General features: G+C 69.3%; 43 protein-coding genes and 6 pseudogenes (1 of these 49 running past the window's edge). 20 read left to right on the top strand and 29 right to left on the bottom strand.

The window, feature by feature from the left end; genetic code table 11:
- The 3 genes in view from NMN56_RS34085 to NMN56_RS34075 are tightly spaced (at most 60 nt apart) and all read right to left on the bottom strand, a layout consistent with a single transcriptional unit that may run on beyond the window.
- Positions 1–883: the 5' portion of a ketosynthase chain-length factor gene (locus NMN56_RS34085; protein ID WP_430542783.1), read on the bottom strand. It extends 377 nt beyond the left edge of the window; the window shows 883 of its 1,260 coding nt (coding positions 1–883); its start codon is at positions 881–883; its stop codon lies off the left edge, out of view.
- Complete coding sequence (locus NMN56_RS34080; protein ID WP_274047074.1) at positions 880–1,905, bottom strand: methyltransferase; 1,026 nt, start codon at positions 1,903–1,905, stop codon at positions 880–882. The genes NMN56_RS34085 and NMN56_RS34080 overlap by 4 nt, the downstream gene beginning before the upstream one ends.
- 60 nt (positions 1,906–1,965) lie before the next feature.
- Positions 1,966–3,204 (bottom strand): nucleotide disphospho-sugar-binding domain-containing protein, encoded by a 1,239-nt coding sequence (locus tag NMN56_RS34075; RefSeq protein ID WP_274047075.1) that lies wholly within the window; start codon positions 3,202–3,204, stop codon positions 1,966–1,968.
- A gap of 171 nt (positions 3,205–3,375) precedes the next feature.
- On the opposite strand from NMN56_RS34075, the gene NMN56_RS34070 reads away from it, so the two are divergent.
- Positions 3,376–4,086: a class I SAM-dependent methyltransferase gene (locus tag NMN56_RS34070; protein ID WP_274047077.1), complete on the top strand. Its 711-nt coding sequence runs from the start codon at positions 3,376–3,378 to the stop codon at positions 4,084–4,086.
- Positions 4,087–4,171: 85 nt separating this feature from the next.
- Here NMN56_RS34070 and NMN56_RS34065 read toward each other — a convergent pair whose 3' ends face one another.
- The 4 genes from NMN56_RS34065 to NMN56_RS34050 all read right to left on the bottom strand — a co-directional run bounded on the left by NMN56_RS34065 (position 4,172) and on the right by NMN56_RS34050 (position 9,406).
- Entirely contained in the window at positions 4,172–5,362 is a 1,191-nt protein-coding gene (locus NMN56_RS34065; protein WP_274047079.1) for a nucleotide disphospho-sugar-binding domain-containing protein, read from the bottom strand.
- 29 nt (positions 5,363–5,391) lie between these two features.
- The gene (locus tag NMN56_RS34060) at positions 5,392–6,642 is read right to left on the bottom strand and encodes a nucleotide disphospho-sugar-binding domain-containing protein (RefSeq protein ID WP_274047080.1); all 1,251 of its coding nucleotides are present in this window, start codon (positions 6,640–6,642) and stop codon (positions 5,392–5,394) included.
- Positions 6,643–6,773: 131 nt separating this feature from the next.
- Positions 6,774–7,775 carry a hypothetical protein gene (locus tag NMN56_RS34055; RefSeq protein ID WP_274047081.1) on the bottom strand — a complete coding sequence of 334 codons (1,002 nt, stop codon included), beginning with the start codon at positions 7,773–7,775 and terminating at the stop codon, positions 6,774–6,776.
- The gene (locus NMN56_RS34050; protein ID WP_274047082.1) at positions 7,772–9,406 is read right to left on the bottom strand and encodes an FAD-binding oxidoreductase; all 1,635 of its coding nucleotides are present in this window, start codon (positions 9,404–9,406) and stop codon (positions 7,772–7,774) included. The genes NMN56_RS34055 and NMN56_RS34050 overlap by 4 nt, the downstream gene beginning before the upstream one ends.
- A gap of 244 nt (positions 9,407–9,650) precedes the next feature.
- Between NMN56_RS34050 and NMN56_RS34045 the strand changes: the two genes are divergently transcribed.
- The 3 genes from NMN56_RS34045 to NMN56_RS34035 all read left to right on the top strand — a co-directional run bounded on the left by NMN56_RS34045 (position 9,651) and on the right by NMN56_RS34035 (position 13,704).
- Positions 9,651–10,655: an ATP-binding cassette domain-containing protein gene (locus NMN56_RS34045; RefSeq protein ID WP_274047084.1), complete on the top strand. Its 1,005-nt coding sequence runs from the start codon at positions 9,651–9,653 to the stop codon at positions 10,653–10,655.
- Positions 10,652–11,512 carry an ABC transporter permease gene (locus tag NMN56_RS34040; protein ID WP_274047086.1) on the top strand — a complete coding sequence of 287 codons (861 nt, stop codon included), beginning with the start codon at positions 10,652–10,654 and terminating at the stop codon, positions 11,510–11,512. The genes NMN56_RS34045 and NMN56_RS34040 overlap by 4 nt, the downstream gene beginning before the upstream one ends.
- Positions 11,513–11,880: 368 nt before the next feature.
- Positions 11,881–13,704 (top strand): AfsR/SARP family transcriptional regulator, encoded by a 1,824-nt coding sequence (locus NMN56_RS34035; protein WP_280842931.1) that lies wholly within the window; start codon positions 11,881–11,883, stop codon positions 13,702–13,704.
- Positions 13,705–13,724: 20 nt separating this feature from the next.
- Here the strand turns inward: NMN56_RS34035 and rfbB are convergent, their stop codons facing one another.
- From rfbB to NMN56_RS43440, 6 genes and pseudogenes are all read right to left on the bottom strand, one after another.
- On the bottom strand, positions 13,725–14,705 hold the full coding sequence (gene rfbB, locus NMN56_RS34030; RefSeq protein WP_274047088.1) for a dTDP-glucose 4,6-dehydratase: 981 nt from the start codon (positions 14,703–14,705) through the stop codon (positions 13,725–13,727).
- Complete coding sequence (locus tag NMN56_RS34025) at positions 14,702–15,760, bottom strand: glucose-1-phosphate thymidylyltransferase (protein ID WP_274047089.1); 1,059 nt, start codon at positions 15,758–15,760, stop codon at positions 14,702–14,704. The genes rfbB and NMN56_RS34025 overlap by 4 nt, the downstream gene beginning before the upstream one ends.
- Before the next feature lie 169 nt (positions 15,761–15,929).
- Positions 15,930–16,925: a Gfo/Idh/MocA family protein gene (locus NMN56_RS34020; protein ID WP_274047090.1), complete on the bottom strand. Its 996-nt coding sequence runs from the start codon at positions 16,923–16,925 to the stop codon at positions 15,930–15,932.
- Between the two features lie 578 nt (positions 16,926–17,503).
- Positions 17,504–17,910 (bottom strand): annotated as a pseudogene (locus NMN56_RS34010) (DUF6009 family protein).
- A complete protein-coding gene (locus NMN56_RS43445) occupies positions 17,907–18,389 on the bottom strand; it encodes a hypothetical protein (RefSeq protein ID WP_430542782.1) in 483 nt (160 codons plus the stop codon). The pseudogene NMN56_RS34010 and the gene NMN56_RS43445 overlap by 4 nt, the downstream one beginning before the upstream one ends.
- Positions 18,337–19,392 carry a DNA primase family protein gene (locus tag NMN56_RS43440; RefSeq protein ID WP_430542781.1) on the bottom strand — a complete coding sequence of 352 codons (1,056 nt, stop codon included), beginning with the start codon at positions 19,390–19,392 and terminating at the stop codon, positions 18,337–18,339. The genes NMN56_RS43445 and NMN56_RS43440 overlap by 53 nt, the downstream gene beginning before the upstream one ends.
- A 457-nt stretch (positions 19,393–19,849) precedes the next feature.
- Here NMN56_RS43440 and NMN56_RS34000 point away from each other — a divergent pair, with 457 nt between their 5' ends.
- Complete coding sequence (locus tag NMN56_RS34000; RefSeq protein WP_274047091.1) at positions 19,850–20,059, top strand: hypothetical protein; 210 nt, start codon at positions 19,850–19,852, stop codon at positions 20,057–20,059.
- A gap of 767 nt (positions 20,060–20,826) precedes the next feature.
- Here NMN56_RS34000 and NMN56_RS33995 read toward each other — a convergent pair.
- Positions 20,827–22,050, bottom strand: a complete 1,224-nt coding sequence (locus NMN56_RS33995) for an IS110 family RNA-guided transposase (protein WP_274047093.1) — start codon at positions 22,048–22,050, stop codon at positions 20,827–20,829.
- Positions 22,051–22,413: 363 nt separating this feature from the next.
- Here NMN56_RS33995 and NMN56_RS33990 point away from each other — a divergent pair, with 363 nt between their 5' ends.
- The 4 genes from NMN56_RS33990 to NMN56_RS33975 all read left to right on the top strand — a co-directional run bounded on the left by NMN56_RS33990 (position 22,414) and on the right by NMN56_RS33975 (position 25,380).
- Entirely contained in the window at positions 22,414–22,623 is a 210-nt protein-coding gene (locus NMN56_RS33990) for a hypothetical protein (RefSeq protein ID WP_280842932.1), read from the top strand.
- A gap of 995 nt (positions 22,624–23,618) precedes the next feature.
- Positions 23,619–23,810, top strand: a complete 192-nt coding sequence (locus NMN56_RS33985; protein WP_274047095.1) for a hypothetical protein — start codon at positions 23,619–23,621, stop codon at positions 23,808–23,810.
- 468 nt (positions 23,811–24,278) lie between these two features.
- Complete coding sequence (locus NMN56_RS33980; protein ID WP_274047096.1) at positions 24,279–24,446, top strand: hypothetical protein; 168 nt, start codon at positions 24,279–24,281, stop codon at positions 24,444–24,446.
- Between the two features lie 253 nt (positions 24,447–24,699).
- Positions 24,700–25,380, top strand: coding sequence for an antibiotic biosynthesis monooxygenase (locus NMN56_RS33975; protein ID WP_274047097.1), 681 nt, complete (start codon positions 24,700–24,702; stop codon positions 25,378–25,380).
- A gap of 648 nt (positions 25,381–26,028) precedes the next feature.
- Here the strand turns inward: NMN56_RS33975 and NMN56_RS33970 are convergent.
- Together NMN56_RS33970 and NMN56_RS33965 are read right to left on the bottom strand one after the other, a co-directional pair.
- The gene (locus NMN56_RS33970) at positions 26,029–26,577 is read right to left on the bottom strand and encodes a hypothetical protein (RefSeq protein WP_274047098.1); all 549 of its coding nucleotides are present in this window, start codon (positions 26,575–26,577) and stop codon (positions 26,029–26,031) included.
- A 461-nt stretch (positions 26,578–27,038) separates the two neighbouring features.
- Complete coding sequence (locus tag NMN56_RS33965) at positions 27,039–33,491, bottom strand: RHS repeat domain-containing protein (protein ID WP_274047099.1); 6,453 nt, start codon at positions 33,489–33,491, stop codon at positions 27,039–27,041.
- A 453-nt stretch (positions 33,492–33,944) separates the two neighbouring features.
- Between NMN56_RS33965 and NMN56_RS33960 the strand changes: the two genes are divergently transcribed.
- Positions 33,945–36,965, top strand: coding sequence for an FG-GAP repeat domain-containing protein (locus tag NMN56_RS33960; RefSeq protein WP_274047100.1), 3,021 nt, complete (start codon positions 33,945–33,947; stop codon positions 36,963–36,965).
- 225 nt (positions 36,966–37,190) lie between these two features.
- Here NMN56_RS33960 and NMN56_RS33955 read toward each other — a convergent pair whose 3' ends face one another.
- Positions 37,191–37,622 (bottom strand): hypothetical protein, encoded by a 432-nt coding sequence (locus NMN56_RS33955; RefSeq protein ID WP_274047102.1) that lies wholly within the window; start codon positions 37,620–37,622, stop codon positions 37,191–37,193.
- Between the two features lie 525 nt (positions 37,623–38,147).
- Here NMN56_RS33955 and NMN56_RS33950 point away from each other — a divergent pair.
- Positions 38,148–38,309, top strand: coding sequence for a hypothetical protein (locus NMN56_RS33950; protein ID WP_274047103.1), 162 nt, complete (start codon positions 38,148–38,150; stop codon positions 38,307–38,309).
- A gap of 16 nt (positions 38,310–38,325) precedes the next feature.
- On the opposite strand, the gene NMN56_RS33945 is transcribed toward NMN56_RS33950, so the two are convergent.
- A complete protein-coding gene (locus NMN56_RS33945) occupies positions 38,326–39,768 on the bottom strand; it encodes an aldehyde dehydrogenase family protein (RefSeq protein WP_274047133.1) in 1,443 nt (480 codons plus the stop codon).
- A gap of 195 nt (positions 39,769–39,963) precedes the next feature.
- Positions 39,964–40,263, bottom strand: a pseudogene (locus tag NMN56_RS33940) (zinc-binding dehydrogenase); the annotation flags it as partial.
- A 995-nt stretch (positions 40,264–41,258) separates the two neighbouring features.
- On the opposite strand from NMN56_RS33940, the gene NMN56_RS33935 reads away from it, so the two are divergent.
- Positions 41,259–41,447, top strand: coding sequence for a hypothetical protein (locus NMN56_RS33935; RefSeq protein ID WP_274047104.1), 189 nt, complete (start codon positions 41,259–41,261; stop codon positions 41,445–41,447).
- A gap of 92 nt (positions 41,448–41,539) precedes the next feature.
- On the opposite strand, the gene NMN56_RS33930 is transcribed toward NMN56_RS33935, so the two are convergent.
- The gene (locus tag NMN56_RS33930) at positions 41,540–41,842 is read right to left on the bottom strand and encodes a hypothetical protein (protein WP_280842933.1); all 303 of its coding nucleotides are present in this window, start codon (positions 41,840–41,842) and stop codon (positions 41,540–41,542) included.
- A 717-nt stretch (positions 41,843–42,559) separates the two neighbouring features.
- Between NMN56_RS33930 and NMN56_RS43430 the strand changes: the two are divergent.
- From NMN56_RS43430 to NMN56_RS33910, 3 genes and pseudogenes are all read left to right on the top strand, one after another.
- Positions 42,560–43,646: pseudogene (locus NMN56_RS43430) on the top strand (IS630 family transposase).
- A gap of 1,156 nt (positions 43,647–44,802) precedes the next feature.
- On the top strand, positions 44,803–45,327 hold the full coding sequence (locus NMN56_RS33915; RefSeq protein ID WP_274047111.1) for a hypothetical protein: 525 nt from the start codon (positions 44,803–44,805) through the stop codon (positions 45,325–45,327).
- Positions 45,324–45,929 carry a DUF3995 domain-containing protein gene (locus NMN56_RS33910; protein ID WP_274047112.1) on the top strand — a complete coding sequence of 202 codons (606 nt, stop codon included), beginning with the start codon at positions 45,324–45,326 and terminating at the stop codon, positions 45,927–45,929. Before NMN56_RS33915 ends, NMN56_RS33910 begins: the two co-directional genes overlap by 4 nt.
- A gap of 368 nt (positions 45,930–46,297) precedes the next feature.
- Here the strand turns inward: NMN56_RS33910 and NMN56_RS33905 are convergent, their stop codons facing one another.
- A complete protein-coding gene (locus NMN56_RS33905; RefSeq protein ID WP_274047115.1) occupies positions 46,298–46,645 on the bottom strand; it encodes a winged helix-turn-helix transcriptional regulator in 348 nt (115 codons plus the stop codon).
- Between the two features lie 76 nt (positions 46,646–46,721).
- Between NMN56_RS33905 and NMN56_RS33900 the strand changes: the two genes are divergently transcribed.
- Positions 46,722–47,612: an NAD(P)-dependent oxidoreductase gene (locus NMN56_RS33900; RefSeq protein ID WP_274047116.1), complete on the top strand. Its 891-nt coding sequence runs from the start codon at positions 46,722–46,724 to the stop codon at positions 47,610–47,612.
- 52 nt (positions 47,613–47,664) lie between these two features.
- Here the strand turns inward: NMN56_RS33900 and NMN56_RS33895 are convergent, their stop codons facing one another.
- The gene (locus NMN56_RS33895; RefSeq protein ID WP_274047117.1) at positions 47,665–47,976 is read right to left on the bottom strand and encodes a Tn3 family transposase; all 312 of its coding nucleotides are present in this window, start codon (positions 47,974–47,976) and stop codon (positions 47,665–47,667) included.
- Positions 47,977–48,072: 96 nt separating this feature from the next.
- Positions 48,073–49,053: a tyrosine-type recombinase/integrase gene (locus NMN56_RS33890; protein ID WP_274047119.1), complete on the bottom strand. Its 981-nt coding sequence runs from the start codon at positions 49,051–49,053 to the stop codon at positions 48,073–48,075.
- Positions 49,054–49,730: 677 nt separating this feature from the next.
- On the opposite strand from NMN56_RS33890, the gene NMN56_RS43135 reads away from it, so the two are divergent.
- Positions 49,731–50,150, top strand: coding sequence for a hypothetical protein (locus tag NMN56_RS43135; protein ID WP_347178694.1), 420 nt, complete (start codon positions 49,731–49,733; stop codon positions 50,148–50,150).
- Between the two features lie 419 nt (positions 50,151–50,569).
- On the opposite strand, the gene NMN56_RS43425 is transcribed toward NMN56_RS43135, so the two are convergent.
- Entirely contained in the window at positions 50,570–50,707 is a 138-nt protein-coding gene (locus NMN56_RS43425; protein ID WP_430542779.1) for a DUF5926 family protein, read from the bottom strand.
- 408 nt (positions 50,708–51,115) lie between these two features.
- Between NMN56_RS43425 and NMN56_RS43420 the strand changes: the two genes are divergently transcribed.
- Complete coding sequence (locus NMN56_RS43420; protein ID WP_430542784.1) at positions 51,116–51,235, top strand: hypothetical protein; 120 nt, start codon at positions 51,116–51,118, stop codon at positions 51,233–51,235.
- 406 nt (positions 51,236–51,641) lie between these two features.
- On the opposite strand, the gene NMN56_RS33875 is transcribed toward NMN56_RS43420, so the two are convergent.
- From NMN56_RS33875 to NMN56_RS33865, 3 genes and pseudogenes are all read right to left on the bottom strand, one after another.
- Entirely contained in the window at positions 51,642–51,785 is a 144-nt protein-coding gene (locus NMN56_RS33875; protein ID WP_274047125.1) for a hypothetical protein, read from the bottom strand.
- 835 nt (positions 51,786–52,620) lie between these two features.
- Positions 52,621–53,538: an IS982 family transposase gene (locus NMN56_RS33870; RefSeq protein ID WP_274047128.1), complete on the bottom strand. Its 918-nt coding sequence runs from the start codon at positions 53,536–53,538 to the stop codon at positions 52,621–52,623.
- Between the two features lie 92 nt (positions 53,539–53,630).
- Positions 53,631–53,777: pseudogene (locus NMN56_RS33865) on the bottom strand (alpha/beta hydrolase); the annotation flags it as partial.
- Between NMN56_RS33865 and NMN56_RS33860 the strand changes: the two are divergent.
- Positions 53,772–54,041 (top strand): hypothetical protein, encoded by a 270-nt coding sequence (locus NMN56_RS33860; RefSeq protein WP_274047135.1) that lies wholly within the window; start codon positions 53,772–53,774, stop codon positions 54,039–54,041. The pseudogene NMN56_RS33865 and the gene NMN56_RS33860 overlap by 6 nt on opposite strands.
- Before the next feature lie 688 nt (positions 54,042–54,729).
- Here NMN56_RS33860 and NMN56_RS43415 read toward each other — a convergent pair.
- A pseudogene (locus NMN56_RS43415) lies at positions 54,730–55,035 on the bottom strand (flavoprotein); the annotation flags it as partial.
- 52 nt (positions 55,036–55,087) lie between these two features.
- On the opposite strand from NMN56_RS43415, the pseudogene NMN56_RS33850 reads away from it, so the two are divergent.
- A pseudogene (locus NMN56_RS33850) lies at positions 55,088–56,769 on the top strand (ISAzo13 family transposase).
- 26 nt (positions 56,770–56,795) lie between these two features.
- Here NMN56_RS33850 and NMN56_RS33845 read toward each other — a convergent pair.
- Positions 56,796–57,614: an IS5 family transposase gene (locus tag NMN56_RS33845; RefSeq protein ID WP_274047130.1), complete on the bottom strand. Its 819-nt coding sequence runs from the start codon at positions 57,612–57,614 to the stop codon at positions 56,796–56,798.
- Positions 57,615–57,671: the final 57 nt, after the last annotated feature.

Below are 57,671 nucleotides of genomic sequence, written 5' to 3'. Positions count from 1 at the left end.
GCGCGCACCGGGCGGCCCGGCCCAACTGCGGCTCGCCGTGCGGCGGGTCAAACGTGGCAGCGTAGCCCATGATCCGGCCGTAGGGGCGGCTCCGGGGGGCGCAGTCCCCGTCCTCCAGGACGAGGATCGCGCCGCCCTCGCCGGGTACGTGCCCGCGGGCCGAAGCGTCGAACGGCAGGTACGCGCCGCGGGGGTCACGGGCGGAGCTGACGCGGCCGGAGGCGAGCTGAGCCACCCAGCCCCACGGGCACAGCGCCGAGTCCACCCCGCCGGTGACCATCAGGCGGGCGCCCTTGCGCAGGTGCCGGCGGGCCGAGGCGATCGCGTCGATCCCGCCGGCCTGCTCGGTGACGACGCCGCCGCTGGGCCCCCGCAGGCCGTGGCGGATGGAGATCTGACCGGTGTTCACCGCGTAGAACCAGGCGAAGGACTGGTAGGCGCTGACGTGCCGGCTGCCCTTGCTCCACAGCTTCTGCAGCTCGCGCTGGCCGAACTCGAAGCCACCCGACGCGCTGGCGGTGACGACGCCGCTGTCGTCCCCGGCCGCCTCCTCGGGCCCGAGCCCGGCGTCGGCCAGCGCCTGCTCGGCCGCGACCAGCGCGAGCCGCGTCATCCGGTCGGTCTGGGCCAGCAGCCGCCCCGGCAGATGAACGGCAGCGTCGAACCCGGAGACCTCGCCAGCGAGCGTCGCCGGGTAGCCGGCGGCGTCGAACAGGGAGACGTCGTCGATGCCGCCGCGGCCGCGCAGCGTCGCCGACCAGTACGCCTCAAGTCCGAGCCCGTTGGGCGCGACGATGCCCATGCCCGTCACCAGCGGGGCGAGCGCCCACCGGTCGTCCGCGACGGGCGTGGCGGGAGAGTGCCGGGGAGTCCGGGATGTCATGAGTCGCGCACCGCGACGACGACCGCGTCACGGGTCACGGTCTCGACGCGCCGGACGCGGTGCACGCGGAATCCGCAGGCCCGTAGCCAGTCCTCGCAGTCGGACACCGTGTACTCCGAACCACCGTCGCGGATGAGCCGGCACCGCAGGCTCTGCACCAGGGCGTCGGGATCGGCGCGGTCCTCGTCGAGCAGCGCGTCGACGATCACCACTGTGCCGCCCGGGAGCACCGCTTCGCACGCCCGCGTCACCAGCCGCCGCCGGTCGGCCACCGGCCAGTCGTGCAGTACGTGGACGAGTAGCGCCACGTCCGCGGGCACCGGCGGGTCGTGGTGGAAGTCCCCGGCCTGGAAGGTCACCGCGCCGGTGGTGCCGTGGGCCGCCATGTGCTCGGTGAACAGCGGCTCGACCGCGGGCAGGTCGAGGACCGTGCCGCGCAGGTGCGGGTGGGCGCACACCAGATGGGCCGCCGTATTGCCGCGCGCACCCCCCACGTCCACGAACGAGGTGTAGCGGTCCCACTCGATGTGGCGGGCGAGTTCGTGGTTGACGAAGAAGTTGAACGCATCCATGTGGGCCATGAAGCGACGCAGGTGCTTGGGATCGCCGTAGGTCCGGGCGAACGCGTCCGGGCCCGCCACGGCGCCGGACTTCGCCGCACCGTCGTGGAGCGCGTCGGTCAGACGGCCCCACGCGTCGTAGTGGATGCGGCCGTGGCTCGTGACGCTGCCGCCGAGGTACACCTCCCCCCCGGGGAGCAGCAGCGTTGTGGCGGCGGTGTTGCGGTACGTCCCGTCGGCCCGTTCGAGGAAGCCGAGGGCCGCGAGGACGTCGAGGAAGTCGTGGGCCAGGTCCGGGTGCAGGCCCAGCGACTCGATGATCTGGCCGGCGGTCGCGGGGCCGTCCGCCAGCAGCGGGAACACCCCCACCTCCACCGCGCTGTGCAGGACCTTGGACCGGCAGTAGGCGGTGTTCACCTCGTTGATCCAACGCGCTGCCGGAAGCGGACTGTTCGCGTCCATCCCTCTCCCTCCCTGGGGTGCTGCCCGTTCGGTGCTGCCCGGTTGATTTCCGTACGGCGGTCAGGCCGCCAGCCGTTCCAGGGTCCGTACCGTCTCGGCGGGCGACGGCTGCGTGGCGATCTCACGGCGCAGGCGGTCCGCCGCCTCCCGGAACTGCGGGTCGTGGAGCAGCGCGTCCACACTGGCGTGCACGGAGTGGCGGTCGGCCTCGTCGGTGCCGAACAGCCACAGGCCCGCGCCCGTGGACGCGTGCGAGCGCGCGTCGGCCACCTGCTCCGGCAGGTAGGGGACGGCGAGCTGACGGACTCCGTAGTAGGCGGCCGTCAGCATCGTGGACGAGCCGCCCTGGTGGATGACCAGGTCGCAGCTCGGCATCAGGAAGTGCAGGGGCATCGATTCGAGCACCCGGACGTTCGCGCCCACCTGGCCGAGGCCGAGCATCTCCCGCTGACCGCTGCCCACCGTGACCACGATCTCGGCGTCGAATCCGGCGAGCACCTCCAGGATGTCGGAGACCAGGAAGTGCCGGCGGCCCGCCGACCACACCGTGGAGGTCCCCCAGGTCACGCACACCCGCGGCCGGGAGGGCGGCTCCAGCAGCCAGTCGGGGGCGGATCCCGGCCCGTTGTAGGGCACCCAGCGCATCGCGTGCCGCCGCGGGCCGGCCGGCGGCTGCATGCTCGGCGGGGACGGATCGACCGTCGCGGCGGCGGGGTCGCCGCTCAGCTCCATCCCGTACACCGCGCAGTGCTCGGCGAAGCCCGGGATCTCCTCCAGGAAGAGGTCCTCGGCCTCGACCGAGCCGATGACGTCGGTGGCCAGCAGGTGCCGCACCACGGGCACCCCGGTCACGTGCCCGGCCACCAGCGCGCTCAGGGACATGTCGTCCGTGACGATCAGCTCCGGCTGCCACGCGCGGGCGAATGCCACCAGGTCGGCGGTGGGCGTGAACGCCGTCTCCTGCCATCCCGACAGCACGTCCCCGATGCCGGACAGCCGGCGCGCCTCTTCCAGCCACGGTCCGGCGTCGTGCTCGTCCTCGGTGTAGCCCACCTCCTCCCACTGCGCCTCGTAGGGCAGCACCCGGCGGCGGATCTCGATGAAGTCGACGTCCCGGCCGACCTCGACGAACGGCAATCCGGCGGCGAGAACGGCGGACCGGCCCATGGGCGGGCCCGCGACACGGATCTCGTGGCCCGCGGTCCTGAACGCCTGGGCCAGCGACGCGACCATGTAGAGATGGGTGGGCCAGCCAGAGGTGTTGAAGAGCACCCGCATACGTTCTTCCCTCCTGATCATGAATCCCCGGTGTCCGGCAGACGCTGTCAGGGGCGTTTAGCAGCCCGCTCGAAAAGGAGGTGCGCCGCTGGTACGGCTCCGGGGTCAGCGGTCAGCCATTCGTTTACGAGGCGGCGATGGCACCGTCGGCGCGGTTGTGGGGCCAACCAACACACGAGAGGTATGGACGCCATGCTGTTCGGACAGGACCACGCCGACATCTATGACCTGGTCTATCAAGGACGCGGCAAGGACTACGCACAAGAGGCCGACGATCTGGCACGCCTGATCAAGGAACGCCGGCCGGACGCGGCGTCCCTGCTGGACGTCGCCTGCGGCACGGGAGAGCATCTCGCCTCGCTGCGCAAGTGGTTCGAGCGCGTCGAGGGAGTGGAGCTGGCCGAGGCCATGGTCACGGCCGCGCAGGCGAAGCTGAAGGACGTCACCGTCACCCAGGCCGACATGCGCGACTTCCAGCTGGGGCGCACCTTCGACGTGGTCACCTGCCTCTACAGCTCCATCGCCTATCTCGACGAGGCCGGCCTGTCGCGGGCGGTCGCCGCGATGACGGCGCACCTGGCCCCCGGCGGTCTGCTGGTCATCGAGCCATGGTGGCGCCCTGAGAAGGCGATCGACAACCGGGGGACCAGCGACATCCTGAACGGTGAGAACGTCACGGTGGCCCGCGTGTCGCACGGGGTGATCCGGGACGGCGCGCACCATCTGCAGTGCCAGTTCCTGGTGGCCGACGCCGACGGCATCCGGCACTTCACCGACACGCAGGTGCTGTCGCTGTTCTCGGTCGAGACCTACCTCGCGGCCATGCGGGACACGGGCCTCACCGCCGAGTTCATGGAGGGCGGTCCCTCGGGACGCGGCCTGTACGTGGGCGCCAAGAACTGACTCACCGCACCGGCAACGGAGAACGGCCCTCGCCCCACCGGCCGGTGGGGCGAGGGCCGTTCTCCGTTGCCAGTGCGGCTGTCCGTCAGCGCCGCGCGAGGTCCTCCAGGACGCCGACCGTCTCGACGGGGGTCGGCTGCGCGTGGATCTCCTCCTGGAGGCGCGCGGCTCCCTCGGCGTAGGACGGCTGGTTGAGCAGCGCGTCGAGCGCCTCGCGCAGCCGCTCCTCGTCCGCTTCCTCGGCGGGCAGCGCGATGCCCGCGCCGGTGCCGGCGTGCGCAGCCGCGTCATTCTGCTGCTCGGGCAGGTACGGGAGGGAGAGCTGCCGCACCCCGTAGTAGCCGCCGGTGAGCATGGACGAGGAGCCGCCCTGGTGGATCAGCACCTCGGTGGTCGGCATCAGCAGATGGATGGGGAACGATTCGAGCACCCGTACGTCGGGGGGAAGGTCGCCCAGCAGTTCACGCTGGCCGGGGCCGACGGTGACGACCACGTCGAGGTCGAACTCCGACAGCACCGCGACGACGCGCGGCACCAGGAAGTTCTCCTGCCCCGCCGACCATACCGAGGAGGTCCCCCAGGTCACGCACACCCGCGGTCTCGGCGGTGGGTCGAGGAGCCAGGGCAGCATGACGCCTTGCCCGTTGTAGGGGACCCAGCGCAGCTGCGTACGGCTGGGGCTCGGGGGCGGCTGGATGCTCGGCGGACACGGGTCGAGCGTCAGGTGCGCCGGGTCGCCCTCCAGGAGCACGCCGTGTTCGGCGAAGCGCTCGGCGAACCCCGGCAACGTGCTCAGGAGCGTCTCGCCTTCGAGCGAGCCGAGGATGTCGGTGGCGAGCAGATGGCGGACGGCCGGCACACCGACGACGTGCGCGGCCACGATTGCGCCCACCGACATGGTGTCGGCGACGACGAGATCGGGACTCCAGGAGCGGGCGAGGTCCACCAGGTCGGAGGTGGCTCCGAAGGTCGCCTCTTGCCAGGCCGAGAGGATCTCCCCGAACCCCTCGTCCTCCATGAGCTCCCGCAGTTCCTCGTCGCTCTCCGGCATCTCGTCGTCGGACAGCTCGTGGGGCAGGGCGCGCTGCCGGATTCCGATGAAGTCGATGTCGTCGCCGACGGTGACTGCGGGCAGGCCGGCCGCCAGCACGGCCGGCGTGCCGGAGGGCGTGGTCGCGATGCGCACGTCGTGCCCGGCCGCCCGGAGCGCCCAGGCCAGTGGGGTCATCAGATAGAAGTGGGTGGGCCACCCGGAGGTGGCGATCAGGACACGCATCTGTCAGCTCCGTTCAGCGGTGCGGCGGTTCAGCCGATGGACGCGCCGACCGGGACCTCGGTCCCGTCGGCGAGGGTCTCCAGGACCGGGACGACGGCGGCGGGACCCGGCTGCCGCGCCATCTCCTCGCGCAGCCGCTCGGCCGCCTTCCGGTACGCGGGTTCGGTTAGCAGTTTCTCGACGTCCGCGCGGATGACCTCGGTGGCCGCGTCGTTCCCGGCCAGTTCGTCGTGGCGCAGATGCCGGCCGGCCCCGACGCCCACGAGCCGCTCGCCCGCGAGGGTCGGCTCCGGCCTGCGGGTGATCGTGAGCTGCGGTACGCCCGCCCGTGCGCTGGTCAGCAGGGTTCCCGAGCCCGCGTGGTGGACCACGGCGTGGCAGGTGGGGGCGATCAGGTGCAGCGGCACCGACGTCAGCACCCGTGCGCCGGGCGGCAGTTCGCCGAGCGCCGCACGCTGGTCCTCGGTGGTGGCGATCACCAGTTCCGCGTCCAGGCCGGCGACGGCGTCCACGGCCGCCCGGAACATCCGCAGGCCGTCCTGCCCGAGCAGCCGCATCGTGGTCTCTCCCCAGGTGACGCACACCCTCGGCCGCTCCGAGGGCCGCGGCGCCCAGTCGGGCGCCTGCCCGGTGCCGTTGTAGGGCACGTACCCGACCACGGCGCGGGGGCAGGAGGTGGGGAGCTGCAGGCTGGGCGGGCACATGTCGATCCACAGGCCGGGCGCGGTGCGCACCGGCGTCTCGTACCGTTCGAAGAGCCGGGCGTACGCGGGCAGCGGCTCGGTGCCCAGCCCGCGCATCTCGATCTGGTGCAGCCCCGGACCGCCCCAGTGGTGGCTGACCGACGGCACCTCCATGACCTCGGCTGCGACCGGTCCGGCGAGGGTGACCGTGTTGTGGACGACGAGGTCGGGGCGCCAGCGCCGGGCCAGCGACACCAGCCCGCCCACCATGGCCTCCGCCATGGCCACCTGGAGCTCAGCCAGTCCGGCCAGCACGTCACGCTGGCCGTCGGTCAGCCGTTCGGGGTGGGCCGGGTAGTCGGCCGGCCAGCGTTCGTGGTCGTGCCAGGCCGCCAGCCGGCGGCTTCGGGCGATCTCCGGGAGGTCGATGTCCCGGCCGACCGCCGCCGCCGGCACGCCCGAGCCGGTGATGGTGCCGATCAGGGAGGGCGTGCTGGCGACGATCACCTCGTGACCCGCGGCGCGGCACGCCCAGATCGTCGGGACCATCGTCCAGTAGTGCGACTTCCAGGGAAAGGTGGTGAACAGGATCCGCAACTCCGCACCTCTCTCTTCCTTGTGGCCGTGTCGTATTGCCGTGCTGTGCCGTGGTTCCGGACGGGGTGGAGCCTCACAGCGGCCGATGGCATCTCGTTCGACGCCGGGTCCAGGACCGGGCCGCCGGGCCGTCAGACCGTGAGTTCGGCGACGAGACGGCGGTAGGTGTCGAAGGCCGGGCGCGGGGTGTAGTCGTCGCGCATGATCCCGAACCGGTGGAACTTGTCGTCGCTGGAGCTGTCGGCGTCGCGCAGCGCGTAGAGGCAGTAGCCGTCGATGGTGAGGGCGTCGCGCTGCCCATACACGGTGCGGACCACCGTCTCGATGACCTCGGCCTGGCGCTCCTCCGGACGGCCGGGGCCGGTCGCCCAGCCGTTCTCGGCGATGCGGAGGGGCACGGCCGGGTCGATGCCGGCCAGCGCGGTCAGGCTCGTCCCGCGGAAGAAGGTGAGCAGCCCCTCCACCCGCTCCGTCAGCTCGGCCATCGGTACCGGCATGAACACGTCCGGGAAGCAGTCGAATCCGACGTAGTCGAGGGCGCCGTGGAACCGCTCGTCGGCCAGCGCGCCCAGGCCCTTCCAGAAGGCGTCGTCGGGGTCGAGCGAGACGGCGGCGTTGAAGCCCACCTGCAACCCGGAGTGGCCCGCCTTCAGCGCCTCGTCCTTGGCGGCGATCACCCCTTCGACGAGGGCCTGGAGCACGTTCGGCATGCTGCCGTCGAGAATGGGATTGTCGACGTTCGGCTCCTCGCAGATCTGCAACGAGGAGATGTGCGCGCCGCTTTCTCGGACGGTCGCGCGGATGAACTCCAGCCAGGCGTCGAGGCGCCCGGACTCCTCCTGGTAGGCGAGCACCAGATCGAGGGAGCGCCCCTCCGTGGCGTAGCGCTCCGGTGCGACCAGGCTCACCCAGAGGTTGTCGGCGGTGGTCGGCTTGCCCATCGTCCGGTACGACAGGGTGGTGCCCGTCTCGGCGAACGAACGGTAGGCGCGGACCCGGAACGGCCGGTCGCCGCCCTGCAGATCACGGAGGGCCTGGGCGATTCGCTCCGGTTCGTCAGGGGTCGCCATCGGGGTGCCGTCCGCCTCCGCACCGGTGTCTCCGCTGGGGTATATGCCGAATGTGAAGCTCAAGGTTTCTCCTTCGGTCTGCGAGTGCCCGCGGGGCACCTCGCGGTGACGGGAGTGCCCCGGCCGCGGGGTGCGGCCAGGAGCACGGTGAGGTCTCGGTTTCGAACCGCCGTCCTGCCCTGGTAGAAGCCGGCGGCCGGGCGGATGGACAGTGCATGGCGGAAGATGTTCTGCGGATCCCAGGCGGCCTTGACGCGTTGCAGCCGCGGGTAGTTGTCGCCGTAGTACAGCCTGCTCCAGTGCACCTTCGAGGTGTTGAGGCGCGGGTCGGCGACGTCGGCGTCGGGGTAGTTGATGTAGCAGCCCGAGTTCGCCGGTCCCGGCACCGGGACGCCGCCGGTGTGGGCGTACATGTCGCGGTAGAACCGCCGGATCCACCGGAGCTGCGCGGCGTCGTCCGCCGGATCGTCCCAGGCGGTGGCGTAGAGAAGCTGCATCGTCGCGTCGCGATGCACCACCGCCGTCGCGTCGTGCGGGACCGCGCGCGCCCTGCCGCCGTAGGTGTGCATCGCCAGCAGCCCGTAGGGGACGGCCTCCCCGGCGCGAGACAAGTACTCGTACGCGATGTGTGCCTGACGCTCGGTCAGCCGAGTGCGGGCCGTGGCCGACTTCGCCTTGATCCGCCGGTCGAGCGGGTCGGGACCGTCGTTGTCGAGGGCGGCCACGAGCCAGGGGACCCGTTCGCAGCGCAGCTCGAACCGGGATCCGACCCGGTCGCCGACGGCCGCGATGTGCCGGTGCATCAGCTCCTCGCCGCCCTCCTCGACGGCGACCTGCCCGGCCAGTTCGACCGCCGGGCGCGCGGCCGACCGCAGGTTGAGCTCACTGAAGAGGGCCGCAGCCGGGTCGCCCGGCCGGCTGTGACGCTCGCACCAGGCGCCGTAGTTGAGGGTGAGCCGCGTGAACGCCGCCCGGTCCAGCTCGGACCACGGCCAGTCGGCGGAGAAGGTCAGCACCGTCCCGGGCGGCCGGGGCAGCGCCCGGGAGGGCTCCTCCCCGTCGGCGCCGGGGGAACGCAGCCAGTACCGGGTGACCACCCCCAGGTTCCCGCCGCCCGCCCCGGTGTGCGCCCACCACAGGTCGTGGTGCGGGTCGTCCGCGTCACGCGTGGCGACGACCGTTCGCACCGCTCCCCCGGCGTCCACGACCACGACCTCCACCGCGTGCACATGGTCGACAGCCAGCCCGTGCAGCCCGCTCAGCTTCCCGAAACCACCGCCCAGGATGTGGCCGCCCGCCCCCACCTCCGGATGCGCGCCGGCCGGTAACGTCACCCCCCAGCCGTCGAGCAGGCATTGGTAGACGTCGCCCAGCCGCGCACCGGGCTCCACGGCGAACGCCCGCCGTGCCGGGTCGAAACAGACCTCGGTCATCGCGGACATGTCGATGACGACGCCCACCTCTGGGTCGGCCACGAAGCCCTCGAAGCAGTGGCCGCCGCTGCGCACGGCGATCCGCCGCCCCGCGTTCACGGCACTGCGCAGCGCGTGTTCGACGTGAGCGGCGGAGTGGACCGCCCACACCTCGTCGGGCCGGCCCCGGAAGCGGGCGAACCCGCGGGCCGCCAGCCCCTCATAGCCGGCGTCCGACGGCCGTACGGCGTCCAGCCCGTTCCATTCCACCCGCCGATTCATGCGACCTCCTTTATTGCGCACGCCTTTCCGCCGCGCATACTACGCGGTCCCCTTTTGTGGGCAACATTCCATGAGAAGTGGCCGAATCACCCTTCCGGAATACTGGCTGCAGCCTCTCCCGGCCGCCCACGTTCCCTTACTTTCTGGGCCGTACGGAGGCGGGTTGCGCACATAAAGGAAAGCGGTAGCCTGCGGAACGTCCGGCACACCAGGCTCCGTGCCAAAACAAGAAAGAGGGCGAGTAATGAGTGCCCCCGAATTTACGATCGTGGCCGAAGGGCTGCGGAAAAACTTCAAGAAAACCGAGGCCCTGAAGGGTGTGGATCTCAAGGTCAGGGCGGGCACCGTGTGCGGGCTGCTCGGCCCCAACGGTGCCGGCAAGACCACGACGGTGCGGCTCCTGTGCACCCTGCTGCGCCCGGACGGCGGGCGCGCCGAGGTCGCCGGGCACGACATCGCCCGCGAGGCCCGTCAAGTGCGCACCCGAATCGGTCTGATCGGCCAGAACACGACCACCGACCACGTCCTGACGGGACGTCAGAATCTCATGCTCTTCGGGCGGCTCTACCACCTCGGCAAGCGCCAGGCACTCAGGCGGGCCGACGCGCTGCTGGAGCAGTTCGGGCTCGGCGAGGCCGCCGACCGCCAGGTCAAGCACTACTCCGGCGGGATGCGGCGACGGCTGGACATCGCCGCCAGCTTCATCGCCGCCCCCGATGTGCTGTTCCTCGACGAACCCACCACCGGCCAGGACCCCCGCCACCGCAGCGAGGTCTGGCGCTCGGTACGGAGCCTGGTCGACCAGGGCACCACCGTGCTGCTCACCACGCACTTCCTCGACGAGGCCGACCAACTGTGCGACGACATCGCGGTGGTCGACCAGGGGCAGGTCATCACGACCGGCTCACCGGAGCAGTTGAAGTCACGGATCGGCGGCGACCAGGTCGATCTGCTGCTCCGGCACGCGCACGCCCTGCCGCAGGCCGCCAAGATCCTGGCGAGGGTCGCCACCGGCGAACCGGAGACGGTCCCGGAGGCACGCCGCGTCAGCGCACCCGTCACCGACCGGCTCACGGCCCTCAGCGTGCTGGCCCGCGAACTGGAGGCGGCGGGCGTCGCGGTCGAGGACATCTCCCTGCGCAGGCCCACCCTGGACGAGGTATTCCTGCGGCTCACCGGCTCGCGGCCGAAGTCCGCGCAGGAAGCGGAAGGCGACGACGAGATCCTGGAAGAGGGTGTCCCGGCATGACCGTCACGGACGTACGTACCCCGCGCGACGCCCCGACCCGCATCGTGGCCGTCCCACGCACGCCCCTGAGCCGGCTGCGGTGGGCGGTCACCGACACCTGGGTGGTCGCCCAGCGCGACCTGGTCCACTGGGTGCGCAGCCCCGCCCAGGTCTTCTCCGGGCTGCTCTTCCCCGGGATGATGGTGCTGCTCTTCGGCTACGTCTTCGGCAGCGCCATGACGGTGGAGAACGGCGGCGACTACCGTGAGTTCCTGATGCCCGGCCTGTTCGCGCTCGTCATCATCATGGGCGTGGGAGAGACGGTGACCGCGGTCGCCGACGACGCCGGCGCGGGCGTGACCGACCGGTTCCGCTCGATCCCGATGTCCCGGGTCGGGGTGGTCGCCGGACGCTGCCTCGCCGACATGATGAACTCGGTGATGGGCCTGTGCGTGCTGGTGCTGTGCGGCCTCGTGGTCGGATGGCGGGCAGGCGGCTCGCTGCTGGAGAGCCTGGCGGCCGTGGCCCTGCTGCTGTTGCTGCGCATCTCCATCGTCTGGATCGGCATCTATCTCGGTCTGCTCGTCAAGACGCCCGAGGCAGCGGCCGCGGTGTGGACCCCGCTGTTCCCCATCGCGATGATCTCCAACGCCTTCGTCTCCCCCGAGCAGATGCCCGGCTGGCTCAGGGTGGTGGCCGAACTCAACCCGATGTCGGCGACGGTGACGGCGACGCGGGAGCTGTTCGACAACCCGGGCACCGGCGGGACGTCGTGGCTGTCGGAGAACGCCCTGCTGATGGCCGTGGTCTGGCCCGCGCTGGTCACCGCGATCTTCTTCCCGCTGGCGGTGCACCGCTACCGCAAGATGAGCCGCTGAACGCGCGACCGAACCCGCCCGCCCCTGGGCCGCCAGGGGCGGGTGTCCGCGTGCGTGTCCCGAGTTTCCACGGCGAACTTCCGCCGACCCGAGGGGGACACGGCACCACTCCGGCCCCAGCGGACTTCAAGCGACACGCGACTGAAATCCGCCCAGAGTCCTCTGCCATGAGGACAGCAGTCCGAGGGGAAGGGCGAGAGCCGGCCGTACGCCGAGACATCACACTCCCCCAATCACCACTCCTGCCGTCAGACCCCCGCCGCTTCGGTGTGACCAAGATAGCTGACGTTCGTCACCGCGCGATCTGTTAAACCCTGCAATCTCCCGTAATGTCCAAGCACCTGCGAACCATCGCCTCAGGAGAAGACATGTCGGTCAACAGTGATCTCAAAATCCGCATTCTGGGCCCCTTGGAAATGACGCTGAACGGCCAGGACATCACCCCGACCGCTCCGAAGCAGCGACAGCTCCTCGCGCTGCTGACCCTCCGCAGAAACAGCATCGTGCGCGCCGCCGAACTCATCGACGAACTGTGGGGCGAGAATCTCCCCAAGACCGCGATGACGACCATGCAGACCTATATATACAAACTCCGGGCCATGTTCATCGCCCACGGCGTGGGAGAGCCGCTGCACACCGCGCAGACGGGCTATATGCTCAGGATCCCGGACGACGCCGTGGATGTGCACTGCTTCGAGCGCCTGGCGAACGAGGGCCGGAATCTCCTGGACAACGGCGAACTCGACGCCGGTACCGAGGTGCTCACCGAGGCGCTCGGCGTATGGCGGGGTGCCGCGCTCGTCGATGTGGAGGCGGGAGAGCTGCTCTCCGCCTACATCACCCAGATGGAGGAGGCGCGCTTCCGTGCCCTGGAACTGTCGATCGACGCCGATCTCCACCTCGGCCGGCACCTGGAGCTGATCAGCGAGCTGAAGTCGCTGGTCGCGCTGCACCCGCTGCACGAGCGTTTCCACGCGGCCCTCATGACGGCCCTCCACCTCGCAGGACGGCGATACGAGGCGCTGGAGATCTTCCGGAAGCTGCGCGCGAACCTGCGCGCCGCACTCGGCGTCGAGCCGGGGGGAGAGGTGCAGCAGGTGCACCGGACCCTGCTCGACCCGGACCAGTCGCCGCCGGTCCCGCAGGGCGGCCCCGCCCACCGCTGGCTCCCGGCGGCCGCCCTACCGCCCGCGCAGCTCCCCTTCGTCCCCGAACTCGTCGGCCGCCGCGCCGAACTGCGCGAGATCGTCGCCCATCTCGGCCCCGAGGCAGAGCGCGTCCCCGGCGCCGCCCCGCCGGTGGTCGTCATCAGCGGGATGTCCGGCGTCGGCAAGACCGGGCTAGCCGTCGCCGCCGCGCACGGCCTGCACCGGCACTTCCCCGACGGGCAGCTCTACGCCGAGTTCCCCACGGCCGCCCCGGCGCCCCGGGTGGCCGCCCACGTCCTGGCCGGATTCATCCGCGCGCTGGGCGGCGAGTCCGTGCACCTCCCCGACGATCCGGGCGAGCAGGCGAACCTCTTCCGGTCGCTGGCGGCCGGGCGCAGGCTGCTCATCGTGATCGACGGCGCGACGTCCGCCGCCGACCTCCGCCCGCTCATCCCCGCCGACTCGAACCACGCGGTCATCGTCACCAGCCGCTTCCGCCTGCACGGCTTCGAGTACGGCCACACCATCGAGCTGCGGCCCCTGGAGCCGGCCGAGGCGCTGGAGCTCCTCGCGGGCATCGTGGGCAAGCGGCGGGTGGAGGCGGAGCGGGCGTCGGCCGTACGGCTGGTCGAGCTGGTCGACGCGCTCCCCCTCGCCCTGTGCGGGCTCGGCAGCAGGCTCGCCGCACAGCCCGAACTCTCCCTCGGCGAGCTGGTCCGGCTCATGAAGTCCCCGGTCGGCCGACTCGACGGCCTGCGATCCGGCGACTTCGACCCACTGGAGCGCCTCAACGCCTTCTACCTGAGCCTCGACGCGCGGGAGCAGAGCGCCATGAGGGTGCTCTGCACGCTGCCGACCTCGCGGTTCACCGCCAGGTCGGCAGCACGGGCGCTGCGCTGGGGCGCCATCGACGCCGAACTCACTCTTGAACGGATGGTGGACTGCCATCTGCTGACACTCAGCCGCGACGACACCGGGCAGGTCTTCTACAGCTTCCCGGAACTGACCCACGCCTACGCCAGAGGACTGACCGCCTCCGCCTGAGCCCTGTCCCCGCTCTGCTCCTACTCCCGCCCCGGCCCGGCGCCCGCGCCCCACACCGAGGTCCCGTGCTCGCGGTACCACCGCACCACATCGGCCAGCCCCTCGTCGAACGGGACCCGGGGGGCGAAGCCGAGTTCCTCGCGGGTCCTGCTCCAGTCCAGCGCGTAGCGCCTGTCGTGCCCCTTCCTGTCGGTAACGGCCCGCACCTGGTCGGGCCGCGCTCCGCACAGCGCCACCAGGCGGTCGGTGAGCTCCCGGTTGCTGAGTTCGGTGCCGCCGCCGATGTTGTATATCTCTCCGGGCAGACCGGCTTCGAGCACCCGCTGCACGGCGCGGCAGTGGTCGTCCACGTGCAGCCACTCGCGGCGGTGCAGGCCGTCGCCGTACAGCGGAACGCTCTCCCCGCGCAGCAGGCGCAGCACGAACCGGGGGATGATCTTCTCGGGATACTGGCCCGGGCCGAAGTTGTTCGAGCAGCGGGTGACGACCACGGGCAGGCCGTGCGAGCGATGGTAGGCGCGGGCGAGCAGGTCGGAGCCCGCCTTGGAGGCGGCGTAGGGGGAGTTGGGCCGGAGCCCGTCCGCCTCGTGGAAGTCGCCATTCTCGATCGAGCCGTAGACCTCGTCGGTCGACACGTGCACGATCCGTTCGACCCGGTGTCGCAGGCAGGCGTCGAGGACCCGCTGGGTGCCGAGCACATTGGTCGTCACGAAGTCGCCGCAGTCGTCCAGCGAGCGGTCGACGTGGGATTCGGCCGCGAAGTGCACGGCCATTGACTGCCCGGCGACCAGATCGTCCATCAGCTCCGCATCGCGGATGTCGCCTTTGACGAAGGTGAGGCGGGGATGGTCCATCGGCAGCAGCTCGGTGCTGCCGGCGTAGGTGAGCTTGTCCACGACGGTGACGTGGGAGCTCTCGAACCCCCGGTGCCGGCCGTTGAGGAGACCGCGCACATAGTGCGAGCCGATGAACCCCGCGCCCCCTGTGACCAGGATCCTCATGACCGGATCACCACCCGGCTGCGGTCGCCCACCACCAGATGATGGGACTCGTCCGCGCGGTCCACGACCGCGCCCCGCCCGATCACCGAGTCCCGGATGGCGGGCACCCCGCGCACCGAGGCGCCGTCGAGCAGGATCGCCCCCTCCACCCCCGCGTCCGTGAGGACGCAGTGGTCGCCGACCGAGGTGTGCGGGCCGATGACGCTGCCGCTCACCACCGCGGACCGCCCGATCAGCGCGGGGCCCCTGATGCGCGAGCCGGCGACCCGCGCACCCTCCTCGATCCGCACCGGCCCGAGGATCTCGCAATCCGCGTCGACCCGGCCGTGGATCCCGGGCACAAGCAGCCGGAGCATCTCGCGGTTGCAGTCCAGCAGGTCGCTGACGCGCCCGGTGTCCCGCCAGTAGTCCGCGCAGGTATGCGCCGTCACCGGATGGCCGTGGTCGATGAGCCAGCCGATCGCGTCGGTGATCTCGTATTCGCCGCGGCTGCCGAGGGCGTTGCGGCGTACGGCCTCGTGGACCGTAGGCGAGAACACGTAGACCCCGACGATCGCCAGGTCGCTGAACGGCTCGGGGCTTTTCTCCGCCACTGCGGTCACGCGGTCGGCGCCGTCCACCTGGGCGATGCCGTACTCGGCGGGGTTCCCGACCTTGCCGACCATCAGCGTCGCGGCCGGCCGTGCGCCGCGGAACGCGTCGACGACCCCCTGGATGCCGCCCAGGACGAGGTTGTCCCCCAGATACATCACGAAGTCGTCATCGCCGAGGAAGTCCTGGGCGATGGCCACGCAGTGTGCCAGACCCATCGGCACCTCCTGCGCGATGTAGGTGACGGAGAGGCCGAACCGTTCGCCCGACCCCACCGACTCCCTGATCTGTTCGGCCGTGCCGCCGACCACGATGCCGACATCGGTGATGCCCGCGTCCCGGACGGCTTCGAGGCCGTAGTGCAGCACCGGTTTGTTCGCGACCGGAATCAGTTGCTTGGCGGTCGAGTAGCTGAAGGGACGGAGTCTCGTCCCGAGACCGCCAGCCAGTACTAGAGCCTTCATGTTCCGCCTTTCCCCAAGGAGAGCGGACGCGCCCCCGGAGTCGCGGGCGTTCCGGCTGGCTCTGCGTGAGACGGACATGCTCGCCCACGCTCGTCACACCGGATTAGACGATCGCTCCACCCCGGTCCACCTGCGACGACGCCGGCACTTCACGCTGCTTCACGCCACTTCACACCGTGACGCGCACGGCCTTGTCCTCGACTTGGCGCACCAGCCGGGCCTGCCGCATGCTCGCGTCCGCCCGGGCCTCGGTGCCGGTGCCGGTGCCGGTGCGCGCCGCGTGGACGAAGTGGCGTACGAGGCCGCCGTACTGGTCGTCGGCGGGCAGCACGATCTCCTCGCGGTGGTCCTGGCGCTCGACCCGTCCGACGGGCAGGTGGTCCGGCGGCGGGGTGAACACCCGGTCAAGCCGGAGCCGGCCGATGCTGCCGGCGAACTCGCAACTGGTCCGGTAGGAATGATCCATCCCGAACTCCAGGTCGGCCGTCACCCCGCCCGGGGCGACCGCCAGGATCCGGCCGGAGTCGACGGCGCCCGTCCGAGCGCGGGAGCGCAGGACGGCGGCGATGATCTCCACGTCGGCGCCGAGGAAGTGCAGGGCCGCGCGGATCGGATAGACCCCGAGGTCCAGCAGGGCTCCCCCGCCCACCTCCGGCTGGTAGCGGATGTCGCCGTCGGGCCGGGGCGGGATCGTGAAGGCGCTCGCCATGCCCCGGACCTCGCCGATCACCCCGTCGTCCAGGAGAGCGCGTACAGCCGCGTGCTGCGCGTGATGCGGGAACGGGACGTTCTCCAGCAGCACGAGCCCGCGTTCCGCGGCCAGCCGCAACAGTCGTTCCGTACTGCCGGGATCGGCCGTCAGCGGCTTCTCCGCGAGCACGTGCTTGCCCGCCCGCAGCGCCTTCTCGGTCCACTCGGCGTGCAGCATCGGGGGAAGCGGGAGATAGACCGCGTCGATGTCCGGTGCGGCTAGCAGCGCGTCGTACCCGAGCACCGGCTCGCAGCCGAACTCCTCCGCGAAACGGGCGGCCTTCGCCGCGTCCCGGCTGGCGACGCGCATCAGCCGGATGCCGGGCTCGGCGGCGAGGACGGGCAGCATGCGTCGCCGGGCGAAGTCCGCACAGCCGAGCACGCCGCAGCGCAACGGTGACGCCGATGGGTCCATGGTGCCTCCTCAATTCGACCTCGGACTGGCCATGTCGCTTTCTAGGGATGCCGCTTCGCGGTGGCTTCGGAAGTCACTGGGAAAGCGAGGGTGACGAGGGCGCGGTAGTCCTCGTTCCACAGGTCCTCGTCCGCGTCCGGCAGCAGCAGGACGCCGTCGGGGCGCAGGGCGTCGATCGCGTCCTGCCGTGTGTGAGCTTGTGATTTATCCAGTTCGGCGTGGTTTGGTGCCGGTCTTGTGGTGGGCCAGTCTGCGGTAGGACTCGCCAGTGGCCAGGAGTAGGCCCACGTCGTAGCGGTTCGTGGGACGGCGGTTCTTCGAACCGGGCGGGCGACCCGTGCCGGGGCGGAGGGTTTCGGCACTGCGGCTGGAGTTGGGGTCCTGTCACGCAGGTGCGGGCGGTGGTCGTCGTGAAGCGGCGGCCCGCCACCGTCGCGCGGTATCCCAGCGACTGAAGCGACGGGAGCACGTATGGAGCTGCAGGGGCTTGAGCGCCCCGCAGCGCGGGCGTTTCGGCGGACAGCGACCGGAGCGACTCAAGCCGAGGACGGGCGGAGGGCGGAGGCCCTGTTCGGTTCCTAGACCCGCGGGAGCTCTGTGCCCATCTCGCGCATGGCGTCGGAGACGGGGCCGCCCTCGCAGCGTTCGGTCTTGTAGCCCTTGACGGTCGGTTCCAAGGTGCGGGAGTCGACGGCTTCGGAGGGGGCCGCCGGTGGCGTACAGGCCCTCGGGGGCGCCTGGTCGCGGTCGTGGGGGGCGAGCCGGAAGACGCGGCGTAGCCAGGTGCCGGAGGCGCGGGAGGGTTTGGCGTCCTTGGTGAGGGTGGCGTAGCCGACGAGGCGGGCGTCGCGGTGGTAGGGGGCCGGCGGCGGCGGGAGGAGACGCGGTCGAGGGACTGGCGGACGTAGTCGAGGCCGTCGGTGTCTGCGAGCCGGACGAGTGCCTCCTCGTGGGCGAGGTCTTCGGGGCCGATGAGCGCCCTCACGGGGTCTCCCCGTCAGGGGTGTCGGCGATCAGGCCGATGCCGGGTAGAACTTCTCCTGCTTCGAGGCGGCCATCTCCTTGGGGGAACGCATACCCAGCGTGTCGCGGACGCGTGCGGCGCACGCGCGGCTGGATACGGGAGTTGCTCCCCCACTCTCGCACCAGCGGCAGTAGGCCAGGTAGAGGTGCTTGTGTTCGGCAGGCCAGGTAGAGGTGCTTGTGTTCGGCGCGGAGGCCGGGGGCGGTCTTGCAGGTCTCGGTGAGGAAGCGGCCCATGTGGTCTTCGGTCTCGGCGTAGGCGGTGGTGGCCACACGGACGCGTTCGGGGCCGGTGAGGTCTTTCTCGCCTGCGAGGTAGCGGCGGGCGCCGCCGATGAGCCAGGCGAGGATGCCGGGGCCTTCCTCGCGCACCAGGATGCCGGCGAGGTTATCGATCTTGCGTTCGTCGGGGCTGATCCGCTCGAAGGGGATCAGGCGCATGCGGCGCCACAAGGCGTAGCCGCCGGCGCCGACTCCGGGGCGGTGGCTGCCCAGCAGGAAGAGCTTGTGGGGGGGTGAAGGAGAAGAAGTCCTGCCGCATGCGGCAGGTCTTGAGCTGGTCGCCGCCGGTCAGCAGTTTGACGCGGCATTCGCCGAAGCGGTCACCGGCCTTCAGTTCGCTGCACACGATGACACGGCGTCCGTGGAGTTCGGCGAGGCCGGTGGGGTGGCTCTCGAAGGTTTTCGCCATCAGGAAGCCGGGCGGGGCGGCGTCCGCGTAGTCGCCCAGGAGTTCGACGATGACGTCCAGCAGGACCGGCTTGCCGTTCTTGCCCTGGCCGTAGAGGAAAGCGAGGACCTGGGCGCCGACGTCGCCGGTAACGGAGTAGCCGAGCAGCAGGTGCAGGTAGCGGATCATCTGGCAGCCTTCAGGGTCCTGGCCGAAGGTGTCGGCCAGGAACTGGTCCCAGCGTGGGGTGGGCATCTGCTCGGGGGCGGTGAGGGCGCTGCGGGAGTGGAAGTCGTGTCCGGGGTCGGGGGGCTGGAGACTGCCGGTGGTCAGGTCGACGATGCCGCCGGGCGTGCACAGCTTGTAGGGGTCGGCGTCCAGGAGGGAGGCGTCCAGGCGCATGCCGCGGGCGGCGCGGGCCTGTTGGAGAACGGCTTTGATGCCGGAGGTGGACATGGCGCGTTTGCGTTCGCGGCGCATTTCGGCGTCGGTGTAGGTGCCGGTCGGATCGGTGGTGGCGAGTTCTTCGGCCATGTCGCCGACCGCCCATACGACGCTTTCATGCTCGTCGGGCTGCCAGCGCGCGCCGGACCAGCGGTACCAACACCACGGCATACGCCGACGGCGCTGCCCCGCCCGTCCTGAGATCGACTGGGAGCAGCTGCGCGCGGTGCGGAACGGCCGGCGCTCGCCGCTCGTGTCAGTGGGCGCCGGCTTCGAGCAGGCCATGCGGCGGCGCACCTCGTGCGGTGGCAGCGTCCACGCTTTCGCCATGCCCGCCCCCCGCCTTTTTTGTGGGCGCCACGCCTATCGGCGCGGCTCGTGCGGTGTCACCGGCTCGATGTCGCCCGGTCGTGGCGGGCGGCGGGGCCCGCTTCCCGTTTCGCCTGCTCGCTCCCGCCCCTCGTCCGTCTCCGTTGGTGCGTTCTGGAGAGTTGTCGGGCTCCTCGGTGCCGCTTACCACGGGGCCTGGCCTGGGCTGGTTCCGCTGTTCGTCCGCAGGCGGGTGTGCCCTTTGATGTGCCCCCTGGTGTGACTCCTACTGGTACCTGTGCTGTGACCTCGAAAACGGCGGTATGGCGCTCCGGGGCGCCGGTGGTGATGCCCGGCGCGCTGTTATATCCGGTCAAACGTGGGGCGCTCAGCGCCAACTGCGTCGGAAGACGTGCGGCCGATCACCCGGGGGCCTTACAAGGAGGGGACCGGCGACAGTGCGCAGGGGGGCGGGCAGGTGCTGACGATCAATATGGCGGTGCTCTTGGCGGTCATCGTCGTCGTGCGGCTGCGGCGCAGGACCGAGGCCCGCAGTCGCGTCGACGAGAAGCTCACCGTCGTCATCGTGCTGCTGCTGGGCCTGCTCCTCGCTCCTACTGATCTCGGGCAGGGCATCCTCAACGCGGCTGGGAAGATGGTCGAGCAGGTAGCCCAGATCAAGCTGTAGGGCGGGCCCCGATGTCCGCCGGTTGTGCGCTCTCCAGGTACTGCGGCACGGTCTGGCGGCCGGACTTCTCCGCCCGGGCCCGGCGCATCGTCCACTGTGCCGTCCGTGTTCGAGTGCCCGGAGCTTTCAATCGGTTCTCGAACACCGCCGTCCCGGGCGTCTCCGCACCTGGGGCTGTGTCGAGCCATGTTGTCCAATAACTCGAACGGCACGATGACGAGGCGCCTGGCTGTGAGAGACGGGGTGGGGCAGTTGGTACAGAGGACGTCCGAGAATGTTTTGTGGGTCTCCTTTGTCGGCTCGTTCGCTGCCCGTTCCGTCGCGATCGGGACAACGAGCGGTCTGGTCGGCCGTCTCCGTGGTCTGCAAGTCGGCTCGCCGGTGCCGCTTCACCTCATGTGGCAGATGCGCGGCGGGATGGCCCTTGAACGAGCCCTGCACCGGCGCTTTGCCACTTACCGGAAGTACGGCGAGTGGTTCGGCTTCGGTGAGGACCATCCGGTGGCGCTGGTCGCCACCGTTGCTGTCGGCCTCGGTGATCGTGAGTTCCCGCGTGATGACCTGGCGGGCAGGGGGGTGCCCCTATCTGTTTCGTCAATCCTGGTGGGGTCGGTTCGCGGGGTTCGCGATGGTTTCGGGAACGCCCTGCGAGGCGGGGTGTTCCCGGCGGATCGGGTGGCGGGTGGGCAGCCCGGTGGTCGGCAGGGCCGGAGGGCCGTGCCGGTGCGCGGGCGTGATGGGGCCTGGAGGGTAGGGCGGTGGAGGCGTCAGGCGGCGAGGTCGATGTCGTGGGGGGTGCGTGGTTCGTAGAGGGCGCCGGTGCGGATCATCGCGTGGATGACGTTCACGCGCTGGCGGGCCAGGCGGAGGATCGCTTGAGTGTGGGTCTTGCCGCGTGCGCGCCGGCGGTCGTAGTAGATCCGGGAGGACAGGTCCGTCTTGCAGCCGATCGCGGCGAACGCGGCCTGGAACAGGGCGCGTTCGAGGAGCCGGTTGCCGCGGTGGGGTGCGTGCTCGCCGCGGATGGAGGTGCCCGAGGACTTCGTTGTGGGGGCGAGTCCGGCGTAGGAGGCCAGGTGCCCGGCGGTGGGGAAGGTGGTGCCGTCACCAACCGCGACGATCACCGCAGCCGTGGTCCTGACGCCCATGCCGGGCAGGGACGTCAGGAGGTGGAAAAGAGGGAGGGCCTCCAGCAGGGCGGCGATCTCCTGCTCGGCCTGATGGCGCTGGGTGTGGGCGGCGGCGAGCTGCGCGGCCAGGCCGGGCACGATCAGCGCGGAGGTCTCGGTGCCCGGGACCACGAGGGTCTGCTCGGCCAGCGCCTCGAAGATCTCGGCGGTGAGGTGGGCGGCCTTGCGCGAGCCGTGTGCCTTGAGCAGGGCCTCGCAGTGGGCACGCCCCAGCTTCCTGATCTTCGCGGGGGAACCGTGCTTGGCCAGGAGGGCCTGGACGTAGGGGTAGGCCAGCCGCTTGCCCAGGACACGCTCCAGGGAGGGGTGGATCTGGGAGAGCAGGCCGCGCAGCCGGTTGGTGGTGCGGTTGACCTCGCCGGCCAGGTCATTGTCGTAGCCGGTGAGCATGGTCAGCGCCGCCAGCGTCTCCTCGTCCCGGTCGATCGCCCGCAGGGTGTGCGGCATCGTGCGGGCCGTGTCCGCGATCACGAAGGCGTCGCGGGCATCCGTCTTGGCCTCGCCCGGATAGAGGTCGGCGGCCCGCCGCATCGACAGACCGGGCAGGTAGGCGACCCGGCAGCCCGCCGCCCGGGCCGCGGTGATGGGCAGGGCACCGATGTTGGCGACCTGGTCGACCACGACCAGGACGGTGCCGAACTTCGCGACCAGCTTGGTGAACAGCTCCAGCAGCTTCGGTTCGGTGTTGGGCAGCCGTCTGTCGTGGACGGTCTTGCCCTGCCCGGTCAGACCGCGGGCGTGGTGGAACTCCTTGCCCAGGTCAAGGCCGAGGAACAGATCTGTGCCGACGGTGTCGACCATGCTCGCATGCCCCCTCGACGTGCACTCATGTCCGATCCTGGCCGTCCCTGCGGCACCACACGCCGGCAACCACGTTACGCAGACATCCCCGCCCAAAAGCGGTCCGGCATTGCGCCGGACCGGACGGTCGTCAGGCCCCTCATCAGCGGTCAAGCGGTGCCCCGAAGCCCGGCGGCAACACCCCCCAGGTCATCGACTCCGACAGGGGGCACACAGCCATACCGGGCCCGGGGGCCAGACGCCCCATTGCGGGGCCACGAGAAAGGTAACGGGGTACTTCCCGCTCGCCCGGAGATCGCTGCTGCTCGGCGCCTCGCGAAGTCACTGCGTGACGTGTTCGCTCGGGCTGGTGATCCGGAGGTCGTGTCCCTCGCCGACATCATCGAATACCTGCGCAGTACGGACCCTGGGACGTGGAAGCAGTGGGTCACCAGCGCACAAGCCTTGGCTGGGGGGACGGTCGCGAAGATTTTCCGGGCCTCGGGCTTCGACGTCACGCGGGTGCGTACGGCCGAGTTTCCCGGGCGCCCCGCCCGGTACCGGCTCGATCAGGTGGTGAAAGCTGTCCTCTGAGTCGAGTTTCTCGGCCCCTCGTGGAACTCGGCGGCTCTGCCCTGGTCCTCCTCCTTATGTTCTGAGTGGGATCGTGTGCTGGCGCGTTGTCGCATGCGTTGGGTGTTTTGGGTCTGTTCGAGTTCCCGGGGGGGGCACTCCCCTGCTGTGCAAGTCCTCCTCGGACAGCTCCGGGGCGGCCTCGGGGGAACTGTGGCCGAGGATTTTCATCCGGCGGCTTGGGGATCCCGGCCTCCGCTCTTCGGCTCGCTCCCGTGCCGGCGCCCACTCGTTGAGAGCGGCGCCCCGCACCCCGCAGCCGGTGGCGAGCGCAACGACGGACTGTTTTGTGGGCTGCCCGGTCTCTTTTCCTGCTGCCAGGCGGCTGAGGGTGGAGTGCGTGGCGTCGTGTTGGCTGTCCTGCTCAAGATCGGTATGGAGGCGGGAGCCATCCTTGTCGGAGGTCCAACAGCGCCGCGCGCAGATCGGCGGAGTCGCGCACGTAGCTGATGCGCGGGGCCGGGACAGTCCGGCCGCAGCCAGGCTCTCCCGGTGCCGGGCGTTCTTCATGGCCGCTCGGCCTGCGTCAGGCTGGCCCCGCAGGCGCTGGCGTATGCCAGTACAGCCGCTTTGCGCGGGGGCACCTGGTGGCCGGAGGCGGTCCGCGCCGGAGGAACGTTGCTCCTGGCCGCCACGCTGACCACGGCGCATCCAAGCGGCCTCGCGGCCCTGGTCCTCCGCCCCGTCCGCCCATGAGCTCCGTGCGTGAGGTGGGCGGTGACTGTGCGGCGGCAGCCTCAAGGCGCCAGGACCGAGAAATGATCCAACCCCCTCTCCGTGGCAGGGGGAGTCCGGCTACGCGCTGTCTTTGGGGGCTGGGCGTTCGCCGGTTGGGGTACGGCGCTCAGCCGCGGGGAAGCAGTCTTCCTGCGAAGCGAAGGCCCTCGAAACACCTACCGGCTTCCCAACCTGATGTTCCGAGGGCCTCTCCCAGGCGAACCCGGAAGGAGAAGCACGTGTTCGTACCTCGCTGTGCCTGTTCCCCGTATCCCGGCACCGCACACGGCAACTCGACGAGGTGGACCATCACCGTCGTCATCATCGTGATCATCGCTGTCGGTGTCCTGGCGCAGGCGGGACTCAGCGCCGAATGGCTTGCTGCCATCGCCGCGGTGGTGGGCACTGCGCGCGGTCACCAGCAGCCGTAGCCCGCCCCGTGCCCCGGCCGCATGGCCGGGGCACGGTCTGAGCGACGGGTCATCAGGCCGGCCGGGCAACGTGGAAACTTTGGGGCCGCCAAGCCTGAAAAGTGGCCGCCTACGGTCCTGAGACGCACAGGAGCGACCGGTTGCCCCCCTTGGTCTCCCTTGATTGCGCCGCTGGTTGCGGCGGCTGGGTCGTGGCCGGGGGTAACAGGGCAGGTCGAGGGCTGGGGGCAACCTCTTGGGTGGCGCCGATACCTCTCTCACGGGCGGGGAGGTTCACAACCGGGGTGGCGGGGTGCTCAGGCGCTTTCTCGGGCATCCCGTCCGCGGAGCCGAAATCGCAGGACGGCGGGCTGCCTGACAGGTTTCCGTGAGAGTTGCGCGGCTAGTCCCCTGTCCCCTCAAGCTCTCCCCACACGGCTCCGGAGCCGCCTCAGCATCCATCGCTTTTGGCCTGTGGGAGTTCACAACATGCACATCAGTACCGGTGGTCTGGCACTCGTGCTCGTCGTCTTGCTGACGGCGGCCGTGCTGGCCTACCTCACGTATCAGCACCCGGCTCTTGGAGAACCGCTGCTCGTCGCGATGGCTGCTGTCACCGTGGTGGCGTCGGTCATGTTCCTCGTCAACCGTTCATAAGGCCTGCGCCGGAGCCCCGGTCCGCTCGGAGCAGTCCGGGCGGACCGGTTACCGGGCCACGGTGGGGTGGCTGCGCGCGCTCCTGGCCTTACCGGCCAGCCTTACCAGCCAGCCAGCCAGCCAGCCCGGCCAGCCCGGCCAGCCCGGACGTAGGCCCTCCGACCGACGCGCGCCCATCCTCAAAGCGGGACGATACGTTCGGGACCGGCGGGACCGGCACGAACATGTCCGAGCAGAGCAAGGGGAGCCGCGAGTGACGTTCAACATCGATACGGCACCTGACCCGGTCACCGCCCCGGCGGCGATGTTCGGTACCTGGCAGGTGGGCACGCCGCAGCGGCAACAGGCCACGGCCGAAGCCATCGCTGACGCATGGCGGAAGAGGCCCTGGCCGGGCCCCGGCCTGCAGTCGTACACCGTGCTGGCCGCCGACGATGGCACCACGCTGTTGCACTTCTCCCAGGTGAACGACCTGGATGAAGTTCCGCCACAGGACCTGACCTGGAAACAGGAGGTTGATGCGGCCGTCCCCGACATCGAGCGGACCGGTGTGATCGCGGCCAAGCGGCGCGAGAGCACGCCCGCCTACGGCCCGGCAGCCGAGGCCGGATGCGTGGTGCTGGTCACCCGCCTCTTCGACGGCCCCGACACCGGGCGGGCGAACCGGCCGGCGGACGCGATGTTCGGCAGAACCATCGGCACACCGCCGCCTGACGGTCTGCTCTCCGCCCACTTCTACGTGAACACCGATGGCACCCGGGTGTTCAGCTACGCCCTGTGGACCACCACCGAAGCACACCGGCAGGCCATCGAGCACCGCCCTGCCCGGCCCGAGGCCCACACGCAACGGCAGCAAGCACCCGCCCGGCCCGGCCTGCTCGACACCACTGTCCAACGGTTCCGCCCGGCGCTTCAGCTCACCTCGCGCATCTGACAGCCCGCCCTGCAAGCGAGAAGCGACCGTATGCCCTTCGCAGCGCCGTCTACCGGCCTTCCCCGACCAAGGGGCCCTGTCGGGGCCTCCCCGGGGGCGATGCAGGCGTCATCGCCTGCACCAAAGCGGTGTTCACCCCCGCGCGCCGGGCGTCACCGGGATCGGCATCAACGATCCGGCGTTCGGCGGCCAGGAACCTGCCTCGTCTCCAGCGGCTGGCTCGGAGTCCGGTCGCAGGAGGCGCCGCCGGCGCCTCCTGCGACCGGACGAACGCATGGCTGACATACCCCGGCAAGAGCCGCGAAGACGGCGCCCGGCCCGCCGGTGACGACACTCCCCGCCGCCGTGCTCACGTCGAGCGCCACGACCACGAACCCGACAAGCAGCGCAACCCCCGCCCCCCTCGCCAACTACACACCCCAGGGCGGCCCCTGAAGGGCCCGCCCACCAACGTGGAGGTACTCCTCGAAGTCGCCGCGGGCCTTCATGTATCCGGCGTCCACCCCACCAACGTGGGGGGGAACCCGCCGCTCCGTCCAGAGGCCGCGGCACACCCCATGACACGCGCTGCCGACCGTGTCGGGGCGATGCACACGAACAGACTCGGGCGCCGCGCCGATCTCGGAGATGACCGGGGCAGTCCGGCATTCAGCCACCGGTGATCGCCATCCAGATCACGCCTGTTCCTGCGATCGCCACACAAAGAGCGAAAGACAGATCGGCTGGCGCGCAACGAGTCCAGGAGACTCGCGGAGCTGCCTCGGTTCCGCCTGCAATGAGTCCAGGAGAAAGCCAGCACTTGATTCTTTGCTCGGCTTTACGACTCGTTCCTTTGAATCGGTCCACGAGAGATCCTCCAAACGCGAAAACCGATATTTCCTGCTCCTCGCTGACCCACACTTCCAGCGTCCCGTCATCACCGACAGAGACGTCTTGGATCGCTGATTTCGGAATGACATAAGTCCGCACAGGGTTGACCACCAGAAGCGTCTGCTCACGCAGAACCACTTTACAGCTTGCCAATCTCCCAAAGAATCCAGCGAAAGCCAGATATACCGGCACACCTTGCCAGCCCATGCGGAATCCGTTTACCGCCGTAACCTTCCATATGGCGGCGAGCATGCCGATACCGAGCCCGAGGATGAGTACCCCGAAAAATACAAGCCAAGAGTTTCGCCGCAACACGATCGCTTTCACAGCTCTTTGCCACCTACAGAGCACCGACGGTGGCGCGGTGCGCTTCAAGAGAACCACTATCTGAAGATGTGGGCCCTAACCGACCCGAAGATCCCGGCGCTCGGTTCCGTAGAGGCCTTCAATCCCTCCAGGTAGCCCCCCGGCCCGTACGGAGCCGGGGACCGGCGAGTTGACTGATGCCACACCTCTCACAAGAGGGACGCAACTTCCACGATCGCACATATTGTACCCAAGGATCCGATCACGGCGCCCACGAATCTTAGCGTGCGAGGTGTTGCCGCCCCTACTATCGTGACCCTTTCGTAGAAGTTGAACAAGCGATAGGCAGAGTCGCGATAATCGAACGCTACGACCCACCCTGCAGACGCGAAAACAATTAGAGCAACTATCCAGAACACGTCCACGACTCCACCCACTAGCTTACCGTTCATGCAGTATCACACGGCGTCCGCGCTGCGTGGTCATCCTAGCGTGAAGAGCCTGCCGACCCGAGTGTTGGTGCTGGTTGAGATGCCCGCCTCGACTCCCACCCCGGCACCTACTGATATGTCGGTGGCTCCCACCCGTTCACCTCGGGAATTTACCGCTCCGATCGCCCTCTCGTGACTTACAGATACAGCTGGCCCGGCTCCGACAGCAAAGTTGCCACCCCAGCCGTCACCTCTGAGCTGATCGAAGCCATCTGCATTACTCCCCATCAGTCCGACTGTGGCGTTGGCGCCGACCGATGGCGATTCCAGTCCCTTAGAAAAGCTGATTCCGTAGTCGGTCTTACCGTCAGGCCTGCGCGTGCTGACCAGACACAGTCCCACTGAACCCCCGGTGCCAAATCCTGCGGAACCGCTCGCGCAAACGCCGGTTGTGTTTCCTGAAAAATAGGCACCGGCAATCTCTTTCAAGTGGGTCTTGCGGTAGACCCCCTGCCAGAACCCTTCATTTTTCTGGTTCTGCTTGGCACGTGCCTTGGCGGCATTCCGGTCAGCACGTCTCTTGGCTTTGGCGACCGCTGCTCGGCGTTGGGCTGCCGCGTAGCTGGCGCCGCGGGAGAGTTGGCGGGCGGTGGGGCGGGTGGTGCCGTGGCCGTGGCGGTAGACGTGGCGGTAGTTCTTGTTGGCGCGTTGGGCCCAGTAGTTGCGGGAGATGGTGCCGCCGACGGCGCGGGTGACTTTTTTGTAGTTCTTGCCGAAGGTGACCTTCTTGATCCGGCCGCCTCTGCCGTAGGAGCAGTTGTACTGGCCGCTGACGCATTCCATCAGGGCTTCGCCGCTGGGGTCGGAGAAGGTGGCGGGGTTGTTGCCGCCGTACTGGTAGGGGTTGTGCTGGCGCTGGTCAGAGGCGATCAGGTACGGATCAACGGAGAGGAAGCGGCCAAGGTCTGGGTCGTATTCCCGGGCTCCGAGGTGGGTGGTACCAGTGGGATCGGTCTTCCCGCCGGCGAAGCCCCGGCTTCCGGGCCATCCCTTTCCGCCGCCGGAGACGGCGCCGTTGCGCGGGCCGCCGAAGGGGAGTTGCTTGCGGCGGGTGACCATCTGGCTTGTGCCGAAGGCGACCGCGACCATGGCGGTGCCCTGCTGGTCGGAGAAGAGGTAGGAGATGCCCTGGCCGGTGACGCGGGTGGCGATGGTGCGGTCACCGTGGGTGTAGTAGCGGGTGCCGGATATCTGGCCGTCGTGGGCGGTCAGTTCGTTGCCCTCGGGAAGGTAGAGGGTGGTGCCCGCCCCGGCATTACGGGCCGCCAGGCGGTCACCGCCCGCGGTGTAGAGGTAGCTGGTGGTGGCTCCGGCCTCGGTGACCGTCTCCAGACGGCCCTCCGCGTCCCAGGTCATGTTCTGATCATGCGAGCCGCCCTTGCGGGAGAGGGTGTTGCCCGCCTCGTCGTGCCCGAAGGTCTCGGTGCCGTACTCGTCGGCCTCACCGCTGCCGGTCGTGGCCACCGAGCGCAACGTGTTGGGAGCCTTTCCGCCGGGGGTGCCGTAGGCGTAGGTGCGGACCGTGTCCGCCGCGCCCTCACCACCGGCACTCGCCCCCGCCGCGCCGAGTGCGTGCCGGGTCTCCTTCGTACGGTTGCCCGCCTTGTCGTAGGCGAAGGACTGCCAGTAGGGGTCGGAGCCGCCGACGTTCTTCTTCTCCGGGGCCGTGGCGCAGGACTGGCCGGGATCGGCGGTGGTCCAGGCGGCGGTCAGGCGCTGGAGTGCGTCGGTGGTGAAGCACTGGACGTCGTGGGTGGCGGCCTCGTCCTGGCTGGAGGTGGCGGCGACGCGGGTGGTGTTGCCCGCGGGGTCGTAGGTGTAGCGGGTGTCCTCGATGCGCAGGGCGACCTGGCCGTCGACGGTGGCACGGGTCAACTGGCCGGTGTGTTCGTCCCAGTTGCGGGTCTCGTAGACCTTGCGGCCGTTGAGGCCCTGCTCCGTACGCACCGGATGCGAGAGGGTGTCGTAGGTGGTCTTGCCCACCAGCGGGACGCCACCCGCCGACAGGGACTTGGGCAGGCCCTCGGGGGTGTAGCTGGTGGCGAGGCGTTCGGCGGGCAACCCGCCGATGGCGGGCTGGTCCACACGGGTGCGGGCACCGGTTGCCTGGTCGTAGAGGTACTTCCAGGTGTAGCTGCCCGCCAGATCCCCTTCCGCCGAGGGGATCTTCATCGTCGTCGACGTGGGCTGGTAGCGGTCGTTGTAGCCGACGACGGTCGAGGTGTAGGCGGCGTCCTTGTCATAGCGGGTCTCGCTGTCGGGCTGTCCCTTGGCCGCCTTGTCGTAGCTCCAGGCGGCGCGGACGGTGCTGCCTTCCTTCAGGGCCGTCTGCCTGCCCAATGCGTCGTAGCTGGTGGTGAGGGTGATGCCGCGGGCGTCGGTGGTCTTCACCGGCTGGTCGAGCGAGTCGTACGTGGTGGTGGTGACGCCCTTGTCGGGGTCGTCAGCGGTGATCTGCCGGCCGCGCGCGTCGTACGTCCACTTCCAGGTGTTGCCCGCCGCGTCGGTGAAGCGGGTCTGTTCGCCGTGCTTTCCGTAGGCCGTGGTGGCCTTGACGGACTCGGTGCGGTCGGCGTTCGTGTAGGAGAGCCGCTCGGTAACGCGGTCGTGGATGTCGGTCACCTCGGTGGTGGCGGTGCCGCCCTTGGGCGGGATGACGGTGGTGCGGTCGCCGTCGTACTGAGTGGTGGTGCGGCGGGTCTCGTCACCGTACTTCTGCTGGATCTCCGCGACAGTGCGGCCGGCTCCGTCGTAGCGGGTCAGGGTCGAGGTCGGGATCTTCGCGTCGTTCGCGGTGACCAGGGTGGCGGAGGGCTTGCCCTCGGCGTAGTAGGGGCTGTAGCTCTTCCAGGCCCGGCCGAGGGTGTCGTACAGGGTCTCGGTGACGACGCGCCCGTCGACGCTGCCGGTGGCCGGTGCCTGGGACTCGCGCTCGCGCAGCAGCCCGTCGTAGAAGGCGTACGCCGAGGCGTAAGTGCCGTCCGAGCGCAGGGTCTTGGTGCTGACGACGGTCGGCTTGTCCTTGCTGACGGCGTAGGCGAACGACGCCGAAGGCTGGGCGGCGTGATCCGCCTTGGGCCAGCCCGGATCCCACGCCTGGGTGGTGCGGCCGAGTGCGTCATAGGTGAGGTCGGTGCGCTTGCCGTTGGCGTCCACGGTCGCGGTGGTGGCGCCTCGCCGGGGGTCGAGGTGGGTGGTCTGGGTGTGACCGAGAGCATTGGTGGCGACGGTCTTGGCCGGGGCCTGCCCGGTGGCCGGGGTGTAGGCGGTGCTGGATGTGTGTCCCGCGGCGTCCGTGCTGGTCAGCTCGCGGCCGTAACGGTCGTGGGTGGCCGTCCCGGTGGTGAGGGTGCCGGTGCCCTTGTCATCGGTCTCGTCGGTCCGCGTCACATCGCCCTTGGTGGGGGTGGCGTCGAGCTTGTCGGCGCCGTCGAAGTATGTGCGGCTGAGCGAGACCAGGTCGTCGGGCTTCGCCGTGGCGCCGCACGGGGTGGCGACCGTCTTCTCCTCGGCGACGAGGTCGAGGATGTTCTTGTCGGTGTTGCGGACGTACGTGGTTCTGGTGCACTCCTCGTCGCCGTTCACGGACGTGTCGCCGGTGTCGGACTCGGAGGTGACCATCCCGTACGAGTCGAAGGTGCGGGTGGTCTCCGCGCGGCGGGTCTTGCCGCCGCTGATGACCTCCCGGCTGCTCTCCTTCTGGACACCGGTGTGCCGGGCCTCCAGCGCGGGCAGTCCCGGCCTGGTCTGGCTGGCGGTGGGCGCCGAGCGCCAGGGCGTGCTGGAGGTGGCCTCGGTCAGCTTGCCGTTGATTCCGTCGAAGGTGGCTTCCTCACGGGTCTGGCCGGCGAACTGTGGCCGGTCGGTGACCTCGTGGCCCTCCGAGTCGACCACTTTCGCGCCGTCGATGCCGCGGAAGTAGCGGGCCTCGCTGCGAGTGCGGGTGTCGTCGGCTGTGCCGGTGACCGTGCGGACCCGGGCGTATCCGCGCCGGTCGCCGTAGGTGCGGTGCTTGGCCTTGGTGAACTCGTCCTCGTCCTTGGCCCAGGCCATGCCGCCAAGGTAGGTGTAGGAGGTGTGCTGGGCCGGGGCTCCGGCGGTGTTGTCGGTCTCGATGACCTCGTCGGCGACGTAGGCGTGGAACCAGTCCTCGTACGGTTCCCAGTCGGCTGCCGGCGCGTCCGGTGGTGACCAGATGACGGGGTAGCAGCGTTTGGTGTTGGAGGCCGGCTTGGGCAGGGAGCCGGCCTTGCAGTCCGGTTCGGAGTAGGTGACGCCGACCGTGCCGCCGGTCTCGGTGTCGATGGCGTGCACGCGGTAGCGGTTGTACGGGGGGATGGGGTCGACGGCGCCTTCGACGCGGTTGGGGAGTTGCTGGCCGCGGAAGGTGACGGCGGGCATCGTGAGGGACGTGCTGCCGGTGTGCCCGGTGCGGGTGATCGACTTCAGCCATAGGGGCGGTGCCGTGCCGTCTCCGGTGGAGGGGAAGGAGTGGGCCAGCTTCCAGGAGTCGACCTTCTGGTAGGCGTCGTTCACCAGCGCGGAGGAGGTGATCTCGGTGAGCCGCTTGCGGGACCAGAAAGACGGGGAGGCGTTGCCCTTGCAGTCGTCACCCTTCTTGCAGTGCTGGTCGAAGGGGACGTCGGGCCACTTGGCGGCGTTGGCCTTGGTGAACTTCGCGGTGGCGCAGTCGAAGGAGCTGGTGGGCAGGCAGCGCTCGGCGACGGTGAAGTCGGCCTTGGCCGCGGCCTTCTCGCTGTACACGGAACCCGAGCGCAGGCCGTACTCGGCGCGCTTGAGGTAGCCGCCGCGGGTGTAGGCGGTCGGGGTGCCCTTGCCGGTGGTGTCGTTGACGTTGCGGGCGTAGTAGTTGGACTCCTTGGCCCAGTAGTAGGCCATGGCGTTGGCGTGCGGGTCGACGACGTAGTCGAGGTTCCACCGCCACCCCTGCTGGCACCAGGAGTCCTTGAACGCGGAGGCGTGGCAGGGCTCGCCCGCGTGGTTGCCGAAGACCGGCGCTGTGAAGACGGAGTTGGTCTCTTCCTTGCCGCTGGTCCAGCCGGGCAGCCTGTTGTAGCCGAAGTAGTAGCGGATGCCGTCCGGGGTGGTCACGCGCCAGTACTCGCCGTTGTTGTCGCCGTTGCCGCGCTCGGAGGAGGCGAGCTGGGCGACGCGGGTGCCGTCGTCGTCCTGCTTGCGCCACTCGCTGCCGGCGCCGTCGCCTTTCAGCTTGACCAGTTCGCTGGAGGAACCGCCCAGCGACAGCGTGGCGTTGTCCTTCTTCCAGCACTGGTCGCCGACCTTGGAGGAGGGGTTGTTGCCCTCCTTGCCGTTGTCCTTCCTGTCGTCCTCGCAGGCCGTGTAGCGGCGCTCGATGAAGCCGGGTGACAGGGACCAGCCGTCGCCCGCCCAGTTGGCCTGGTTGTTGGTGGCCGCCGTACGGCCGTCGATGCTCTGTGAGGAGTAACCCAGGGAGAGTTCGGGCTCCAGGCCGCCGGGCGCCTCGGGGGTGTCCAGGTCGTAGCTCCAGCCGAACCCGCCGCCGGACTCGCCCGCCGTCCACTTCCCCGAGGGCGAGAGAGGAGTGGCGGAGAAGTCACCGGCGGATCCGGAGGTGTCGGCGGCCATGGCGAGCAGCACCGTGCCCTCGCGCGGCGCGGTCCGGGCCGCGCCGGCGCTTCCGGCCGGGGCGGGGGCGACGGGAGGGGCGGCCTGTGCGCGGCCGGCACCGGTCTTGGGGGTGGGTTCGGCGGTCCCGGGGATGGTGAGGGGCACGGTGGCCGAAAGGGTCGCGGCGTGGGGGTTGTTACGGGTGGGCAGGGCGCGGCCGGGGGCACAGCCGGGCTTGCCGGGGGTGGTGAGCGCACAGTCGGGCAGCCGGTGGAGCGCGAGCCGGGAGGCCCAGCCACCGCCGTACAGGTCGCGGAAGCCGGAGTAGTCCAGCTCCAGGCCGAGTTCGGTCTTGGCACCAGTCCTGGTGCCGGTCTTGCCGCCCGTCTTGGCGCCGGTCCGGGTACCCGTCTTCGGTCCCTCCGCGCGGACCGCGAGGAGCACGCCGTCCACCCCGGCGGCCTCGGCGGCCGAGCGGGGCAGGACCTGCGCCTGGGCGCGCTCGGAGCCCTGGGCCGGCGCGGGGCCGCCCGCCTCGGTGCGGGCCCGGCGGGGGCCCGGGGTCAGCTTCAGCGGGAGTGAACCGGCCTTCAGTGAACGCGCCTTGGCACCGGGCCCGGGTATGCCGCCCTCGGCCGTGCCCGCTTGCGGCCAGTCACCGCGCTGCGGCTTCCACGGGTGGCCGGCCGTCTCGTCGGTGCGGTCGGATCTTTTCGGGGTCACCTGCCGGACCGGGGCCGGGTCCTGCTCTTGGAGGTCCCGCAGTTCCAGTGACGCCGCCATGGCGACGGGCCCGCCGAGCAGCCCGGTGACGAGCATGGCGGTGAGCGCCACGCACGTGCCACGGACCGTGCGTCTGCCACGTCGGTTCTCCGACCCTGCCCGCCCCATCCCAGCCCCTTTACCGTCTTCACATATACAAAACAGAAAGGACCGTAGGCAGCGGCTCCGGGTATTTTCCAGGGCCAATAAGAATCGTTGATCGTTTCGTTATAAATAGCGCCCACGCGACAATGAAACGCTTCCCCTAATGCGCCAAAAGTGCTCTATATCCTTTACAGGTGTCTTGCGCCAACCAACTTTACCTGCAGTCATGACGGAGCGAGAGGAAAGAGTCACTCCCTATCTTCTGGCTGATTTTTTTCGTTTACCAGTACAACCATCTGCCCAAGCGGTGAGTCATGAGCTCCGACTACCTCTCTGTCCATGTGCACAAGAAGAAAAGGAAAGGTGATGAGAGAAACCCGTAGGACGCCGGAAAGAAGACACCGGAGACGGGCGAGAACGATGGGCGCCACGCTCGTGCTCGCCCTCACCGCACCGCTGCTGAGTGCCGCACCCAACGCGGCGGCGGCGCCGCCGTCCGCACCCGCCCCCAGGCATACGCCGGAGGAATCGCGGGCCCTGGCACGAGCCGCCGACGAGGGCGAGCCGGTGGAGCTGCGCTCCCAACGCACCGAGTACACCCAGGTGTTCGCCAACCCGGAGGGCGACTTCACGCAGGACACCTACGCGACACCGCAGTGGATCGCCCAGCGCGGCAAGCTGGTCGACATCGACACCGGCCTCAAGGAGAACAAGGACGGCACCTACTCCCCGCGCGCCACAGAGACCGGCATGCGCTTCTCCCCCGGCGGGAAGGGCCCGCTGGCCACGGTGGTCCGCGACGGCCGTTCGATGGCACTGAGCTGGGGCGGCACGCTGCCCGAAGCGAAGGTCGAGGGCGACACGGTCACCTACCCCGAGGTGCTGGACGGCGTCGACCTCACCCTCAAGGCACACAGCACCGGATTCGGCCAGCTCCTGACCGTCAAGAACGCGCAGGCGGCGGCGAACCCGAAGCTCAAGAAGCTCGACTTCGGCCTGAAGGCCACCGGGCTGAAGGTGGGTGCGGACGACCACGGCAACATCCGTGCCACCAACCCGGCAAGCCAGGAGGTCTTCACCGCGCCCGCCCCGCGGATGTGGGACAGCACCGGATCACCCGCGACCCGCGCACGCTCGGCCGCCGCGCCCGGCGACGGGAGCGAAGGCCCCGAGCCGGGCCCGGAGGCACGGGATGCCCTCATGGGCGTCGAGGTACGGAACGACGCTCTCTCGCTCACCCCGGACGCCGAGCTGCTGACCGGGAAGGACACCACCTACCCCGTCTACCTCGACCCGTCCGTCTCCGGCTCCCGGCACTCCTGGACGATCGCCTACAAGAAGAACCCCAACTCCTCGTACTACAACGGGTCCGGCTTCAACGGCGGCACCACCACGGCACGCGCCGGGTACGAGAACTACACGGGTGGCCTGGGCCGTTCCTACTTCCGGCTGAACACCAAGAACCTGTGGAGCACCGACAAGATCGTCTCCAAGTCGACGTTCCGCATCAAGAACACCTGGTCGTGGTCGTGCACCAAGAAGAAGATCGAGCTGTGGCGCACCGCCGCCATGGGCCCGGGCACCACCTGGAACAAGCAGCCGACCAAGCGCGCCACCCTGGATACGGTCACCGACGCCAAGGGCTGGGGCAGCAACTGCCCCGCCGGGAACCTCGCGTTCAACACCACCAAGGCGGCCAAGGACGCGGCGGCCAAGCACTGGAAGACCGTCACACTCGCGCTGAAGGCAACGAACGAGTCGGACGTGTACGGGTGGAAGAAGTTCGCCGCCAAGTCGGCCGTCCTGTCCACCACCTACAACACGCGCCCCAACACCCCCTCGGGTCTGGACACCTCGCCGGTGAGCACCCGTAACAGCAAGGGCTGCGGCGACACCGCGCCGTACGGCGCCATCGGCAACACCGACTTCTCCCTGAACGCCAAGGTCAAGGACCGCGACGGCGGCACCGTCAAGGCCGTCTTCCACCTGTGGCCCACCGGCCACCGGGACACCGCCGACGGCGGACTGGTCGTGGAGAAGACCGTCTCCGTGCCATCCGGCTCCGTAGCCAGGGCAAAGGTCACGCGCGCCGCGCTCAAGCCGTACCTGAAGGTCGCGAACGGCAACTTCTCCTGGAAGGTACGCGCCTGGGACGGCAAGGCGTACTCGGAGTGGAACACCCCCAAGGGCAAGGCAGGCTGCCGCTTCGTCTTCGACCCCGACCGGCCCAGCACCCCGCCGGGCGTCAGCTCGCCCGACTTCCCCGACGGCGACGAGGGCTGGCCCGCCACCACCGGCGAGGTCCGCGCCGAAGGCACCTTCACACTCTCCGCCAACGGCGTGAAGGACATCGTCGCCTACGAGCACTGGATGGACTCCAAGCCTGATCCCGTCAAGGTCGAGGCCCCTTCCGAGGGAGCCGACGCCACCCTGAAGCTCACCCCCACCTGGGCCGGACCGCAGCAGCTCTACGTACGCAGCGTCGACCGCGCCGGAAACCGCTCGGACACCCGCAGCTACCTCTTCTACGCCAACGGACTGTCCGAACCCGACAAGGACGGCGACCTCGACGGCGACGGCAACGCCGACCTGTGGGGCATCGACGGCAAGGGCGTCCTGCACCGCTGGCTGGGTCAGGGCGACGGCACGCTCAAGGACCACTCACGCCCCGCCTCCAACACCACCTGGGACGACGCCCTGATCACACACCGCGGCGACTGGAGCGGCGACGGCTACGAAGACCTCGTCGCGCTGCGGCCCGACGGCAAGGACGGCCCGCACCGGCTGTGGCTGCACCCCAACAACGGCTTCGGCTTCGCCTGCACCGCCTGCCGCACCGGCGACTACCAGCGCTCCGAACTCACCGTCCAGGACCCCGAGAACAACCACTGGAAGGACGGCGCCAGACAGATCGCCGCCATCGGCGACATGGACGGCGCCCTCGACCTGGACGGCGACGGGGAGCCCGACACCGCCAGCCACCCCGACCTGATCGTCAACGACGGGAAGTTCGCCTGGCTGTACTACGGGGACGGCAGCGGCTACCTCGACACCACCCGCGACCCCGTCCTCATCGGCGACCTCGGCATGGACCGTCTCACCCTCGGCGCACCCGGCGACTTCAACGGCGACGGGCGCCCCGACCTGCTCGTACGGGACGAGGCGTCCGGCGGCGAACTGTACGTCTACGACGGCGGCGAACCCGACGGCATCGGTATCGGCAACCCCGCGCACCGCACCCGCATCGGGTGGAACTGGGGCACCGACACCGTGCCCCTCTTCACCGCCGCACCCGACGCCGACAACAACGGCATCCTGGACCTGTGGGCCACCACCGCCGGCAGCGGCCGACTGCGGATGTTCGCCAACCACACCGCCGACGGGCCGGAGAAGAAGACCACCGCCTCCGACAACTTCGCCGGATACCGCTCAATGGGCTGACCGCCGAAGCCCAGGCCCGAGACCCCGACCCCTGCTGTGGTCCCGGGCCGACCGCTGTCCCGGCGCCTCATGCGACCCACACGAGCGCCTATACCGGCTGCCTCCCCTGGTGCCGGTCTCGCCACCAGATCTCCACGTGCCCTGCCAGGCCACGGGTGCGGGTGAACCCCTACTCCGCCGAGGAGGCCCCTCATGTATGAGGGACCTCCTCGGCCTTGAGACCGGTCAGGCACCGATTCCGTCGTCGTCCGCGACGTAGGCGAAATCGTTGGCCTTGGACACCTGGCCGCCGCCGGCGGCGGCGTTTCCGACGTTCACCGCGCCAGCCGTGCCCGGCGCGGTATTCACGGTGAGTTCACCGACCGATCGGATGCGGAGGTCAGGATCGGAAGCAGAAAGGTCTCCAAGTCGAGCAGCGCCGCCGCTGGTACACAGCCATCGCCCGGGCACGCGAGCAGCAGCATGCGAAAGTACTCGCCGAGCGTCGAGATTCGGGGCTTCTGCCAGGCAGCCCGCGCCCGAAGCAATGAGGCACATCGGCTGAACCGGACCGAGGCGTATGCCATGCGGCTCGACCCGCTGCGCCCCCGGCTGAATCCGCCGGATCGATACCGGTGAGCAATCCATCGTGGACTTCAAGTCGAAGAGCGCGCCCAAGCCGACGCTGTCACCCCTGATCAACTTCGCCCTAGGGACTCGCAGTCGGGTGGGGAGAGGCGCGTCCGGATGCAGGCGCCGCAGGCCCCTTTTTCAAGAACCTCGCCGAGTGCTTGCCCTGCGACAGACCCCGACGAAGCTCCCGACCTGCCCACGAGGCAACCTGACGACCCGTCAAGCATCAAGATCAACGAGCGTCAGGAGCGTCATTTCAGCGTCAAGATATCGCCTGTGACGCCCACAACGCACATAAGGCGCACGAGTAAAAGCGCAGGTCAGGAGCCCTTCGCGGCCGGTTCGGGGATCGCCACGCACTCCATGTGGTGGGTCATCGGAAACCACTCTCGTCGAGCCCTGCCGCAAGGCCACATCCGCTGACTCCTGGTGTCAGCAGGAGCGGCGCTGGTCGCGGATGTCGGCGATGGGGATGCGGCGGGCTGCCGTCGGGCCGCTCGATGCGGACGCTGTTGTCCTCGCGGCGAATGCGGTCGTGCTCCTCGATCTCACGAAGGAGGGCACGCCGGGGTGGCCGCCGGCCGGGCCCGCACCGGTGCCGTCATGGACCGGATGCGTGCCGCACTGGGTGGGGCCCGGCAGGCTGAGGGGTTCGTGGCTGCGCTGTGGCGGGTGGGCGACGAGTCCGACGGGCCCGACGCCCCGCCCGGGCCGCTGTGGCCCGGGCGATGACGGTCGAAGAGCGGGTTCACTCGACGCGCACGGTGTGCACCAGGTGCTTGATCTCCTGGAACTCGGTCAGCCCGCGGGCGCCGTTGAGACGCCCGACGCCGCTCCGTTTCATGCCTCCCTCCTCGAACTGGTCATGGATGATGCCCCAGTTGTTGATCCAGACGGTTCCGGCGTCGAGGCGGGCCGCCACGCGCATGGGCCGGTCCACGTCGCCGCTCCACACGGACGCGGCGAGCCCGAATTCGGTGGCGTTGGCCCGGCGCACGGCGTCGTCCTCGTCGTCGAAGACCTCGAAGGTGGCGACCGGCCCGAACACCTCCTCCTGGACCAGTGGTGCCGCCGGATCCTCGACCTCGACGAGGCTCGGCCTGAGGTAGGCGTCCTCACCTTCAGGGTTGAGGAGTCCGCCGCGTACCAGCACCGTGCCGTAGGCGCTCGCGTCGGTGACGAGGGTGTCGATGCGCTGCGCGGCGGCGCGGTCGATGACCGGTCCCATCGTGGTGGCGGGCTCGTCGCCCGGGCCGACCACCACGGCGTCGAGGGCGGCGACCATCCGGGTACGCAGGGCGTCGGCGATGCCGCGCTGCACAAGGATGCGGCTGCCCGCCATGCAGAACTGGCCGGCGAACGTGGTGACGGCTGAGGTGAGCACGGGCACCGCGGCGTCCAGGTCGGCGTCGTCGCACACGATCATGGGTGTCTTGCCGCCGAGTTCCAGGGAGCACGCCTTCAGGTGCTGGGCGGCCTGCGCCATGATGACGCGGCCCACTGTGGCCGATCCGGTGTAGCTGATGACGTCGGTGCCGGGGTCGGAGACCAGCAAGGGTGCGCCGGTGTTGCCGGACTCCGTGAAGGCGTTGACGACGCCCGGCGGCAGGGCTTCGGTCCCGGCGATGATCTCGTACAGCAGCCCGTTGGTGAGCGCTGTCTGCGCCGGCATCTTCATCGCGGCGGTGCAGCCGGCGGCGAGGGCCGGTGCCAGGGAGCGCACGGCGAGGATGACGGGCGCGTTCCACGGCACGATGACGGCGGCGACGCCGGCGGGCTGGTGGAGCGTGAACGAGTAGCTGCCGGGCACGGTTTCGGCCGCACGGCCGGTGTCGGTGAGGGCGAGGGCGGCGTTGTAGCGGAGTTTGGCGATGGCCGCGCCGATCTCTCCCTCGGCCTCGGGCAGGCGCTTGCCGTTCTCCTGTGACAGAAGAGCGCTCAACGCGCTGTGCCGTGCGGCCATGCGGTCGGCGCATTCGGCCAGGGCCCGGGAGCGGGCCGTGCGGTCGCGGGACCAGGAGGTGGTGGTGAAGGCACTCTGGGCGGCGTCGATCGCGGCGCGGGCGGTGACGGCTCCGGCGTCGGCGTAGGTCCCCAGGGGCCGGCCGGTGGCCGGGGCCAGGGAGGTGCCGGTGGCGTGACCGTCGTGCCACTGGCCGTCGATCAGGTTACGGGCGTGCGACGAGCTCACGTCTCCCCCATGTTCTCGGAGGTGTCGAAGCAGATGACGGGCTTGATGGTATAGCCCGAGCGGGCGTCGGCGACCGCCTGGTCGAGTCGGTCGGGTGCAGAAGCGGATGAATCTGCCGAAGGGCAGGCGGCCTTGGCGGTGCGGGTCGATGAGGGCGGGGACGCCGGTCAGCCGGTCGCCGGCGCCTTCGGTGACGCCGCGGATGGTACGCCCGTCGATGAGGGAGTTGATGATGAGGGAGGTGATGTCGAAGGAGGCCCGGCTTCCGGCGGCCGGTGCGCCGACGACGGCGACGGTTCCGCCGACGCCCAGCTGGGAGACGGCCGGTTCGAGCAGGGCGGGGACGCCGGTCGTCTCGACGATGTGTGCCGCGCCGGCGTGCCGGGTGATGTCCGTGATCCGCTGGGCCAGGCCGTCCTGACGGCTGTTCACGGTGTGGGTGGCGCCCCGGTCTTCGGCGGTGTGCAGCCGTTCGGGCACGATGTCGGCGGCGATGATGGTGGCGCGCCGCTGAGCCGGGCGGCCATGACCGCGGACAGCCCGACCGCGCCGGCGCCGAGGACCACGACGGTGTCACCGGGCTGCGGCTTGAGCACGTTGAGGACGGCCCCGGCTCCCGTCTGCCGCAGCCGATGGGCGCGAGCAGGGCGAGTTCGCCGTCGGCCACCTCGACGCGTACCACGCGGGGAGCGGAGACCACGGCGTGATGCACGAGCGAGGACTGGCCGAAGAAGAGGCCGCCGAAGCGTGCACCGCCCGGGGTACGGATCGGGCTGCTGCCGCCGGGGCGCGCGGCACCGAAGCCGCGGGGGAAGTAGGTGGTGCACCGCCTCGGTGCACCGGTGCGGCACCTCAGGCACCGGCCGCAGCAGTTGAAGGCCAGCAGGACGCGATCGCCCCGGGGCCAGCGCCTGTTCCTAAACCTGTATCGGCAGGTCACAGGCCATCCGCCGGAAGGGGGAGCTTTGCCCAAGCGTTCGGGACCAGTCCGGGCGGATCGTGGGCGCGGGATCGACAGGCATGAACTGTCTCCAGTCGTCGACATGATCACTGTCGTGAAGGGAACGTCGCCGTACTGCTGGGGACGCGCCGAGTACAGCCAGCCGGCCCCATCTCTTCCTCCCGGTCACCACCGGGGGTCCTCAGTTGCGGTGCGGATCTATAAGAAGTCACGCTCATGCGGAGGAACTAACCTGCATCCAGGCGTCGGGCAGGCGGATAGCTGCGGGCGTAGCGGCCGGTCAAACAGGTGGGTATCGCCGTGTTGTGCTGTCTGGTTGGGCCGAAGCAGGGGGCAACGAACCTCTAGGTGGCACTCGGTGCCGTCGACCGCCGCAGCGTATGTCCCCGAGTGCACCGTGCCGCATCGCCATGGGGGATCGTAGAGAGTGCCCGGGCAGTCAACTCAGCACTCTGCCACCCCTGTTCGCCGTAGGAAGCGTTCACAGGGGCGGCGGATCGTCCTCGCCAGCACACACCGGGAGATTCGCATGTCCAGTATTCCGCCCACCGTCGTGACGCAAGCACCTCCGCCCCGCCAGCCGAAGGTCATCGTGACCGCACTCGCCGCCGGATACGTCGCCGGCTACACCGCGGCGTTCGGTGTCGGTGAGCCGCGCACTGCAGTCGCTCAGGGCGTAGTGGGAGCCGTCGCCTGGCTCTTGTGGGCCCGACGCTGACACCTCTGGCCGGCAGCGGCCTCGTGGCCCGTCTGCTGCGGGGCCGCTGTCACATTCAGGCTCAGAACTCCAGTGGGAGGGGGTTCTCTTCCTCATCGCTGTACTCGTAGGTGTTGAAGGTTGCGCTGGTGATGCCGACGCACCTTGATGCCCGAGCCGCTTTCCCGCTCACCCCTGATCAGGATCTTCTCGCGGGCGCTCGTACCGGAAGCGCCTTCGAGCGCGACGGTCTCGTACGCCCAGGACTTCCCGTGCGTCACGTATCCGAACGTCGCGTACTGGGTGAAGGTCGGGATGTTCTTCACCTTGGCGGTCAGCTTTCCCTCGATGACGAAACCGCTCGGCCCGTCCGCGTGGACGGGTCCCCTCGAACCAAACCAAGGGCTTGCCGCCATCGATGTACTCGGGGGTGAGCTCCTGTGGCGGCCCTCCGGGCTTGACGGTCACCTTGTCGCCGTAGCTGTACTGGCCGCTCATGCCGTCGTTGAGGCCGATCCGGTTCGCCTCGTCCGGCGTCCACCGAGACTGCCCCGCAGGCGGGGTGCCGATCGCCTCGACCCGCTGTTCCTCGTCCGGCGATCCCCGCCAGGACCCGGTGGACCGTGTAGGAGACGCCCGCGACCCGGCGTTCCTCGGGCCACCTGGAGGCCGTCCACCTCGCCTGGTTGACCATCGAGTACGACACTCCGATGTCCTCGGCCAGCCGGAACAGCGGCTCCTTCACCGTGAACGGCGTCTCGCTCTTCTCCTGGCCGCCGTACTCACGCATCGGCTCGACTTCCAGCGCGTAGTCACCGATCGCGAACTGGATGCGGCCGGCCGTCTCCACCAGCCTCCGCAGCTCGGCCACGATCTGCGCGTACCGGCTCGCGCTGACACTGCCGACCTTCCCGTCGCCGGCGGTCTCTTCGATTACCTCGGACACGGCTCTCACCCCAACCCGCAGGCCGCGCACGGCCGTTGACCGTGACGAGACACGGCCCGCCTCTCGGAACCGAAAGTCAGACCGAAAATCCCGTGATCACAACGACCGACCGGAAATGACCTACTGAGTTTGGACTCGTGGAGTCGTAGCGGCTGACAGACTTTGATCCTCGCGGTATGTCGTTGTCATGAGGTACGCGCAGGGCGGCGGGCTGACGGAGGAGCGGCGGGAGTTCCGAGAGGGCCTTCGGCTGACGGCGGCCGGGCGGTTCGCCCGGGGCGATACGAGTCCGGTGATCGCGAAGGATCTGCGGGTCAGCGTCCGTTCGGTACAGCGGTGGCGACACGCCTGGGCCAGTGGCGGTCCGTTGGCCTTGCGCTCGGTCGGTTCTGCCTCGTCGCCACGCCTGAGCGGGGCCCGGTTCGCCCAGTTGGAGGGCGAGTTGGCCAAAGGACCCCCCGCGCACGGCCGGCCGGACCAGCGGTGGACTCCGGCCAGGGTCAAGACCTTGACAGGCCGTCGGTTCCACAAGAGCTGCACCGTCCAGGGTGTACGCAAGTTGCTGGTCCGGCACGGCTATTCCTGCCAGGTTCCGGCCAGACGTGCCGTCGGGCGCGACGATCCGGCGATCTATGGCTGGGTGAAAGAGACCTGGCCACACGTGGAAGCATCGCGGCGGCGCCCGGGGCCCGGATCGTCTTCGAAGACGAGTCAGGCTTCCCGATGACGCCGCCCATCGCCCGCACCTGGGCCCGGCGCGGGCACACCCCCGTCATCCGGGTCCGTGGCCGCTCCAGGCGCCGCGTCCCGATCGCTGCCCTGACCTGCTAAAAGCCCGGCGAACGCTCCCGGCTGATCTACCGCCCCGCCGCGACGACGGCCAGCGTGACGGCCGCAAGAGCTTCGCCTGGACCGACTACCGCGACGTGCTCCAGGTCGCCCACCACCAGCTCGGCGGCCCGATCGTGCTCATCCGGGACAATCTGAACGTCCACCTGGACACCGGACTCCGCACCTGGACCGCGGACCGGGACTGGCTGACCGCCCACCAACTGCCCACCTACGCACCGGATCTCAACCCGGTCGAGGGCATCTGATCCCTGCTGCGACGCGGCTGGCTCAGCAACGTCGCCTTCACCACCCCCGAGCACCTCATCCAGACAGTCCGTCGCGGCCTGCGCACGATTCAATACCGCAGCGACCTCAACGACGGATGCCTCGCCGGAACCGGCCTACCCCTCACCCCGACGACCCCACGAGTTCAAACTCAGTGACACGGAGCGCAGTGGATCGTGGAGTGTGCCGGGGTTACAGGAGACCGGCCAGGGCCGGGATGAAGCCCAGAGCGAAGGGGAGGAGACTGATGTCCGCCCAGCGCCAGTCGGGTCGGCGTATCGCTGGAGGGGCTGTCTCACGTGGGGTCGGCTGCCTGGGCAGGACGCGGCGAATGTGGTTGGCGGCAGCTCGTACTGTGCGGTCCTTGTCGATGAGGGAGGGGGGAGAAGGCGAATACGGAGATCTCGTCCCCGTGCACGGTGACCAGGCGCAGGCCGCCTTCTGTTTCCACCGTCCGTACTGTGGCCGTGGGAATTCGCCATCGCGTGCACAGACCGATCACCCGCACTTCTCCGGCACGCAGTTCCACCCGTGCGCGCCCCAGACCGCGCCATGACATACGTGCCATCGCCAGGATCGCCGCTGCGAGAAACACCATGCCGGGTTTGGGGTTCCGGTCCCAGCCGAGGCTCATCCCAACCGTTCCCATGGATGCCAAGACGACGAGGGAGCCCCATCCGCCGATGGGGGCGCTGCGGCGCTGCAGAATGGTCACCTCGCCCCGCTTGCGGGCCACTTGTATCTTCCGTTCCAGCATCAAGCCCTCAGCAGACCGGCGCGCTCATCGAGCCCGCGCCGCAAGTCGAATAGGTGAGTCCGGCGTTCACCGACATGTCCCGGGCGGTCACGCCGGGATTGACCACACCCGGTGACGCCTGGGGTCGGACATTTCCCCGCCACAGCGGGGGGCGGGAGCCGGAGGGGCCCCGCGCGATGGCGCTACCACGCCAACTGCCAGCCAGGCCTCTGCCCAGTAGGCCTCCGCCTGCGGTCCATGCCACATCCCACGCAAGGGCCTTGCCGGAGAAGTTTCCGTTCGCGGCATTCGCCGTGTGTTTGGCTACCACATACACCCCACCTGCCACGAGGCACCAGCCTGCTGAAGCCGCCACGCACGTGGCGAAGACTCCCGCTTCGGCGAGGGCGCCGCCGGGGCCGCGGATCTGACCGGGAAGACGCTGGCCGAGGGCGCACACCCGGCCTGAGCCGGGGGCCGGGTCAGCCCAGGGACGCACCGCCCTAACCCGCCGGGAGGAGGCGGGTCGTCCTGGGGATCGATGCCCGCCTTTCCGGCCCGCGGAAAGGATGTGTGTCATGAGTGACGCCAACGGCCACACCTGGGCCCGCCACGCCCCGTACGCCTCATTCGTCTGGATGTCGGCCTCGGCCGTCTGGCACATCTGGATGGCAATCTTCCCCGGCTCGGACGTGGAGACCGCCGGCCCCTGGGGCTACACCGCGTTCATCATCTACGACTCGTTGATCATCTTGATGTCAGTGGCCGGCGCGGTACTCGCCCTGGCCACGGTCAGCTCCTGGGGACAGGGCCTGCCCCGCCGCCTGATTCTCTTCCCGCTCACCGTCGGTTGTGTGCTCCTGATCGTCCGCGGGGGCCCGGGGATGATCGAGAACTTCCTGGTCGCCACCCAGATCACTCCACGGGGCGTGGTCGGCGTCTTCGACCCGTCGGTTCCCGAGATGCCGGCGGGCGAGTTCTGGAGCACGTTGGCGGTCAACTCGTTCTTCTTCGCCGGCGCGCTGTTCCTGGCCCCCACGACCCGCTCCTACGCCCGCCGGACACGGACGGCTCCGGCAATCCACAAGGGCGCTCACCGATGACCGCGGCACACAAGACCCGGACGGCCGGGACCGGCCCGGCGGCCCCGCCGGACACACTGCGCACGGTCTGCCACACGACGTTCGCCTGGGTGATCGTCTTCACCGCCTTCCACCTCTACTGGTACCTCGGCGGCACGTTCGGCTTCGGTGACGCGAGCGCCACCGTGCCGCAGACCAAGACCGTCGGCGACTGGGTTTCCGCCGCGGTGATCAGCGTCATGTTCCTGGCCGGCGCGTTCGTCCCGTTCGCGCTCCACCGGTCCTGGGGCCGCACCCTGCCCCGCTGGGTCCTGCACTGCTGCACCTGGACGGGGGCCATCCTGCTCATCATGCGCGGCACGGCGGGAGTCCTCGACAGCGTCGTCCGCCACACCGGCCTGCTGGAGAACGGCCTCACCGGCCTCTCCGAGGAGCAGATCTCCGGCGACACCGACCCGACCGGGTACACGGAATGGTCGACCACCGCCACCGACCTCTACTTCGTCACCGGCGGTCTCCTCTTCACCATCGCCGCGCTCCGCCACCGCCGCTCCCCCACAACGACGACCACACGGCACCGACCTCCACACCGAGGACCTGTCCGGCGGCTGCGCCGAGCCTGACGACGTCAAAACGGGAGAACACGCCCGCCCGAGCCGCCTCCAGTGCCCGTCATGCCCCCCGATGCCGTCACAAACGATTCTCAGAAGTATCCCGAAACCACCTTGAGTGAGAACGGGTTCTGCGAACCGAACCGGCGCTTCGTGAGCTCCGTGCGGTTCTCTTTGATCTTGCTCAGACAAAGGACCGTTTCTGGGAATCAGGCAATGCTGAGTGGTCGACAAGAGCCGTGGGACCAAGCGTAAACGAGTACCCCACTCGCACAGATCCCCTATCCGGCGGTCTGTGCGGATTACGCCGTCGCGCGACGCCATCTCACTGCTCCGGGTCATGTACGGGGGCGTCCCTCTCGGCCACTCAACGCGAGCGGTCAAAGCGCTTCGTGGTGCGCGCTCCGCTCACCGAGGAGGTGCTCCCTGCCCCAGGCACCCAGGGGGCCCAATGCCTCATTCAGGGAGACACCGAGCGGGGTCAGGGCGTAAGTGACGCGGCGTACCGCCCCCTCGAACGCCTCCTCCCGGAAGATGATGCTATCGCCCTCCAACTCCCGCAGATGCGAGGCGAGAACCTTCTCGGTAACGCCGGGGATGCCACGCCTCAGCTCACCGAACCGGCAGGGCCCTCCCTCTAGCGCCCACAGGATGAGCACCTTCCACTTGCCACCGACCACGTCGATCGCTGCGTCGATGCCGCACACGTAAGCGTCCCGCCTGGTCATCCACTCACCTTAAGGTAACCACCCACAAAAGAGTGCGTACTTGATCATGGTCTGGGCGTAAACGAGCCTGATCGGCATGGACACCCACAGCACTTCCAAGACTCCCATCACGCTCCTTGGCCTCGGCGACATGGGCACCGCGCTCGCCCGCGCCTGGCTGACCGCGGGACACCCGCTCACCGTCTGGAACCGCACCCCGGAAAGGGCCGAACCACTGGCAGGAGAGGGTGCCCGGGCGGTGGCCACCCCGGCCGAGGCGGTAGCTTCGGCAACCGGTCCCGTCGTCCTTTGCCTGCTGGACGACGCCTCCGTAGGCGAGGTTATGGACGGCACCGACCTGAACGGCAGGGACGTGGTCAACTTGACCACAAACACCCCCGCCCAGGCCCAGCAGCGCGCCCGCTGGGCCGAGGAGCGCGGGGCTCGTTTCCTGGACGGCGGGATCATGGCCGTCCCTTCGATGATCGGCCGACCGGAGACCGGCGGCTACATCTTCTACAGCGGCGACCACGCGCTGTTCGAACGCCACCGCGAGGCACTGGCAGCTCCCGCCGGCGTGAAGTTCGTCGGCAAGGACCCCGGCCACGCGGCGCTGCACGACATCGCCTTGCTCAGCGCGATGACCGGCATGTTCGCGGGTATCACCCACGCCTTTGCCTTGGTGGGCCCCGAGAAGGACCTCGACCAGACCCGGTTCGCCACGCTGCTCGCAGAATGGATCGGCGCCATGTCCGGAGCCGCCCACGGCATTGCCGCCCAACTGGAAAGCGGCAACTACACCGAGGGTGTCACTTCCAACCTCGCCATGATGACGGCGGCCAACGACACACTCCTGGCCACGGCGCAGGACCAGTCCGTCGATCCTCGGCTTCTCACCCCCTATATGGAACTGATGCGCCACAGGGTCGCCCAGGGCCACGGCGACGAGGGCCTGGCAGGCACCGTCGGCCTGCTCAGCAGCGAGTGACGGTTCACGCGTTCGCAGCGTTGCGGGACGGCTCCCGCCCGGGACCCTTACGTCATGCCGAGGCGGAGGACGGCTCGCCCCGCGGGCTGCGAGCGCGTGGGCCGGGCACCATCGCCCGGATGGACAGGTCCAGATCGAGGCGGCTGTTCATGTCCAGCTCGAACCAGCCGTACGGATTCACATGGGTCCAGAACAGTGGCGACAGCGCCCTGCAGTCCGCGTCGGTGAGCTTGTCCGCCCACTTCGGATCGGCCAGGACCTCCTGCACCAGCAGCGTGTTGACGTGTTCTCTGAACTGGCAAAGCCCTTGCCTCAGCGATGCCAGGCGAAGCCCAAAAGCGCAATGATCAGCAGCAGCACGCACAAGCGGGCAGTCATGCTGTTGCTGTTGATCGCCTCACGCACGACACGCCAGAACTCGGCCACGGTGTCCACCTCCCTTGATCGCTTGGCTTCCCTCTCAAACGTGGTCGCGAACGATCCGTGACTTCCATGCCGTACCCGAGAGCCCTCTCGGGCAACCCGCGCGCCTCATGCCGCCCCATCTCCTGGTCTCCTGTGACCAGCACAAACGGCACTCCGAGATGGCCTCGGCAAGGAAGAGTTTCTGACCCCTGTCACGCCTCGTCGACATGGGGCTGACGACAACTGAGCAGCCCATCGTCACGGAGAGTACAGGTAGCGGATTCCCTCGCCCCCAGGCGCTGGTGCAGCTGTTTCTCGGTGAACGCCATGAGGGGTTCTTGGGTGCGGTGACGGTCTGGCCAGCAATCTCGCGGAAGGCGGGCATCCCGAGGTTGACGGTGGTGCCCCGGTGGGACCGCTCGTCGAGCTGGGCGAGTTTCTGCACGGCTCCGGCGAGGCTGACCTTGAGTCCTTCGACCGCGCCGAGCCAGCCTTCCTTCTCGGCTTCGGCGATGCGGTTGAGCAGGTTGTCGCGGATGGTCACGATGCGTTGGCGCTTGTCGGGGTCGGGCCGCAGGAGGCTGCATCGCAGGCAGCTGTGCTCATGGACGCAGCTGGTTCCGTGAGCGCAGCCGCAGTCGCCCAGGGCGACGCGGCGGCGTTCGAAGTGGCCGAACTCCTTCCATTCCTCGTCGGTCGGGGTCCGGTATTCCTCGCTGGGGCGGGTGGCCCGGCGGCGGGCGATGAACGCCCGGTGGCCGTTGATGACCTCCCCGGGATAGACCGCCTTGTAGCCCATGGTGGTGTTGATGTCGCGGTGGCCGACAACGAGTTGGGCGATGTGGGGCCGCATGCCGTTCATGATCGCGTCCGTGATGAACAGCCTGCGGAAGTCGTGAAGGCTGAACGTTAGCGGCTGGCCGACGGCGTCGGTGAGACCGGTGCGAGAGAGCACTTCGTTGAGCAACTGCCGTATCCCGGAAGGCGGGATGGGCCGGTTCTCCACTCCGACGTGGCGTTGGAACAGCAGCGGCATCGGCGGGTTCCACACGCGCTCGTGACGGTCGTAGGAGACGACGAGCGGGACAGCACCGTTCTCGGTCGCGGGTGCGGCTGATGATCGTGCCGAGCACGTCGGCGAGCTCGGGGCTGATGACGAGCAGACGCTCGTCATCGGTCTTAGAGGGGGCGATGTGCAGCAGCGGGATGAGCTCTCCGGTACCAGGCAACCGGTATTGGACCAGGCTGTGATGCGAGAGTTCGGTCAGCTCCTCGATGCGGATCCCGGTGTGCCGCAGGACTTCCACGATCGCCCAGGACCAGAACGCGCGATGCTCCTCCAGCGTGAGGTCGAGGCGCTGCCCAGTGTCGGGGTCAACCGCCCAGATCCTGGCGGCGGGGTTCTTGATGGCCGGCCGGTGCCAGCATTTGCCGGCTGCGACGAAGTCGGTCCCCGGGACGGTGGCCTGGGCGCTTGCCAGTCGCTCGGCTGCCAGGCGGCGCTGTGCGTCGACGGTCTCGGCCAGGACAGGCAGGACGGGCAGCCGTTCACGGGTCCGCTGGTCCATGCGCGACTTGCGGCTGGCCTTTTCCCTTCCGGTGCGACATCTCCTCTTCCCGGATCGGGCAGGGTGCCGCCCAGACGCCCCAGCGCGCGGGTTCGTCCATGGCCCACTGGGCGAGGTCGAGGTAGAAGGCCCGCACTGCGGCCAAGTGGTTGAGGTCGCGATCGGCGCGCGGGGTCTACGCGAGCACTACGCCAACGACCTCGGCGCGAAGCAGTCCCTCGTCGCGGTCTCCCCCGGCCCCAACAGGTCCAAGGGCGACAAGGACGTCGCCGAATGGATGCCCCCGGACAACAGCGCGGTGTGCCGGTACGCCAGCGAGTGGGTCGCGACCAAACTGCGCTGGAAACTCACCGCCGACACGGCCGAACGCGACGCGCTGCGCAAACACGCGAAACCGTGCAAGGAGACCGTCCGGTACCGCACGGCCGAGCAACGAGGCGGAGGGGGCACCGTGACCGGCCTCGCACGGCGGAACCCGAAGCGAGTGCCCGCCGGGACTGCTGCCCCTCCCCGGCCAGGACAGCCGGCAGGGCGACAAGAGGAACGACAGCGGAACGGAGGCTGATCACGCAGTGGCTGAGCGGCTCAGTTGGCCACTTTTGCCTTGCAACTGGCCACCACTCCCTCCTCCACCTCAAAGCGAAGGAGGGAGCTGCGGCCATGCCTTGGAAAGAGCGCTCAGCGCAGCTCAGTGGTGGAACAGAACTTCGCGCAGCAGCCGGAGGACGTTCGCAAAGGCTGAGGCTGCTGTCAAACCCATGCCCCACCGGTATTTCGGGTTGCGCCGCTCCTTCTGCTGCGAGGTACCGTCAGGGAACACGATGCATCACCTCTCTTGTGGTGATCTCGGTGCCCGTCGGAGCGAGTCGAAGCTGTCCAGGCCACTCGCGCCGACGGGCTTCTTGCCGTTCAGAGAAGCACGGGATCGGCGAATGGCGAATTCGATCGGGGATTTCTGCCACAAGGACCCCTCCGACGGTGTCGTCATCGACGCTGGACCGGGCCAGACGACCCGCATGGTGTGGCTCGAAGAAGCTGCTCCTCGGGGTGCGGCGCGACCCTGCGCAGGTGGTTCTTCTCCAGCGCCTCGCACCAGCAGGCGCCATCGACGTGGCCAGCCACATGGTCCTTCCCACAGGGTGGCTGCGACGTCACCTTTCGAGACCGCCGTGCTGGCCAGGAGCAGATCCGCCCTGCGCCCCGGATGTTTCCTGACGCGGCCCCGCAGCACACTCGTTATTGCAGGTGGTGAAGAGGGCCAGTTCAGAACGCCGTTCAGCCGAGGAATCGATTCCAGCCGACATCGTGGTCCCGGATGAAGGCGTCCCAGCCACACCGAGGCGCTTCTTGGCCACCATGGGCGTCTTCCTGCCGCGGCTCGTCTCGGAGAACGGGCCGCCGGGCCGATGGCAGTGCCATGGCGCGCGCGTCCGACTGACATCTTCCGGAAGGAGCAACGCGGAGCACAAAGTCGCCAACTGAAGCACACAATAGCCAACGGGGCCGCTCAGCCACACCTTCCTCCGTGAGATCGCTGAGGCCGCGGGCCTGTCCAACCGCTCCAGCGCCCACTATCACCTGCAGCTCCTGGAGCAGCGCGGCCTGGTCCTGCGGACCGAAACCCGGCGCCGCGGCTACCGCCCCGCATGACGGGAACCGCGCCCTTCCGATCCGACCTGTCCGGCATCGACGCGCCAGAGGGCTCCGACTTCCCGTTCCTCGTCGTGAGCGCGATCGGGCAGACCTTCCCATCCCCCGCTCCTTCGAGGCCCGGACCGTCGAGGTCAACCGCGCTCAAGCCAGCGTTCGGCCCAGGCGGGTACGGAGAGCGCGAACCGCTGCTGGGCCGCGCAGATCGCCGGGCGCTCCTCCTGGAGCACGTGAGGCGGTCGCCGCGACGCTGGATGGCGCGGACCTCCAGCACTCCGGGGCCGCCCGGCACGGCCGGCGGTGAGGGTGGTGCACTGGCCGTTTTGGCCGGGTGGCAAGTGGCAGTTGCAGTACTCGTCGAAGGGCGTGATGGGCAGGCCCCAGCCGGGTGCCGCCAGCAGTGCCATCAACCGCCGGTGCCCGGTGGCGGCTGCGGGATCAGCACGGAGCCGGGCGCCGCAGTCTCGACCCGGCGCCGGGCGGATTGCCAGGGCAGCCCGGTGTACAGACGCAGCAGCTCGGCACGACGCTCGATGCCGGTGTTCTTCATCTCGAAAGCCTCCTCAGCACCGCGGGGCCGTCCCGGCACAGCACGCGCGACAGAGAGCCACGAGGAGCATACGGACCATGCGCGGTGCCGGCCGAGTTGGCTTCTCCACGGCGTGCTCGATGCCTGGTCGAGCACGGGGCAGGGACCCCGCCGGGCCCACCCCGGACCCGACCACATCACTGCGGGGAAAGGGGACCTGGATTCGCAGCGACGCGCCGCCATGTCTCCTGGATGCCGCATCCGTCGTTCTGGTGTCAGCCTTGTGCGTCTTCGGCTTCCGCGGTCGTCTGCTGGCTCAGCAGGGGGTAGTCCGGCCAACGGACTGTCAGTCTGCGGAAACGGGTCTGGGCCTGGCGCCGGTCGGGCATACCGAGGGCGACAGCGATCTGGTCCCAGCGGCGGCCCTGGGCCCGCGCGTGGTCGATGAGCTTGAGTCCGTCCCGCTCCAGCCCGGCTCCTGATCAGCCGGGCGGAACCGGCTTCCTGACAAACTCTCCGACCCCTGCGTTGAGTTCGCCGGCAGGCTGGTGCTGGAACCCGTGGTGGCCACGGCCGGCCAGGACCGTGACGGCGGCATGGGGCAGAAGCGCCGCCGCTGTGGCCGCCACCTGTGCCGCGCCGTGCGGCCGGCCGGCGCCCGCGAGCAGGAGCGAGACCGGTAGGTCGAGTGCGCGCAGCGCCCGTGCGCCGGGGCGGGGCCGGAGGACAGGACGCGCCGTCCTGAAGTCGGCTGCCGCTTCCTGCAACCGCAGCCACTCGGGATCGAACCGCGCACCGCCGCTCTCCCAGCGCAGGAACGAGGCGACGCGTGCGGACCTAGATGATTGATGTGCTTTTACGTGCTGGTCAGTGGGGTCGGGTGGTCGTAGTGGATCAGCGATCGTTTCCTCTCGGCCCCGCAGGCCCAGTTGTGCCAGATCGCCGCGTTGAGGGCCAGGAGTCGCTGGAGGACCCTGGCCCACAGCCCGGACAGAACCCGGCCGCCGTGGGCTTCCAGGCCGAGTTGGCTCTTGAGGGTCCAGTTCACCGACTCGATGCGCTGGCGGAGCCACTGCGGGAAGATCCCCGGGTCGGTCTCGTCCTTGCGGGCCGGGCGGATCACGGTGATCCCGAGCGTGGACATGTCGGCCCCGAAGCCGGCTCCGGCGAAGCCCTTGTCGCACACTCCGGTGGTGCCCGGCTCGGGCCGGTTCTTCTCCAGCGCGAACATCGTCCGTATCGCATCGCGTTCCTTGACGAGTTTCGGGTTGACCAGGATGAAGCCGGTGACCAGGCCGTCCGGGGCGCAGCAGAGCATCAGCTCGGCGCCCCAGTAGAAGCGGTGGTGGGACTTGTCCATGCCATAGCCCGCCCATCCAGCCAGGTCGGAGCGTTTCGCGGTCTCGCGGGACGCTCCGCACGGCACCGGGGTGCCGTCCCACAGCCGCACCGCATCCGCGCTGGACGGCGTCCGGGCCGCCAGCCGGCGCAGGGCCTCCTCCAGCAGGCCGCCGACCGCACGCAGCCTCCGGTTGTACTCGCTTTGCGAGAGCAGGCGCGGGAAGAGGTGGCCGACCAGCGCGGGAGCGGAGCGGAGCCAGTGCCGCTCGTCGTCGTAGCGCAGCAGGACCTGGGCGACGGCCAGGCAGACCAGCTCGGCGTCGGTGACCTCCAGCGGATGACCGGGCCCGGTACGAGGTCCCCGCGAGGGGATGATGCCGTCGTCCAGCTCGACGTACAGTGCGATAAGAAGGGTGTCCAGATCGGTGTTCACAGCGCGTCCCTCGGGTCGAGCCAGTGTTCAACACCACCGATTCTGGGCACCTTTCGCCATTTCCGGCAGCCCGTGAAGCGCATCAATCATCTAGGCGCCAGCAGCATCGGCAGTGCGCGTAGCAGGTAGGCGGGCCTGTAACCGGCGAAACAGCCGGTGGGGTCGAGGAGTACGAGACGATCGACCCGGGCCGAGGCGAGGGCGTAATGCAGCGCGATCCAGGCGCCGTACGAGTGGCCGAATCGACCGGCTTGAGCGTGCCGGACACGTCGAGCCGCCTGCGCGACGCGCGCGACCGCCGCCGGGTACACCTGAAGGTCGGCGAACAAGCCGTCGCCCTGGGCCAACGGCACTTCGGCCCACTGATCAACAGGACCCTGGACCTGCTGGACACCTTCACCGAGAACGAAGTCGCCACCGTGCACCGTTTCCTGACAGGCACACGCGACGCGGTGAAGGACCGGACCCGGGACAAAGACGGCGAAGCGAAGCACCCGGACTGAGGCTCCGAAACGGACCCCTCCGTGCCGACCGTCCGGAACATGTTCGTGCAGGCGGGGCATCGGGCGCGGTCGGCACGGAAGAGAGGGTGACCAGGCTCTGTCCGCGAGCCGTCAGCGGGAGCGCACGGACAACCAGACCGGCCCCTTATCGAAGGCTGAGCAGCGACGACCGTTCCAGGTCAGTGGTCCCTCATCAGGAGGTGCACCAGCGTCACCGCGCCAATGCCAACCAAGAGGGCGGCGCCGAACGATGGGTGCTCGAAGGCGGCGTACACCGCGCTGCAACCGACGAGCCCGAGCAGTACCGTCCGCTGATCTGTCCGACCGTTCACCGGTGAGGCCCTTCCATAGGACTGCGCCGCCCTTGGCTTCGGCGGCCTTCATGTACCCCTAGTGACCTGGTGAGAAGGGAACAACGACTGGAATCCAGACAGGATCCTCACCCCAGGCCGGCCTCGGTTGCTCAGCCTTCGCGATGGAAGACGGCCAAACCTCACGGTCACCGGACTCGGAGCGCCGGGCCGCGCTGCTGGACGTACTTGCGGGCATGGGCCCGCCCATCGGGCCCATGCCCGCCACGGTCGACCCCGAGACTGCGCTCGGCTGGTGGGAGGCGGCCACGGTGGAGGGTTTGATGCTGAAGCCGCCCGGAGCGGCTACGTCGGGGGCAAGAGGTACAGACTGAAGATCAAAAACTGAGCGCTTCGAGCGCTGCCTCCCACCGGAAGCTCGCACCATCTCCCTGCTTCGGCGGGTGAGGCTCGCCGGGCATGAACACCACCCGCACCCCCTGCTTCCGCAGCGTGTCGACCGCGCGGCCCACTGCGGGCTGCGCGTCCAGCGCCGTCGACCGGAAGGGAGCCGCGGCGACGGGCACGCCCAGGTGTACGGCCTCCGCCGAGATCCCCAGCGCGACGGTGTCGGTGATCCCGGCGGCCCGCTTGCAGGCGCTCGTCGTGGTGAGCGGCGCGACGAGTACCGCGTCCGCCTTAGGGCTTGCCGGGAAACAAGTCGTGGCTTCCTGCTGGGGAGCTCGTTGTGCTGGTATGGGGAGACCGGAGGGGATCGAGGCCGTTCTGGCTGCGAAGTTCCAGGTGTTGCTGCCGCATCTGGATGAGCGTCAGCGTCGGCTGGCAATAGGGGCGGAAGCACTGTCGCTGGGGCATGGGGGGATCCGGCTCGTCGCTGCCGCAGCCGGGGTTCGGGAAGGCACGGTCTCTCGCGGTGCGGCTGAACTGGACTCTGGTCAGGCTCCGTTGGGGCGGGTCCGTCGGCCGGGCGGGGGCCGGAAGAAGGCCGTGGACCTTTATCCAGGGCTGCGACCCGCTCTGCTTGCGCTGGTCGAGCCCGACGAACGCGGTGACCCGATGTCGCCGCTGCGCTGGACGACGAAATCGACGCGGAAACTGGCAGCGGAGCTGACCCGGCAGGGCCACCGGGTCTCTGCCGACACGGTCGCCGGCCTGCTCCGGGAGGAAGGATTCAGTCTGCTGGCCAACGCCAAGACCATCGAGGGTACTCAGCACCCCGACAGGGATGCCCAGTTCTGTTACCTCAACGAGCAAGCACGAGCGCACCGGGACGCCGGAGACCCGGTGATCAGCGTGGACAGCAAGAAGAAGGAACTGATCGGCGACTACAAGAACGCCGGGCACGAATGGCGTCCCGCAGCACAGCCCGTGAAGGTCAAGACACACGACTTCCCCGGCCAGGCCGAGAAGGCAATCCCGTACGGAATCTACGACATGGCCGCGAACGCCGGCTGGGTCAGCATCGGAAACGATCACGACACCGCGGCGTTCGCCGTCGCCTCGATCCGGAGCTGGTGGCAAGCTCGCGGTCGGCACGACTATCCTCGCGCCCGCCGACTGCTGATCACTGCCGATGGCGGAGGCTCCAACGGCTACCGCACGCGCGGCTGGAAGACCCAGCTCGCCGGCCTCGCTGCCGAGACCGGCCTTGAGATCACGGTATGTCACCTGCCGCCCGGCACCTCGAAGTGGAACAAGATCGAGCACCGGCTGTTCTCCCACATCACCATGAACTGGCGCGGTAGACCCCTGACCAGCCACGAAGTCATGCTCCAGACGATCGCCGCAACCACCAGCCGCACCGGCCTCACCGTTCATGCCGAACTCGACCACGGTGAGTACCCCACCGGCATCCGCATCAGCAACGACGAGATCGCTGCCCTGCCATCACTCGCCATCGCTTCCACGGCGACTGGAACTACACCCTCCACCCCCAGCGTCCGATGGACGCCGCGACCACCGGCAGCACACCAGACAATGCCCTGCCAGACAGGCCGACGTACCTCTCCCGGCGTTCGCTCCAGGATCCGGAACTGACGGGGATGACCCGTCGGCACCTCAGCAAACTCATCGATGCGTTGACCCCAGCGATGGAGGTTCAACGCGAGCGAGTGCTCCGCACACGTCGAGGCCACGAGCGCCTGGTGGCCCCCGGCACGGGCGCCAAAGCCAAGCTCACCCCAGCCGACAAGGTCCTGGTCACCGTGCTTCACCTGCGAAAGATCGCGACCATGGACCTCCTGGGCCAGCTCTTCAGCACCACCGCCATGACCGTCAGCCGCGCAGCGAAAGACGTCCGACCGCTCCTGGAAGCCCACGGCGTTCGAGTCTCCGCCTCAACAGCCCGTTTCCGCACACCAGATGACATCGCCCGGTTCCTTGATCCCGGCAGCATCAAGATCGAATCGACGTGTTGATTCCCGGCAAGCCCTAAGGAGTCCTTTCAGAATGCGGGGATCTTGCGGGCCAGGGTCATGGCGTGGGCGAGTTGGAGGAAGCCGTTGTGGATGTCGTCGCGGGTCTCCCAGCGGATGCGCAGGCGGCGGGGTCCGTGGAGCCAGGAGATGGCGGCTTCGGCGACCCAGCGGGTGCGGCCCAGGCCGGAGCCGTGCTCTGTTCCGCGGCGGGCGATGACGGGGGTGATGCCGCGCTCACGGAGCCGGTCGCGGTAGATGTCGTGGTCGTAGGCACGATCGGCATACAACCGGCGGGGCTTGCGCCGTGGGCGGCCCCGTTTTCCGCGTACCGCCGGGGCCGCGTCGAGCAGGGGCAGCAGTTGGGTGACGTCGTTGCGGTTCCCGCCCGTCAGTGACACCCGCAGCGGGGTGCCGTTCGCGTCGGTGAGGACATGGTGTTCCGAGCCCGGCCGTCCCCGGTCAACCGGACTCGGTCCGACTTTTGGGCGGCTTCGCCCCCGCTTGGCCTGCACGTGCGAGGCATCGATGGTGGCGCGGGAGAAGTCCAGCCGGTCCGCCGCCCGCAACCGGGCCAGCAGCACCCGCTGAAGGTTGTCCCAGACGCCGGCCGCCTGCCACTCGGCCAGGCGCCGCCAACAGGTCGGGCCCGACCCGAAACCCAGTTCCCGCGGAAGGAACTCCCACTGGATCCCCGTATAGAGGACGAACAAGATCCCCTGAAGTGTCCTGCGGTCGTCGATGCGCTTGCGCCCCGGATACCGGGAACGACGCGGATGCTCCGGCAACAGCGGCTCGATCACCGCCCACAGCTCATCGCTGACCTCCCACGGCTTCGCGCGAGCCATCCTCACCCCCAACGAGCGCGATCACCTACCCCTCCACCGTGCCACACAAGATCACTC

It is taken from the genome of Streptomyces iconiensis, assembly GCF_028657195.3.
GTDB lineage: Bacteria > Actinomycetota > Actinomycetes > Streptomycetales > Streptomycetaceae > Streptomyces > Streptomyces iconiensis.
Note: the sequence above shows the minus strand (reverse complement) of the source record. Positions and strands in the feature narration are given on the sequence as shown.

Coding starts and splice junctions, on each gene's coding strand:
- NMN56_RS33995 (WP_274047093.1), bottom strand. CDS start 22,050: ATGGTCGACACCGTCGGCACAGATCTGTTCCTCGGCCTTGACCTGGGC.
- NMN56_RS43440 (WP_430542781.1), bottom strand. CDS start 19,392: ATGGCGAAAGCGTGGACGCTGCCACCGCACGAGGTGCGCCGCCGCATG.
- NMN56_RS33900 (WP_274047116.1), top strand. CDS start 46,722: ATGGACACCCACAGCACTTCCAAGACTCCCATCACGCTCCTTGGCCTC.
- NMN56_RS33930 (WP_280842933.1), bottom strand. CDS start 41,842: ATGGCGGCAAGCCCTTGGTTTGGTTCGAGGGGACCCGTCCACGCGGAC.
- NMN56_RS34045 (WP_274047084.1), top strand. CDS start 9,651: ATGAGTGCCCCCGAATTTACGATCGTGGCCGAAGGGCTGCGGAAAAAC.
- NMN56_RS43445 (WP_430542782.1), bottom strand. CDS start 18,389: ATGCGCCTGATCCCCTTCGAGCGGATCAGCCCCGACGAACGCAAGATC.
- rfbB (WP_274047088.1), bottom strand. CDS start 14,705: ATGAGGATCCTGGTCACAGGGGGCGCGGGGTTCATCGGCTCGCACTAT.
- NMN56_RS33905 (WP_274047115.1), bottom strand. CDS start 46,645: ATGACCAGGCGGGACGCTTACGTGTGCGGCATCGACGCAGCGATCGAC.
- NMN56_RS34070 (WP_274047077.1), top strand. CDS start 3,376: ATGCTGTTCGGACAGGACCACGCCGACATCTATGACCTGGTCTATCAA.
- NMN56_RS33845 (WP_274047130.1), bottom strand. CDS start 57,614: ATGGCTCGCGCGAAGCCGTGGGAGGTCAGCGATGAGCTGTGGGCGGTG.
- NMN56_RS33890 (WP_274047119.1), bottom strand. CDS start 49,053: ATGCCGCTGCTGTTCCAACGCCACGTCGGAGTGGAGAACCGGCCCATC.
- NMN56_RS34035 (WP_280842931.1), top strand. CDS start 11,881: ATGTCGGTCAACAGTGATCTCAAAATCCGCATTCTGGGCCCCTTGGAA.
- NMN56_RS34080 (WP_274047074.1), bottom strand. CDS start 1,905: ATGGACGCGAACAGTCCGCTTCCGGCAGCGCGTTGGATCAACGAGGTG.
- NMN56_RS34075 (WP_274047075.1), bottom strand. CDS start 3,204: ATGATCAGGAGGGAAGAACGTATGCGGGTGCTCTTCAACACCTCTGGC.
- NMN56_RS33875 (WP_274047125.1), bottom strand. CDS start 51,785: ATGAAGAACACCGGCATCGAGCGTCGTGCCGAGCTGCTGCGTCTGTAC.
- NMN56_RS33910 (WP_274047112.1), top strand. CDS start 45,324: ATGACCGCGGCACACAAGACCCGGACGGCCGGGACCGGCCCGGCGGCC.
- NMN56_RS34065 (WP_274047079.1), bottom strand. CDS start 5,362: ATGCGTGTCCTGATCGCCACCTCCGGGTGGCCCACCCACTTCTATCTG.
- NMN56_RS33935 (WP_274047104.1), top strand. CDS start 41,259: ATGTCCAGTATTCCGCCCACCGTCGTGACGCAAGCACCTCCGCCCCGC.
- NMN56_RS33915 (WP_274047111.1), top strand. CDS start 44,803: ATGAGTGACGCCAACGGCCACACCTGGGCCCGCCACGCCCCGTACGCC.
- NMN56_RS34050 (WP_274047082.1), bottom strand. CDS start 9,406: ATGAATCGGCGGGTGGAATGGAACGGGCTGGACGCCGTACGGCCGTCG.
- NMN56_RS34025 (WP_274047089.1), bottom strand. CDS start 15,760: ATGAAGGCTCTAGTACTGGCTGGCGGTCTCGGGACGAGACTCCGTCCC.
- NMN56_RS33980 (WP_274047096.1), top strand. CDS start 24,279: ATGCACATCAGTACCGGTGGTCTGGCACTCGTGCTCGTCGTCTTGCTG.
- NMN56_RS33960 (WP_274047100.1), top strand. CDS start 33,945: ATGGGCGCCACGCTCGTGCTCGCCCTCACCGCACCGCTGCTGAGTGCC.
- NMN56_RS34020 (WP_274047090.1), bottom strand. CDS start 16,925: ATGGACCCATCGGCGTCACCGTTGCGCTGCGGCGTGCTCGGCTGTGCG.
- NMN56_RS34040 (WP_274047086.1), top strand. CDS start 10,652: ATGACCGTCACGGACGTACGTACCCCGCGCGACGCCCCGACCCGCATC.